The following is a 57,671-nucleotide window of genomic DNA, read 5'->3' as shown; positions in this document are numbered from 1 at the left end:
GCGTTCGAGGTCCTGGGCATCGAGCGCATGCACGTCAGCAAGGCGGCGATGCGTGAGGGTGTGTTGCACGACATGCTCGGCCGCCGCGGCGAGGCCGACCCGCGCGAGACCTCGATCGAGGCGCTGGTGCAGCGCTACGGCATCGACGGCGCCCACGCGGCGCGGGTGGAGGCGACCGCGTTGCGGCTGTTCGACCAGGTCGCGCGCCCCTGGCAGCTCGACGGCGACGACCTGCGCATGCTGGCCTGGGCGGCACGTGTGCACGAGATCGGCCTGGTCATCGCACACAGTCAGTACCACGTCCACGGCGCCTACGTGCTGGCGCATTCGGACATCGCCGGCTTCTCGCGTCAGGAGCAGCAGTTCCTGGCCGCGCTGGTGCGCTGCCACCGCCGCAAGGTGCCCAAGTCGGCCTTCGACGCCCTGCCCGACCGCCTGCTGCGCCAGGCCCGCTACACCGCCACCCTGCTGCGGCTGGCGGTGCTGCTGCACCGCAGCCACGAGCCCGACGAGATCCCGCAGTTGCAAGCAAGCGTCTACGGCGACGCGCTGCGGCTGCAGGTTTCCCGCCACTGGCTCGATGCCCGGCCGCTGCTGCGCGTGGACCTGGAATGCGAACCCGAGGACCTCGGCGCGCTCGGCGTGAAGCTGGTGCTCGCCGCGGAGTGAACGCAGCGCGGGCTGGGGCGCCCGCCTGCTGCTGTCATCGTTCCGTCGCCGTGCGGTCATTGCACGGGCATGTCGCACCGCGATCATCGCGGCTGCCACGGCAGCGGACCGAACGATGCGCTACGCGATCGTCACCGACACCTACACGCCCGACCTCAACGGGGTGGCGCTGACCCTGCAGGCCTACGTCGCCGGCCTGCGCGCGCGCGGCCATGCGGTCGAGGTGATCCACCCCCGCCAGCCGGGCGAGCCGGCGGGCAGCGATGATGCTGCGCTGCGGGTCCGCGGCCTGCGAGTGCCGCGCTATCCGTCGCTGCGCGTCGGGCTGCCGATCCAGACCCGCCTGCAGGCGGCCTGGCGTGTGCAGCGCCCCGATGCGGTCTACGTCGCCACCGAAACCCTGCTCGGCGGCTCGGCGATCCGCGCCGCGCGCGCGCTCGGCATCCCGGTCGTCACCGCGCTGCACACCCGCTTCGACCTGTACATGGCCGACTACGGCCTGCGCGCGCTGGCACCGCTGGCGCTGGCGTGGATGCGGCGCTTCCACGGCGGCGCCGATGCCACGGTGGTCGCGACCCAGGCGCTCGCCACCTGGCTGCAGGCCCAGCGCATCGGCCATGCGGTCGTACTGTCGCGCGCGGTGGACTGCACACAGTTCGACCCGGCGCGGCGCGACCCGGCGCTGCGCGCGGCCTGGGGCCTCCCGCCAGGCGGATTGGCGGTGGTCCATGTGGGCCGGATCGCAGCCGAGAAGAACCTGCCGCTGGCGATCCACGCCTTCCGTCGGCTGCAGCAGCAGCGGCCGGATGCCCGGATGGTGCTGGTCGGCGACGGTCCGTTGCGCGAATCGCTCGCGCACGCCCATCCCGATCTCGTGTTCGCCGGCGCGCAGCGCGGCGACGCGCTCGGCCGGCATTTTGCCAGCGCCGACCTGTTCCTGTTCCCCAGTCGCAGCGAGACCTTCGGCAATGTCGTGCTCGAGGCCATGGCCAGCGGCGTGCCGCAGGTGGCCTTCGACCTGGGCGCGGCCTCCGAGCACCTGGTCGACGGCCTACACGGCGCCCGGATTACGGACGATGCACACGGCGACGCCGCCTTCGTCGCCGCAGCGCTGCGGCTGGCCCAGGACGATGCCGGCCGCGCGGCGATGGCCCGCGCCGGGCGCCGGGCGATGCAACGGCTGACGCCGGCCCAGGTCGCCGCCGACCTCGATGCGCTGCTGGCCGCGCCACGCGCGCGCGCCGCCTCTGTTCCCGTCCGACAGGTCGATCGCCATGCACACCGCGCCGCGTAGCCGCCTGTACCTCCACGACATGGGCTGGTGCCTGCGCGCCAACCGTGCCTGCACCCGTGTGTGGATCCGCCGTGGGTTCGCGACCGTCAGCCGGCTCGGCGACGGCGTGTTCTGGTACGCCTTGATGACTGCGCTGGTGGTGCTCGATGGCCTCGACGGCGCATTCGCGGCCGCGCACATGGCGGCCACCGGCGCGGTGGCCCTGCTGCTGTACCGCCGCCTGAAGCGCTGGACCAAGCGGCCGCGGCCGTTCGCGGCCGACGTACGCATCCGCGCCTGGGTCGCGCCGCTTGACGAGTTCAGCTTTCCGTCCGGCCATACCCTGCATGCGGTCGCATTCTCGACCGTCGCCATCGCGCACTACCCGGCGCTGGCCTGGTGGCTGGTGCCGTTCGCAGCCGCGGTCGCGGCCTCGCGTGTGGTGCTCGGCCTGCACTACCCCAGCGACGTACTCGCCGCGACCGCGATCGGCGGCGCACTGGGCGCCGCCGCGCTGTGGGTTGCCGGCTTCTGAGGGACCTTGGAGCGCGTCTGCCGCACCGACGCACCGCCCACTCACCGTTGAAAACGACGCAACCGCGGACCGAAGCCCGCGGCTGCGTCGCATGTCGCTGACGCGCGTCAGCGATCGGGCAGCGGCGGCGGCGTGGCAGTCGCCGTTGCTTCCGACAGGGCGTACCAGTCCACGCGCCGTGTCGTGAGCATGATCGCCGCCAGGATCGCGAACAGCAGGCCCGCTCCGAGCACCAGCGCGTTGTCCTCCGAGATCAGCAGGCCGTAGAGCGCGGCGTAGAGGATCGCCAGCATCCCGGCGAAACCGGCGCCCCAGGCGCGGCTGCGCAGCACCGCCGACAGATAAACGCCGATCAGGCCGATGCAGGCGATGCTGGCGGCCAGATACGACCAGCCGAACGCGATGCGCTCCGACAGGCCGACCAGCAACAGGAAGAAGATCGCCAGCGCCAGTCCGACCATCGCGTACTGGATCGGGTGGATGCGCAGTTGCCGCAGCATCTCGAACAGGAAGAACCCGGCGAAGGTCAGCAGGACGAACAGCACGCCGTACTTGCTGGCGCGATCGGCGCGCACGTAGGCATCGACCGGGTCGACCAGGGCGATGCCCAGCGCATCGATCCCCGCCTCGCCGTGTTCGCGCAGCATCGCCGCAGTATCGCGATCGGCGCGGGCGCCGTTGCGTACCTGCAGTTGCGCATCGCTGGCCAGCGAGGACACCGCCCACTCAGCGCGGAAGCCGTCCTGGCCGATCTCTCGCGTCGTGGGCAGGAAGCGGCCGTTGAACAGCGGATGGCGCCAGGGCGAATCGACCGCGACCCGGGTCTCGCCGGCCAGCGGCACCACCGCCAGCGCCTCGCTGCCCGACAGCGCCAGATCCAGCGTGGTGCGCAATTGCAGCCGGTCGCCGGCCGCGGGCGGCGCCAGCGCGGCATGCAGGCCCGAGCCCAGGTCGCCGCCGGCGCCTTGTGCCAATGCCACCTGCACATCGTCGAGCCGCAGTCGCGGCGTTCCGCGCAGGCCGCGCACGTCGGTGATGCCGTAGCTGATGTAAGGCCGGCCGATCCGGCGCGGCGCGACGGCATCGCGATCGTCGGGAATGCGCACATCGAAGCCGGCCCGCAACTGGCCTTCGAGCACGTACATGCGTACCTCGTGCAGCCCCAACCGTCGGGTGTAGGGCGCCATCGTCCCGGTCACGTCCGCCGTGCTCGGAAAAAAGATCCAGCGGTTCTCACGCTCGCGCTGCACGGTCCCGGTCGATCGCCCCTGGGCATCTTTCTCGTCCACCTCGACCGTCTCCACGTACGGCACCACCAGCACCGGTGTGGTCAGGGTCTGGCTCCCGGCCTCGCTGCGTGCGATCCGCTCGACCGCGTCGGCGCGGTAGCGCTGACGATCGAGGATCACGCCCCGGATCATCAACAACGGCAACAGGATCGCCAGGCTCAACCCGGCCACGATCACGATCTTCAACGCCAAGCGCATGACACCACTCCAAATCCGGGAACGTGGCGGCAGCGTGCCCGGGCGCGATGGGGCGACGATGGCGGCTGTGTGAAGTGGCTATGAAGTCGGGCGCGTCGCAGTATCGCGTGGCAACTCGACCACGGCCAGCGCACCGCCGCCGTCGCGATTGTCGAGTCCGGCACGGCCGCCGTGCAGCGCGGCGACCTCGGCGACGAAGGACAGGCCAAGGCCACTGCTGCGGCTGCCGCCACCGGGCCTGGGCAGCGAGTAGAACCGCTCGAACACGCGTGCCCGGGCGTAGTCGGGAATGCCCGGTCCGCGATCGCCGACCGTCACCCGGACCCCGATGTCCGACGGCGCCGCGGCGACTTCGACCGTGGCATCGTCCGGAGAGAAGTCGCAGGCGTTGTCGATCAGGTTGGCGATCATCTGCCGCAGCAGATAGGCATCCCCCGAGACCACCGCATCGCGGCAGGCCGGGTCGATCTTCAGCTGCACCGGCACCCGTCCCGGATCGGCCGCGAACGGCGCCACCGCGGCATCGAGCACATCGGCGAGCACGACGCGCTCGGGCCGCTCGATGCGTTGCCGATGCTCGACCGCCGCCAGCGCCAGCAGCTTGTCGATCGTCTGGGTCATGCGCTCGCTTTGCGTGCGCACGCTCGCCGCGAAACGCGCGCGGTCCTCGTCGGGCAGCGGCTGCTCGAGCAGTTCGGCGGCGCCGCGGATCGCAGACAACGGCGCCTTCAGCTCGTGGGTCAGGCTGTGCACGTAACGCTCGACGTACTGCTTGCCCTCGAGCCGCTCGCGCATCGTCTCCAGCGCCCGGCCCAGGTCTGCGAACTCGCCGGCGCTGCGCGGCAGCGACGCGCGCTCGCCGGCGGTGACCGCATCAGCATAGCGACGCAGCGCACCGAGCTGGCGCGACAGCCACCAGGCCGCGAGCAGACCGATCGCCAACGCCGCGCCCAGCAGCACGCCGCCCCAGCGCATGATCGTGGCCTGGCTGCGGGCGATGAACGGCGCGATGGTGCGGTTGGGCTTGGCCACCGTCAGCACGCCGACGATGCGGTTGCCGTCGCGGATGGGCGCGGCCACGTGCATGACCGAGCTCGCGTCGTCGTCCGGATCCAGACGGCTGGACCGGGCGCCGTAGCGGCCGCGCAGCGTCAGGTAGACATCGTTCCAGCGCGAATAGTCGCGTCCGACGTCGCGCCCGCTCGAATCGAACACCACGATGCCCGCGGCATCGGTGACATAGACCCGGTAGGCGACATCGGACTTGCGGAAGCCCCAGATCTCGGCGTCGACACGGCGCGCGGCCAGGGCGCGGATGCGCGCGGCGAACCGGCCGTCGTCGATGCGCCCGGCCAGGAAGTCGTCGGTCGCCAGCTCGGCGAGCACGCCGGCAGTGTCGGCCAGCGTGTCCTCCATGGCCTGGCGGACCCCTGGCTTGACCTCCTGGGTGAACACCCGCAGCAACAGCAGCGCGGCGATCGCGACGATCGCGAAGTATCCCAACAGGATCCGCAGCCCGATCCGCATGGCGCGCCGTCAGTCCACGTCCAGCGAGTACCCCAGCCCCCGATGCGTGCGCAGCGGATCGGCTTCGGGGGTGATCGCACGCAGCTTGGCGCGCAAGGTCTTGACGTGGGTATCGACGGTGCGGTCGCCGCTGTCGGGGGCGTCCTCCCAGACCCGGTCCATCAGCTGCGCGCGCGAGAGCACCGCGCCCGGACGCGCGAGCAACGCCGCCAGCAGGCCGTACTCGTAGCGGGTGAGCTCGAGCGGCTGGCCGCGGTAGCGGATGCGCAGCCCAGCACGGTCGTGCTCGAACGCGCCTGCACTGGCGACATCGCGGCCTTCGCTGGCCGCCACGCCGCGCCGCAGCGCCACCCGCACGCGGGCAACGAGCTCGCGCAGCGAGAACGGCTTGGCCATATAGTCTTCGGCGCCGAGTTCGAAGCCGAGCACGCGCTCGGCCTCTGCGGACTGCGCGGTCAGGAAGATCACCGGCAACAGCGACTGCCGACGCAGGTCCGCGCACAGGGCGAAGCCGCTGACGTCCGGCAGCCCGACATCCAGGATGGCCAGATCGAATGTCTGTGCGGCCGCCGCGGCCAGCGCCGTGCGGCCGTCGAGGCAATGCCGGATCTGGTGGCCCTCTGCGCGCAACGCGTAGGCGACGGTATCGGCGATGGCAGGCTCGTCCTCGACGAGCAGGATGCGGGACATGGCGCGGCGCGAATGGAAACCGCGCACAGCATACGGCGAGGCCCGTCGCGCGCCGCTACCCTATGTCGATGAACTACCGCCACGCCTTCCACGCCGGCAACCACGCCGACGTCCTCAAGCACGTCGTGTTGCTCGCGATCTGCGACGCGCTCGCCGTCAAGCCGGCGCCCTGCTTCGCGCTCGACACCCATGCCGGCGCCGGTCTCTATCGCTTGAGCGACGATCCCGCGCAGCGGACCGGCGAAGCGCAGGCGGGCATCGGCCGGCTGCTGGCCGCCCCCAGGGCGACACCCGCAATCGCGCGGTATCTGGACGCCGTCGCGGCCTGTCGCGCCGCCCACGGCGCCGATGCCTACCCCGGCTCGCCCTGGCTGCTCGCCCACGCCCTGCGCGCACAGGACCGGATCGCCTGCTGCGAGATCGAGCCCGGCGCATTGGCCGCGCTGCGCCAGGCGGTCGGCTGCGACCCGCGCGTGGCGGTGCATGCACGCGACGGCTACGAGGCCTGCCGCGCGCTGCTGCCGCCGCGGCACGGCGCGCAGAAGTTCGCCCGCGGCCTGGTGCTGATCGACCCGCCCTACGAAGCGCAGCGCGCGGAGTTCGACACCGCCCTGCTCGCCATGCGCGATGCGCTGTCGCGCTGGCCGCAGGCGGTCCAGGCATTGTGGTACCCGATCAAGCAGCGGCGCACGCTCGCCCCATTCCTGCGCGCAGCCGGCCGGCTGCAAAGCCGCTCGACGCTGGTGGTGGAGTTGCTGGTCCGCGGCGACGACTCGCCGTTGCGGATGAACGGCAGCGGGCTGCTGCTGGTCGACCCGCCGTGGGCGCTGGCCGATGCGCTCGCGCCGGCGCTCGAGGCCTTGCGCGACGCCCTGGGCGAGGCCGGTGCCGACACCCGCCTGCACTGGCTGCGCGAACCGGCCTGAACACTGCGCAGGATATGGCGGTGGCTGCGGCGGTTCGCGGCCTGCCTTCACGGTACCTGAATCGCGGAGTTGGGTATGGTCGGCCCCACCCTTCCAGCCCGACCTTCGATGACCGCACGCAACCGCCTCCCTCCCTGGCACGAGGAAATCCGTCTCGCGAACGGCCGCCAGGTGTTGATCCGGCCGATCCGTCCCGCCGATGCCGACCCGCTACGCGCGGCCTTCGCGCTGCTGGAACCCGACGAGGTCCGCCAGCGCTTTCTGTACGCCAAGAAGGAGCTCTCGCCCGAGACTGCGCTCCGGCTGACCCAGCCCAACCCCAAGTCGGAGTTCGTGCTGGTTGCCGCCGAGCCCATGACCCCGGGCGAGGCACTGGTCGGCGCGGTCGCGCGCGCCGCGATCCTGCCCGGCACCCGGCATGCCGAGTTCCACATCCTGGTCAGCCACTACGTTGCCGGGATGGGACTGGGGCGCCATTTGATGCGGCGCCTGGTGCGCTGGGCCAAGGGCAAGCGGCTGGACCGCCTGTACGGCGATGTGCTCGAAGAGAACGAGCCGATGCGCGCGCTGGCCAAGTCGCTCGGATTCCAGCAGACCGCGGGCGAGGCACCGGGCATGATCCGGGTCTCGCTGGATCTCAAGCGCTCGCCCGAGAGCGCAGCCCCCGAAGCGCCGCATCCGCCGCTGGGCTGAGGCCTGCCGAGGTTGGCGCGGCATCGCCGGGTCCCGGCGATGGCCCCCTCGCGCCGCACCGCGTGCCGCGCCCTGTCTCAGGGTGCGAGACCGCTTCGTTTAGACTGACAGGTTGATCGCGCCGGAAGCCCGACGGGCGTCCGGCGCTGTCGTCGTTTTGCCTCATTTCCGCCGCCGTGCCGCTTCCCGACGTTCCGATGCCCAACTCCCCTGCTTCCGCCACCGCCCCGCCGTTGCCCGGTGCCGGCCATCCCCGCGCCTGGTGGCGCGCGCCCGCCAGCCGCAGTGCGCTGGCCTGGGCGGTACTGCAAGCCGCCCGCGTACACGCCGGGCCGCTGCTGCTGGTCGCGCGCGACAACCACGGCGCCCATCAGCTCGAACACGACCTGCGCACGCTCGGCGGCGACGACCCGGCGTTGCCGGTGGTGCCATTCCCGGACTGGGAGACGCTGCCCTTCGACCGCTTCAGCCCGCATCCGGACATCGTCTCCCAGCGCCTGGCCGCACTGCACCGCCTGCCTGGGCTGACACGGGGCATCGTCGTGGTGCCGGTACAGACGCTGATGCAGCGGCTGGCGCCGGTCAAGCACATCGCTGGAAGCAGCTTCGACCTCGCCGTCGGCCAGACCCTCGATCTCGACGCCGAAAAACGTCGCCTGGAAAGCGCCGGCTACGCCCATGTCCCGCAGGTCCACGACCCGGGCGACTTCGCCGTGCGCGGCGGGCTGCTCGACGTGTTCCCGATGGGCGCCAGCCAGCCGTACCGGGTCGAGCTGTTCGACGACGCGATCGAGACGATCCGCGCCTTCGACCCCGAGTCGCAGCGGTCGCTGGAGAAGATCGACGCCCTACGCATGCTGCCCGGCCGCGAGGTGCCGCTGGACGAAGCGTCGCTGGCACGCGCGATGGACGCGCTGCGCGAGCGCTTCGACATCGACACCCGGCGCAGCGGGCTGTACCAGGATCTCAAGGCCGGTGCGGCACCGGCGGGCATCGAGTACTACCTGCCGCTGTTCTTCGACGCGCCCCGGCGCGCCCTGGCCGAACGCGGCGCTCCCGCGCCGAGCACGGCCACGCTGTTCGACTATCTGCCCGCGAACGCGCTGCCGGTGCTCGATGTCGGGGTGTCCGCGGCCAGCGACCAGTTCCAGGCGCAGATCGACCATCGCTACGACCAGTTGCGCCACGACATCGAGCGTCCGCTGCTGCCGCCGGCCGAACTGTGGCTGGCGCCCGACGCGCTGCGCGAACGCCTCAACCAGGGCACCCGGATCGAGCTGTGCGACGCCACGCACCCGCGCCGCGACCAGGCCGCCGCGCTCGGCGAGCAGCCGGCCCCCGAGCTGCCGCTGGCCGCCCGCGACCAGGCCCCGGCCCAGGCGCTCAAGACCTTCCTGGGCCATTACCCCGGGCGCGTGCTGATCGCGGCCGATTCGGCCGGCCGCCGCGAAGCGCTGCTGGAGGTGCTGCAGGCCGCCGAACTGCGCCCGACGGTGTTGGCGGACTTCGATGCGTTCGTCGACGACGCTGCGCGCTTCGCGATCGCAGTGGCGCCGCTCGACGACGGCTTCGCGCTCGATGCCCCGCAGATGACGGTGCTCACCGAACGCCAGTTGTTCCCCGAGCGCGCCGCGCAGCCGCGCAGTCGACGCCGGGCCGGGCGCGATCCCGAGACCATCATCCGCGATCTGGGCGAGCTCAGCGAGGGCGCGCCGATCGTGCACGAGGACCACGGCGTCGGGCGCTACCGCGGCCTGGTCGTACTCGAAGCCGGCGGCCAGCCGGGCGAGTACCTGGACATCGAGTACGCCAAGGGCGACCGGCTGTACGTGCCGGTGTCGCAGCTGCACCTGGTCAACCGCTATTCGGGCGCATCGCCGGAGACCGCGCCGCTGCATTCGCTCGGCGGCGAGGCCTGGACCCGCGCCAAGAAGAAGGCCGCCGACAAGGTCCGCGATGTCGCCGCCGAGCTGCTGGAGATCCAGGCCAAGCGCCAGGCGCGGGCCGGACTGGCGCTGGAGGTCGACCGGTCGATGTACGAGCCGTTCGCCGCCGCGTTCCCGTTCGAGGAAACGCCCGACCAGCACGCCGCGATCGAGGCGATGATCCGCGATCTGGGCAGCAGCCAGCCGATGGACCGCGTGGTCTGCGGCGACGTCGGCTTCGGCAAGACCGAGGTCGCCGTGCGTGCGGCCTTCGTCGCCGCGGCCGCCGGCAAGCAGGTCGCAGTGCTGGTGCCGACCACGCTGCTGGCCGAGCAGCACTACCGCACGATGGCCGACCGCTTCGCCGACTGGCCGCTGCGCGTGGAGGTGCTTTCGCGCTTCAAGAGCACCAAGGAGATCAAGGCCGAGCTCGAGAAGCTCGCCCGCGGCGAGATCGACGTCATCGTCGGCACCCATCGCCTGCTGCAGCCGGACGTGAAGTTCAAGGACCTGGGGCTGGTGATCGTCGATGAGGAGCAGCGCTTCGGCGTGCGCCAGAAGGAGGCGCTCAAGGCGCTGCGCGCCAATGTGCACCTGCTGACCCTCACCGCGACCCCGATCCCGCGCACGCTCAACATGGCGATGGCCGGCCTGCGCGACCTGTCGATCATCGCCACGCCGCCTGCGCACCGGCTGGCGGTGCAGACCTTCGTCGTGCCCTGGGACGATGCCCAGTTGCGCGAGGCGTTCCAGCGCGAGCTCAGCCGCGGCGGGCAGGTCTACTTCCTGCACAACGATGTCGAGAGCATCGGCCGCATGCAGCGCCAGTTGCAGGAGCTGGTGCCCGACGCGCGCATCGGCATCGCCCACGGCCAGATGCCCGAGCGCGAACTGGAGCGGGTCATGCTCGATTTCCACAAGCAGCGCTTCAACGTGCTGCTGTGCTCGACGATCATCGAGTCGGGCATCGACATCCCCAACGCCAACACGATCATCATCAACCGCGCCGACAAGTTCGGCCTGGCCCAGCTGCACCAGCTGCGCGGCCGTGTCGGCCGCTCGCATCACCGCGCCTACGCCTACCTGGTCACGCCCGACCTGCGCAGCATCACCAGCGACGCGCGCAAGCGTCTGGAGGCGATCGCCTCGATGGACGAACTCGGCGCCGGCTTCACGCTGTCCACTCACGACCTGGAGATCCGCGGCGCCGGCGAACTGCTGGGCGAAGGCCAGAGCGGACAGATGGCCGAGGTCGGCTTCAGCCTATACACCGAACTGCTCGAACGGGCGGTGCGCAGCATCAAGCAGGGCAAGCTGCCCGACGTCGACGAAGCCGATGCGCGTGGCGCAGAGGTCGAACTGCACGTCCCGGCGCTGATTCCCGAAGACTACCTGCCCGACGTGCACACCCGCCTGATGCTCTACAAGCGTATCAGCGGCGCGCGCGACGCCGAGCGGCTGCGCGAGCTGCAGGTGGAGATGATCGACCGTTTCGGTCTGCTCCCCGACGCCGCCAAGCACCTGTTCCAGGTCGCCGATCTCAAGCTGCAGGCCACCGCGCTGGGGATCCGCAAGCTCGACCTGGGCGAGGGCGGCGGACGCGTGCAGTTCGTCGACAAGCCCAAGGTCGACCCGCTGGCGGTGATCGGACTGGTGCAGGGGCAGCCGCAGCGCTACCGTATGGACGGGCCGGACAAGCTGCGCGTCATGCTCGACCTGCCCGATGCCGAGTCGCGGATCAAGACCGCGCGCGGCCTGCTGATCGCCCTCGCCCCGTCCTCGTCATCGCCCGTCCGCTGATGCCCTCCACCGCCATGCATGTCGACCGCGCGCCCGACGACCTCGTCGCCTCGCTGCATGTGCTGACGGTGGCATTGCACGAGCGCGACACCTACACCCATGGCCACTGCGACCGCGTCGGGCGACTGACCAGCGCCCTGGCCCGCCGCCTCGGTCTGTCGCACGCGCGCCGGCATGCGCTGGTGCTGGCCGCGCGGTTCCATGACATTGGCAAGATCGGCATTCCCGACGACGTGCTGCTGCACCCGCATCGGCTGGACCCGGAGCGACTGGCGATCATGCGCACCCATTCGGCACGCGGCGCGCGGGTGTTCGTCGCGACCGGTCGCCAGGACGCCCACGAGGTCGCGCGGATCATCCGCCACCACCACGAGGCGGTCGACGGCAGCGGCTATCCCGATGGGCTGATCGGTGAAGCGATCCCGCTCGAGGCGCGCATGCTGGCAGTCGTCGACAGCTACGACGCGATGACCAGCGACCGCCCCTACCGCCCCGCCCTGGGCGTCGACCAGACGCTGGCGCGGCTCCGGGCCGATGCCGCCCGCAGGCTCGACCCCGATCTGGTGGACGCCTTCATCGGCGTCCTGCACACCAGCCCGCGCTGACGCTCAGCGCGGCGCTTCCGCCCCGCCGACGCTGCCCAGGATCGTGCCGGCCAGACGCGCGTAGTCGCCGTCGAAATGGTGGCCGCCGGGCAAGGTCCGGACCGTGACATGGCCGGGCGGCAAGGCCGCACACGTGGCGTCATGGTCGCCCTCGCCCTCGATGCACAGCACGTGGTCGGCCGACAGGCGTCGCACTTCTGGCGCGATCTCCAGCGCATCGGGATCCTCCGCCGACAGCCAGTTGCCGACATGGAACTCGAACGAGGCACGCCGGCCCAGCCCGATCAACACCGTGTGCGCGACCGTCGCGCGGGTCGCCGCCGGCAGCCGGTTGACCGCGAAGGGCAGCACGTCGGCACCCTGCGAGTAGCCGATTAGCAACACGCGCGTCCGTCCCCAGCGCGCGGCGTAGCGCCGGATGACGCGATCGATGTCGCGCGCCAGACCATCGGGCGTGCGCGCCGACCAGAAGTAGCGCAGCGAATCGAAGCCAACGACGGCGATGCCGCGCGCCGCCAGCGCATCGGCAACCTCGGTGTCGAGGCCGGCCCAGCCGCCGTCGCCGCTGAGCAGGATCGCAAACATTGGCTGCGCCGGCCCGTGCGCGGGCACCTCGACCAAGGGCAGATCGCGCACATCCGCAGGCGGCGCGGCCGGCTGCGCGCGGGCCGACAGGCGCGCCAGGCGCTGGACTGCGGCACGCAACGGCGCTGGCGCATCGCCGTGCGCGCGCACCGCCGCGCCATCGATGCCGCGCGCGAAGCGCTGGAGTTCGGAAAGCTCGGCTGCGCTTCCCAGTGCCAGCCAGGGCATGGCGAGTGCGCGCACCGGCTGCAGCGCCACCGTGTCGGGCTGAGGCGTACGGGCGGCAAACAGCGTGCCCGCGCCGCGACACGGTGGTTTGCCCAACGCCAGCGGCGGCAATGCGCCGCGCGTGACCGCACCGGCGAACACGCCCGGCTGGGCCTGCGCGGCCATCGCGTAGACGATCGCCGCCCCCGCGCCCTGCCCCACCAGCACCGGCGGCCGGTAGTCCGGCAATCGCGCATAGCCCTGCAGCCAGTGCGAGAGATTCTCCAGATCGCCATCCGGGAACGCGCAGGCCCCGCCGTCGCGCGCCAGCGCCGCCTGCAGCCGTGGCACGTCGATCTCGGCGACCAGGGCACCGTCGGCCGCCAGCGCCTGCGCGATAGCGCGACCCTCGCCCTGGTCGAGCAACAACACGGTATGCGTCGCCTGCCCGGCCGGCCGTGTCAGTACGACCTCCTCGAAGAATCCGTGCCGCAGCCGTTCCTGCGCACCCGCCGGCCCGGCCAGCAGCAAGACCGCCACCACGCCCCACCTCACGACATGCTTCATTTCGACAGGACTCCTCGGTAACCGCCCGCAATCAATGCCGCGGCATCGGCCAGCACCAACAGCGGCGCGATACCGCCGGGCGAGGCGAGATAGCGCGCACTCCACTGCGGGTCGAACTTGTCCTTGAACGCGCGCAGCCCGCGGAAGTTGTAGAACTGCTCGCCGCGCGCGAACAGCAGCCGCCCCATGCGGTGCCACTGTGGCGCCAGCGCATGGGTCGCCATGCCCGACAACGGCGCCATGCCCAGCCCGAAGCGCTGGTAGCCGTCTGCGGCTAACTGCTGCAGCAGGCGCGCAAACAGGAAATCCATCGTGCCGGGCGGCGCATCGGGCAGGTGCCGCATCAGGTCGATGCTCGCCTCCGACGCTTCGCCCGCCGGGTTGCCAGCGACGAGCAGGCTGGCGAACGCGATGATCCGCGTCTCGTCACGCACCACCGCGACTGGATTGCAGGCCAGGTATGCAGGGTCGAAGGCGCCGATCGAGAACCGCTTTTCGGCCGTCCGATGCTGGGCGAGCCAAGCCTCGGACACCGGCCGCAAGGCCGGCAACAACGCCGGCACGGCCGGCGTGTCGACGATCTCGAACCGCAGGCCGGCACGCTCGGCCCGGTTGACCGCGGTGCGCAGGCTGCCCCGCCGCCTGCCCTGCAGCGAGAATCCAGGCAGCGGCACGCTCGCATACTCGCCGAGCTTGAACAGTCGCAGGCCGGCATCGAGGTACAGCGGCAACGCCTGCGGACCGACCTGATAGAAGCACCCGCGCGCGCCCGCATCGCGCGCGCGCTCCAGGAACGTCCAGACCAGGTCCGGCCAGGCCGCGTACGGGCCGACCGGATCGAACAGTGCGATCCACGACCGCCCCTGGCGTCCGTACATCAGGAAGGCATCGCCTGATGCCGAGAACAGCAGATGCTTGTCACCGGTAAGCACCAGCCCCGCGTCGGCGCTGTCGTGCGCGCGCACGATCGCCTGGGCCTGCGCCAGTTGCGCAGCATCGGGCAACGGCGGCGGCGGCACGGCCGGACGCACCAGTTGCCGGAGCGCGAGCGCCAGGGCGACCACTGCCATCGCCACCAAGGCCCGCAACGAGCGCGGCGCCTCGCCCGACAACGCGAACTGCCACCACAACTGGTGGGCGTAGGCGACATCGCGGTAGGCGAAGAACAGCAGGCCGACCAACGCGACACAGATCACCGCCATCGCCAGCAGCCAGCCACCGGTGAACGGGACTGCCAGCAACGACGCGCGGCGCGTGAACTGGCGCCTGGAGGCGAGCAGCGCCAGCAACAGCGCCGCCAGCACCGTCGCTTCGGTCACGGCCACGCCCTTGGGCAGCGCGAACGCCAGCGCCAGCGTCACCAGCACGACGGCCGCCCACCAGGCAGCATCGAGCCGACGCAGCAGCGCGCGTGCGACGAACAACAGCAACACACCGATGACCGAACTGAGGAAATGCGCCGCCTCCACCAGCGGCAGCGGGACCAGCGCGAGCATCCGCAGCGCGCGGCCGGTGGCCGGGGTCACCCCGGAGACCAGCAACATCACCGCCGCCACCAGGGTCGCGCCCGCCAGCACGCGCGGCGCCAGCCCGGCCAGGAACCGGCGGGCCGGCGACGCCAGGCGCCCGGTCTCGTGCAGCACCAGTACGCCCAGCGCGATCAGCAGCGGCAGCACGTAGTAGACCAGGCGGTAGAGCACCAGCGCTCCGGCCAGCGTGCCCGCCGGCACGCGATCGGCGAGCGCGACCAGCATCACCGCCTCGAACACGCCCAGCCCGCCGGGCACATGGCTGATCACCCCCACCACCACCGCCGCGGCATAGAACCCGAGGAACGTCGCGAAGCCGACCCCGCCTTCGGGCAACAGCAACCACAGCACCGCGGCGGCCGCTGTGATGTCGACCACCGACAGCGCGAGCTGGGTCCAGGCCAGGCCGGGCGTCGGCAGGCGGAGACGACCCACGCGTCCGCGGATCTGGCATACCACGAGCAGCGCCAGCACCGCGGCCACCGCCAGCGCACCCAGCCAAGCCACGACTCCGGCCGGCAAGTGGAGCATTGGCGCGAGCGCCGCGGCATCCCACCACAGCCCGGCGCCGCCGACGGCGCAGGCCCCGAGCCCGAACGCCGATGCGTTGAAGACGATCGCGCGCGACACCTCGCCCGGCTCGACGCCCGCAGCCCCATAGAGGCGCATGCGCACCGCGCCGCCGGTGAACACGCCCAGGCCGATCGTGTTGCTCAGCGCGTAGGCGACGAACGCGGTCTTGGCGACCGTCCGCACCGGCACGCGCGCGCCGACATAGCGCAGCGCACTCGCGTCGTAGCCGACCAGCGCAGCGAAGCTGATCGCGGTGGCCAGGATCGCCAGCGCGATCCGCAGGCCCGGCGTGGCCTCGATCGCAGCGACGATCTCGTCGTAGCGCAGCTCGTGCCAGAAGCCATGGACGGCGACCGCGAGCAGGGTGCCGATCGCCAGCACACCGGCGATGAGCCCGATGCGGCGCAGCGCCTCGGCGTGCGCGATCGACCACGCGCTGAGCGTCTGCAGCCAACGTCGCATCGACCCTGCCATGCCCACCTCGCGCGTGCGCCCCACGGCGATCGCAGGGCACGAAGGCCGCGGAGCATACACCGGCGTCTGTCTGGGACATGCGCACACGCAGCGCCGGTCAATGCGTCCCGTTCAGGCGTCCCGCGCCCCCCGAAAACGGCGGGAAAGACGGCCTACACCCGCGAGTACGACCAGGACTGCATGCAACCGTTCAGATACGGCATCACGCCGTGGAAGGCGCGCGGATCGTCGTCGAACACCAGCGGCAGGAACTGGCGGTCGCCTTCCCACAGCGGCAGGTCGAGCACGCGATCGGCCTCGACCCATTCCAGCGTGCCTTCCGGGTTGGACGTCAGCGGCGCGCCATGCCAGGCGTCGACCACGAACACGAAGCCCAGCCAGTCCTCGCCGTTGCGACCGAAGCCCGGCCAGCTGATGGTGCCGCGCAGGCGCAAGCTGTCGCACTCGATGCCCGCCTCTTCGCGGATTTCCCGGCGCATGCCGGCAACCACGTCCTCGTCGCGCTCGATCTTGCCACCCAGGCCGTTGTACTTGCCCAGGTGCTGGTCGCCGGGCCGCGCATTGCGGTGGATCATCAGCACCCGCCGGCGATCGGGGGACAGCACGTAACCGAGCGTAGCGACGATCGGGGTGTAAGGCATCGGAACGGGCCTGCGGCGGGAAGCCGGGCATTGTAGCGAGCCCCGCCGCGGCGAGCCTGCCGTGCGGACGCTCAGTCCGGCGCGGCAGGCAGCAATAGCCGCGCCACCAACGCCTCGTACAGCGACGGCAGCGCCTGGAGATCGGCGACGCGGACGTGCTCGTCGACCTGATGGATGCTGGCGTTGACCGGACCGATCTCGATGCACTGCGCGCCCAGCGGCGCGATGAACCGGGCATCGGAGGTGCCGCCGCCCGTGCTTTCCTCGGGGGCCGTGCCGGCGAAGGCCGTCAGTACCTCGCGCGCAGCCGCGCGCAGCGGCCCCTCCGGCGTGTGGAACGGCTCGCCGCTGCGGTGCCAGTCGAGCGTGTACTCCAGCCCATGACGGTCCAGCAGCGCGGCAGTTTCGGCTTCCAGGCCAAGCGCGTCCCAGTGCGGGTTGTAGCGCAGGTTGAACTGCACCGTCGCGCTGCCGGGAATGACGTTCGTCGCGCCTGTCCCGGCGGCGATGTTGCTGACCTGCAGGCTGGTCGGCGGAAAGGAGTCGAAGCCATCGTCCCAGTGCCGGCCGACGAGTTCGGCCAGCGCCGGCGCCAGCAGGTGGATCGGGTTGCGCGCCTTGTCCGGATAGGCCACGTGGCCCTGCACCCCGTGCACGGTCAGCGTTGCGGACAGACTGCCGCGCCGGCCCACGCGCAGCAGGTCGCCCAGACGCTGCGTCGACGAGGGCTCGCCGGTGATGCACCAGTCGATGCGCGTGCCGCGCTCGGCGAACGTGCGGGCGACTCGGCGCACACCGTCGATCGCAGCGCCTTCCTCGTCGGAGGTCAGCAGCAACGCCAAGGTGCCGGGATGGTCGGGGTGCGCGACGACGAAGCGCTCGGCGGCGATCACGAAGGCGGCGACGCTGCCCTTCATGTCGGCCGCCCCGCGTCCGTACAGCATGCCGTCGCGCACATCGGGCACGAACGGATCGCAATGCCAGGCCTCGGCCGGCCCGCTCGGCACCACGTCGGTATGGCCAAGCAGCGCCAGGACCGGGCCGCCGCTCCCGTGCGTGGCCCAGAGATTGTCGACCTCGCCAAAGCGCAGCGACTCGATCGCGAAACCTGCCTGGGCGAGGCGCCCGGCGAGCAGCGCCTGACAGCCGGCGTCATCGGGTGTGACCGAGCGGCGCGCGATCAGGTCGCAGGTGAGATCGAGGACGTCGGACATGGCAGCTCTCTTGGGACTGGTGTCGGCGGCGCGCAGGCGCGCCCCAGGCGCGTGACCCGGCACGATGGCATCACGCGCCTGCCGGGAGACGTTGCGCCGGCGCTTGTTAGTCGATGCCGAAGCGCTTCTTGAAGCCGTTGTCGCTGAAGCCCTGAGTGACCGTGCCGTCGTCGGTGACCACGACCGGACGCCGAATCAACTGCGGGTACTCGCGCAGCAGCAGCTTCCATTCCGCGTCGCTGGCCGCGCCCTTGCGGTTGTCGGGCAACTGCCGCCACGTGGTCGAGGCCTTGTTGACCATCGCCTCGAAACCACCCAGTTGCCCGGCCCATGCGACCAGCGTCTCGGGCGTCGGCTTGTCGTCGCGGTAGTCGACGAAGGTGTGTGCGATGCCGAAGCGATCGAGCCATTTGCGCGCCTTCTTGCAGGTGTCGCAGTTCTTCAGGCCGAAAACGGTATGCATAGCCATCCGCTAAGCGAAAACAGACGCGCAGAATGTCACAACAGACGTTCGGACACGACCCGGAACGGGACTTTCGGCAGGCTGAAGGCCAAGCCTTCGTCGAGCTTCACTCCCATCGACTCCAGACGCGGACAATGCAGTGGCCCGTCCAGCCGCAGCGGCCGCAGCGCAGCCAGGTCCACCGGCAGGTCGATGCGCGTGCATGCCCAGCGCCGATCGACGGTGCGGGCGATGGCTTGATCCTGGCACGTCAACCAACGCAGCAGCGCCTGCCGATCGCCGAACGCCGCAGTCCACGCCTTGTCATGCCAATCCTCGCTCGCCCGCCACTGCAGCCCCAGCGCCGGCGCACTGCCCTGCCCGCCATCGATACGGGTATGCCCGCTGCCGTTGGCCCGCAGTGCATGCGCAAAGTGGGCGGACAGATGCGGCTGCATGGCATCGCTGCATGCGCGCGCGCCGACGACGAACAGCAACTGGTCCATCACATTGCGGTCGAACAGCACCACGGGCGTGCCGTCGGGGCGATCATCGCGGCGCAGGTACCAGCGCCAGTTGCTCTGATGAGGCGATGGCATCAGCGCACGCACAGGCCCCGCTCGCTGTGGCCCCAGATGCCCATGGCGATAGCTGAGGATGGTGTAAGGGGTACAGCCGGCATGGACGACATAGTGATAGCCCGCAGGTGCGGGGGGCGCATGACGCACGTCCACCCACCAGCTGACATAGACCACATCGCGCACGTCGCTGACCAGCGCGGGCATGCGCCAGCGCCGGAACAGCGCACGACGCGCCCGCGTCCAGCGGGGCGCATGCAGCAGTGACGGCAGCATCCGCCCCAATACGGTGGCGCGAGGATGGCGGTAGGCTGCGGCCTCCGCGAGATCCGCCTCCGCGGTCACTGTCAGTCGGCCAGGCCGCGCAGCAGGTCGTTGACCGAGGTCTTGCTGCGGGTCTTCTCGTCGACCTGCTTGACGATGACCGCGCAATACAGCGAATGCGAGCCGTCCTTGGCCGGCAACTGGCCCGAGACCACGACGCTGCCCGGCGGCACGTAACCGTAGGAGATCTCGCCGGTCGCGCGATCGTAGATGCGCGTCGACTGACCAAGGAACACGCCCATGCCGATGACGCTGTGGTGGCCGACCACGACGCCCTCGACGACTTCCGAGCGCGCGCCGATGAAGCAGTGATCCTCGATGATCGTCGGACTGGCCTGCAGCGGCTCCAGCACGCCGCCGATGCCGGCGCCGCCCGACAGATGCACGTGCTTGCCGATCTGCGCGCACGAGCCCACCGTGGCCCAGGTGTCGACCATCGTGCCCTCGCCCACGTAGGCGCCGATGTTGACGAAGCTCGGCATCAACACCACGTCGCGGCCGAAGTAGGTGCCGCGGCGCACTGCGGCGCCGGGCACCACGCGCACGCCGGCGGCCTTGAACCGGGCCTCGTCGTAGCCGGCAAAGCGCGCCTCGACCTTGTCCCAGAACGGCGCCGGCTGGGCGTCGACGACGGCCATGTCGTTGCTGCGGAAGTACAGCAGCACCGCCTTCTTGAGCCACTCGTTGACCTGCCAGCCGCCGTTGCCATCCGGTTCGGCGACGCGCAGCTCGCCCGATTCCAGGCCGGCCATCGCCTGCTCGACCGCCGGTTTGACCTCATCCCCGATCTCTTGGGCGGTGAGTTCGGCGCGACGCGCGAACGCGTCCTCGATCAACGTCTGCAGCGCTTGGGTCATGGCAGGTCTTCGTGGGGAAAAACGGGGCGCTATCGTGCCATGTCGCCGTCGATCGAAGCGAGCAACGCGGCCCGCAGCCGCGCCTGCGCTGCCTCGTCGAGCGGCTGGCCATCGCCGCCGACGAGCCGGAACACGTCCTCGACGCGTTCGCCGAACGTCGCCACGCGTGCGTCGTGCACGCGCACGTCCTGCTGGCGCAGCACGTGGGCGACATCGGCCAGCAGCCCCGGCCGATCGGTGCACACCAGGCTGAAGACCGTGTGCCGGCCGTCGGCGCCGGGGTTGAACTCGATCCGCGGCGGCACGCGGAAATGCCGCAGGTGGCGCGGCTGGGCCCGGCGCGCCGGGCGCAGGTCGAGCGCGCCGCCGAGCACGGTGGCGAGCTTGCGCTCGATCGTGGCCAGTTCCAGCGGATGGCGCGTGTCCATCGGCAGCACCTGGAAGACGTCGAAGATCGTGCCGCCCGGGCCGTCGAGCGCGCGCGCCTGCTGGATCGCCAGGCCCAGGCGGTCGAGCGTGATCACGATCGCCGAGAACAGACCGTCGCGGTCAGGCGAGTGCACGAAGACCTCCAGCGCCTGCGCCCCGGCCGCGAGCCGCCGCACCCGCACCACCAGTCCGCCCTGCGCACTGTCGCGCAGCGCCAGCGCCTGCCACACCACCTGATCGGCGCGTCCGCGCAGGAAGCTCTCCTGCGGGATCCGCGCGAACAAGGCGTCAGCCTGAGCATCGTCGATGCCGTGGGCCGACAGCAGGCCGCGGGCGCGGTCACGCGCCTCGGCGATGCGCTCGATCGCCGCCACCGGGTGCTCGAGCCCCCGGCGCAACGCCAGCCGCGTGGCAATGCGCAGGTCGGTCAGCAGCCGGTCCTTCCAGGCATTCCACAGCTTGGGCGACGTGCCGGCGATGTCCGCGCAGGTCAGCAGGTACAGGTAATCCAGCCGTTCGCGGTCGGCGACCTCGGCGGCGAACTTGTGGATCACCGCCGGGTCGGAGATATCAAGCTTCTGCGCACTGGTGGACATCAACAGGTGACGCCGCACCAGCCACTCCACCAGCGCGGTGTCGGTCTCGCCCAGGCCGTGGCCCTCGCAGAACGCGCGGGCATCGACCGCGCCCAGTTCCGAATGGTCGCCGCCACGCCCCTTGCCGATGTCGTGGAACAGCCCGGCCAGCAGCAGCAATTCGGGCTTGCGCAATTGCGGCCACACTTCGTGCGCGGTGGAAAAGCGCTCGTCCGGCGCCTCGGACGCGAAGCTGGCGATGTTGCGCAGCACCGCCAGCGTGTGCTGGTCGACGGTGTAGGCATGGAACAGGTCGAACTGCATCCGCCCGGTGACGTTGGCGAACTCGGGGATCCACACGCCGAGCACGCCGAGCCTGGCCATCCGCTCGAGCGTGCGCACCGGTGTGGGCCCACGCAACAGCGCCATGAACTGCTCGCGCAGCGCCGGCGAGGCACTGCGCCAGGACGGCAGCGCGTGCAGCGATTCGGCCAGCGCGCGCGCGGTCTGCGAGTGCAGGCCGCGCAGTTCCTGGCGGTCGGCCCAGATCGCGAACAGGTCGAACACCCGCGCGATGTCGCCGCCCGGCCAGACATCGTCGCGCGCCACCAGATAGCCGCGCTGCACGCCGAACTCGGCATCGAGCGGCCGCAGCGCGCCTTCGCCCTCAATTTGCTCCTCGAATCGCTGCAGCAGGCGTTCGCTGATCCGCTGCACCACCGAGGCGCTGCGGTAGAACTCCTGCATCATCTTCTCGACCAGCGGGTTGTCGGCCTGCTCGACATGGTGCAGTCGCGCGGCCAACGCCTTTTGGTAATCGAAGCGCAGCCGTTCCTCGGCCTTGCCGGCGACCAGGTGCAGCCCGAAACGCAGCCTGGAGAGCGTGCGCCGCTCGCGTTCGAGCGTGGCGTGCTCGTCGACCCCGAGCTGGCCGAGGGCGATCAGCTCTTCCAGGCCGTAGATGCCGAGCACGCGCCGCGCCATCCAACGCAGGTTGTGCACATCGCGCAGGCCGCCCGGACCGTCCTTGATGTTGGGCTCGAGGTTGTCGGCGGTGTCGCCAAAGCGCGCGTGGCGGACTTCGAGCTCTCGCCGCTTGGCATGAAAGAACGCGGCCGCCGGCCAGACCTTGGGATCGGCGATCGCGTCGATCAGCGCGCGCACCTCGCCGATGTTGGCCAGCAGCGGGCGCGCCTCCAGCAGCGCGGTCAGTACGGTCGCGTCGGCGGCCGCCTCGGTGCACTCCTCGAAGCTGCGCACCGCATGGCCGACCGGCAGCCCCAGGTCCCACAGCAGCGCCAGCATCCGGCTCAGCGCCTGCGCATGCGCGGCCTGCACCTGCGGCTCGCCGACGATCAGCAGGTCGATGTCCGAATGCGGGAACAGTTCGCCGCGGCCGTACCCCCCGACCGCGAACAGCGCCAACACCGCCTCGCCCGGAATGCAGCGCGCCCAAGCCTTGCGGACCCAACCGTCGACGGCGTTGGCGCGCGCGGCCAGCAGCCGATCGATGTGCTGGCCGGCGTCGAAGCCCTGGATCAGCCGCGCGTCGTGCGCGGCGAGCGCGTCGCGCGCCTCCGCCACCCAAGCCGCGTCGCCGTCGTCGGCGGCAGGTGCGGTGGCGGCGGTGCGCTCGCCCACGTCAGAGGAACGCGTCGTTGTCGTCGCCCGGAATCCGGGTCAACACGTCGACACCGTCGGCGGTGACGGCGACCGTGTGCTCCCATTGCGCCGAGAGCTTGCGGTCCTTGGTGACCACCGTCCAACCGTCGGGCAGCACCTTGGTGAAGCGCGTGCCCTCGTTGATCATCGGCTCGATCGTGAAGGTCATGCCTTCCTTGAGCACGACACCGGTGCCCGGCGTGCCGTAGTGCAGCACCTGCGGCTCATCGTGATAGACCTTGCCGATGCCGTGTCCGCAATACTCGCGCACCACGCTGAAACGCTCGCTTTCGGCGTACTTCTGGATCGCGTGGCCGACATCGCCGAGCGTGGCGCCCGGCCGCACTGCGCGGATGCCGCGCCACATCGCCTCGCGGGTCACCTCGACCAGCCGCTTGGCCATCACCGACGGCGTGCCGACGACGTACATGCGGCTGGTGTCGCCGTGCCAGCCGTCCTTGATGACCGTCACGTCGATATTGATGATGTCGCCATCCTTGAGCACCTTCGCATCGCTCGGGATCCCGTGACAGATGACGTTGTTGGCCGAGATGCAGGTGGTCTTGGGATAGCCCTTGTAGCCGACGTTGGCCGGGACCGCGCCCTGCACATTGACGATGTGCTCGTAACAGATGCGGTCCAGTTCGTCGGTGGTCACCCCGGGTTTGACGTGCGGGGCGACGACCTGCAGGACTTCGGCGGCCAGGCGGCCGGCCACGCGCATCTTCTCGATCTCGTCGGGCGTCTTGGTCTGAATGCTCATCGGGTCATTATCGCAGATCGCCTGCGTCTTGCCGCGCGGCCGGGGCCGAACGCAGTCCGTGCGCCGGCCGCGCGACGCCGCTTGCGACGACTCACAGGACCTTCACCGCACGCCGCAGCACTATCGCCAGGCACAGGACGACTGCCTATTTTGCTAAACACGCAGTGACGACGAGCGGGCCGCATCAGCGCAGCCTGCCGCCGCGGACAGGAGACCGCCATGCCGCCGGACATCGCCGCCCCGACCCGCGACCCGCATCGAGACACTGCGCCCAGCCCCCCGCAAGCGGGCCAAGTTCGTTGCTTGCCCGCATGCCCTTCCGATCCAACACGACGGAGATGTTCCATGCGCTTGATGCCATTGACCGCCGCCGCCCTGCTCGGGCTGGTCGGTGCGACCGCCCACGCCGAGATCACCGGACAGATCGACGCCACCATGACCCTGCAGGCCGGCTGCATCATCAACGGCGTCGATACCGCCGACGGGGGCAGCGTCGGCACCCTGGGCACGCTCGATTTCGGCACCGAGACCACCGTGTTCGATCAGGCCGACGCCGAAGTGCAGAACGCGGGCAGCGCCATCACCATCCGATGCTCGGAAGGCGTGTCTCCCAGCATCAGCTTCGATGGCGGGCTCAATCCCGGCGCGGCGCCCGATGGCGGCGGAAGCCGCGCGCTGGCGCTACAGAGCGGCGCGGATACGCGTTTCATCAGCTACGAGCTGTACTCCGACGCCGGCAGGTCGACAGTGATCGCCAATGGCGACGCGCTGACGCTGCCCGCCGACGGCAGCGCGCAGACGGTCAACGTCTACGGGCGTGCGTTCGGCGGCGCCGCGCTGTTGCCGGGGACCTACTCCGATGTCATCGGCGTCGTGATCACGCTCTGATCAGCCGTGGCTCGCGCCCGTCCGCGCCGGCCTGGCGCACCTCCGCTCGGCGGCCTGCTCGCAAGCTTGCTGGCGACGCTGCCTGGCGCGCTGCAGGCCGACACCCAGACCACGTTTCCGGTCTCGGCCACGGTGATTCCGGGCTGTGCGATCGACGGCCTGGGGAGCAGCGGCGCTGCAGGCGTGATGGCGACGCTCGACTTCGGTACCGATAGCGCGTTGTCGAACGCCGTGCACACTGCCGATGCCGGTGCGGCGCAGGTGGTCACGCTGCGCTGCACGGCGGGCGTGGTGATGCGCATGCGCATCGATGGCGGTGCGCATGCGGCCGGCGGGGTCAGGCAACTGCGCCACGCCGCGGTCGATCGCAGAATCCCGTACCGGCTCTACCGCGATGCGGCCTTGACCCAGGAGATCGCGATCGATCAGGCGCAGTCGATCACCGTGCCCGGCTCCGCCCCCCTCGGCATCGCGCTGCCGGTCCACGGCCGACTCACGCTGCCCGGCGACGCGCTGCCGGGCGCGTACACCGACACGGTCACCGTCACGCTCGACTGGTGAAGCCGTCTGCCCCGGCCATCGACAAGGACATGTCATGCTCCCGCCCCCACGCCGCCCCGTTCCATTTGCCCGTGTGATCCGCTGGTTGATCGGCGCGGCGATGGCGCTGGCGACGATCGCCGCGCCGGCCGCCAATTCGTTGTTGATCTGGCCGGTCAATCCGACCATCCGCCACGGCGAACAGGCCACCGCACTCTGGATCGAGAACCAGGGCCGGACCACCGCGCACCTGCAGTTGCGCGTGTTCGAATGGCACCAGGTCGACGGCGAGGACGACTATCGACCGCAGCAGGCCATCGTCGGCTCGCCGCCGATGGCACGGATCGCCCCCGGCCAGCGTCAACTGGTCCGCCTGACGCGAACCACCGCAATCCCGGCCGTCGCCGGGGAGCTCGCCTACCGGATCGTCGTCGACGAGATCCCAGTCCAGCGCGCCGAGGATGCGCAGGAACCGGTGGGCTCCCCGGCCGGCGTGCGCTTTCAGTTCCGCTATTCGATCCCGCTCTTCGTCCACGACGACGCGACCGGCCGGGTGGGGCCACAACTGGCATGGGAGCTGCAACGGCGCGACGGCCAGGTCTTTGTGCTGGTCCACAACCGCGGCCAGCGCCACGCGCGCCTGACCGCGCTGGGATTCCGCCGCCCAGGCGGCGCCCACGTCCCGCTGGAGAATGCGCAGCTGGGCTACGTGCTGGCCGGCAGCTTCGCGCGCTGGCCGCTGACCGATGCCGCGCAGGCCGACGGCACGCTGGAGGCGCACATCGACGACCACCGGCGCCTGCGCACGATTCCGCCGGTGCAGGCATCGAGGCGCTGATGCCCCGGCCGTCGACGGCGTGCCTGGCCTCGGCGCTGCTGTGCGCAGGCCTGGCACCGGCGCCGACGGCCGAGGCCGCGACGCCGGCACCTGGCCGGCTGCCGCCGCCCCCGCGGGCGACCGACGCCATCGGCGAGGGCCTGGTGCACCTGGAACTGGTCGTCAACGGGCTGGCATCGGGACGTGTGGTCCCGGTCGAACTGCGCGATGGGCACTACCTGGTCGATGCGCAAGCGCTGCAGGCGCTGCACGTGCGCGTCGACGCCCCGGATGCAGACGGCCGGGTCGCGATCGACCGCCTGCCGGGCGTCGCCGTCGAGTACGACGTCGCCACCCTGCGCCTGCACATCGAGGTGCCTGCCGACTGGCTACCGAGCCAGCACTTCGAGCGCCACGGCGGACCCGCCCGCCACGACTCGCGTGCCAGCCGCGGGCTGCTGCTCAACTACGATCTGTATGCCACCCGCGCGCCGCACGCCGCCACCGCGACTTCGCTGTGGACCGACGTGCGCCTGTTCGGCGACGCCGGCACGGTGTCGTCGTCGGGTGCCTGGCGCCATGGCGGCGCCGCGGGCCGGGCGTTCGTCCGCTATGACACCCGATGGATCCGTGTCGACGAAGCGCAGGCACGGCTCTGGGAGGCCGGCGACCTGATCACGCGAGGGCCGGCCTGGACCTCACCGGTCCGGGTGGCCGGGCTGCAGTTCTCACGCGATTTCTCGCTCCGCCCCGACATCGTCACCTATCCGCTGCCGCAGTTCGCGGGCCAGGCCGGCGTGCCATCGGCGGTCGACCTGTACGTCAACGGCAGTCTCGCCGCGCGCGAGCGCGTCGACCCCGGTCCCTTTGCGCTGACCGAGGTGCCGTTCATCAACGGCGCCGGCGAGGCGGTGGTGGTGGTCACCGATGCGCTGGGGCGGCAAGTCGCCACGGCGGTGCCGTTCTACGTCAGCAGCCGCCTTCTCGCGCCGGGCCTGAGCGACTTTGCGCTCGCGGCCGGTGCATTGCGCCGCGACTACGGTGTCGAGAATTTCGCCTACGGCCCGGTGGTGGCCTCGGCCGCCTACAGCCGCGGCCCCCCCTTGGCGCCCCCCGGTGTGGGGGTGGGGGCCCCCGCCGACGATCTGACCCGGCTCGGTGCCGGCGGCGTCGTCCGGCTGGGCATGCTGGGGGTGGTCAATGCTGCCTACAGCCATAGCGAATCGCGCGGCCGCTCGGGCGGCCAGGTCGATGTCGGCTACCAGTACACCCGCCGCGGATTGACGCTGTCGGCGCAGCACCAGCGCAGCGATCGCGACTTCGTGGACCTGGCCCGCTACGACCCGCGGACCACGCTGCCGTTCCGGCCACGGACAACGGTGGTCGCCGGCAGCGTCGCGCTCGGGCGCTGGGGCAGCGTGGGGCTTGGCCACATCGCGCTGGAGAACGCCGACGCTTCGCGGACCCGACTGGTCAACCTGTCGTGGAGCGTATCGCCGTGGCGGGACATCGGCCTCTACCTGTCGGGCAACCGCGACATCGACGGCGGCGACTGGTCGGCGGTCGCGCAACTGGTGGTGTCGCTGCGGCGCGGCAACGTCACCGCAACGCATGATCGCGCCAGTGGACGCGGCGATGCGCAACGCCTGCGCTACACACGCCCTGTGCCCAGCGACGGAGGACTCGGGCTTGGCCTGGGCTACAGCCGCTTTGCCGCGGGCGATGATCAGCTCGAGCTCGACGCCCTGTGGCGCAACCGCCACATCCAGCTCGGCGGCGGCGTGCGCGGCGGCGCCGGCGCCCACACGCTGTGGGCCAATGCCGCCGGCGCGATCGTGCGCATGGATGGCGGCACCTTTCTGTCGAACCGGATCTCCGATGCCTTCGTGGTGGTGGACACCAACGGCTTTGCGGACATTCCAGTGCGCTACGAGAACGTGACCGTCGGCACCACCGATCGCCACGGTCGGCTGCTGGTGCCGTGGTCCGGGGCGCAGTACGCCGCGAAGTTCGAGATCGACCCACTGCAGTTGCCGACCAACGTGCAAACGCCGATCGTCGAGCAGCGCGTCGCGGTGCGCCGCGGCAGCGGCTATGTGATGCGGTTCCCGGTCGAGCGTACCCTGTCGGCCCTGGTCACGCTGCACGATGCGTCAGGCGCGGAACTCGCACCAGGCACCCCGGTGAGCAGCGCGCAGGGCGAAGCTGCGCATGTGGGCTGGGACGGCCTGGTCTATCTGTCGAGGCTGGCGCCGGACAACACGCTCACCGCGCATCCCGCCGGCGCGCCTGCGTGCACCGTCCGCTTTTCGCTCGACCCCGGCGCCGAGGGCCTGGCGCGAATCGGTCCGCTGGCCTGCCGATGATGCGCATACGTCTCCGCCCCGCCCCGCCGCCGCGCGCACGTCCGCGCCTGCTGCTGCTCGCGCTGCTCGCCGCCGGCAGCGGCGCGCAAGCACAGGACACCGGGTCGTGCGCGGTGGCCAACGCGCACGCCGACCTTGGTACTACCGGCACGCTGGCCTTGGCCGACGGCCCGCGACAGGCGGCCGGCAGCGGCGGCCTGACCTGCAGCGCACTGGCCTTGATCAGCACCTCCTACATCAAGGTCCGACTGGAGACCTCGACGTTCCAACTGGTCCACGACGGCGGTGGGCCCCCGGTTCCGTTCACGGTCCTGGCGCAGAGCACCGGGCCGCAGCTCGGCCAGGGCCAGGAGTTCGATTTCTCGGCGTTGAACCTGCTCAACCTGTTCAGCGGACCTGGCGGCAGCCTGCCGCTGTACATCCGCACCACGCCCACGGCAGGCCTGCGCGCCGGCACCTACACCGGTGTGGTCAACCTGCGCTGGTTCTTCTCGATCTGTACCCTCGGGATCGGACCGTTGTGCGCCTACTCGCAGAGTCCGGGCTTCCAGCGCCCCGGTCTGCTGACGCCGCTCGCGTGGGGCACCGGCATTTCAACGAGCGTGAATGTCGTGCTGCGGCTGGAGAACGACTGCGCGATCGCCGCCCCGCCGCTCGACTTCGGCAGCGCCCCGCTGGCCGGCGCATTCGGTCCGGTGGTGCAGCACATCACGGTCCGCTGCAGCGCGGGCGCCGCGTACACGGTCGGGATCGATGACGGACAGCACTTCTCGGCGGGCTGGCGGCGCATGCGCGACGACCTCGCGCCCACCCAGTTCCTGCGCTACGCGCTCTATAAGGGTGCGGCCTCTGACGAGCGCTGGGGCAGCGTCGGTGCCGAGCGGCGTTCGAGCGCCGGCGCCGAGCTCAATCCCGGCGTCCACACCGGCGCAACGGCCCAGGGCTTCACGTACCGGGCGCTGATCGACCCCACCCAGGCCACGCCACCGCCGGGGGTCTACCGCGACACCCTCCGAGTCGATATCGGCTTCTGAGCGCCGAGGCGCGTTCAGATTGCGCGCTGGCTGCGGCGCAGGTTAGAATCCCGCGCTTGCCGTGCCCGCTCGCCGGGTCCGACACGCAACGCCGGGCGTCACCGGCGAATACACACCTGTCGTATCGACCCGTGCCGGGGTGCCTCGCAAGAGGTTCGGCCACGGAGGCGACAGGGAGGCCCAACCCCGGAATCGAGATGCGAGTCCGATCGCCAAGTGCTGCACATCTCACGTGCGGACTTGCCACGACACCGGCTTCGTTCGATTCCATCATCACGAGATCATCCAAATGCCTCAGATCACCATGCGCCAGATGCTGGAAGCCGGCGTGCACTTCGGCCACCAGACGCGCTACTGGAACCCCAAGATGTCGCCGTACATCTTCGGCGCCCGCGGCAAGATCCACATCATCAACCTCGAGAAGACGGTTCCGCTGTTCAACGACGCGATGAACTTCATCTCGGGCATCGCCCAGAAGCGCGGCATGATCCTGTTCGTCGGCACCAAGCGCAGCGCGCGCGAGGCGATCAAGGAAGAGGCCGAGCGTTGCGGCATGCCGTACATGACCCAGCGCTGGCTGGGCGGCACGCTGACCAACTTCCGCACGGTCAAGCAGTCGGTGTCGCGCCTGAAGGAGCTCGAGTCGGCCGAGACCGACGGCACGTTCGACAAGCTGGTCAAGCACGAAGTGCTGGGCCTGCGTCGCGAGCGCGACAAGCTCGAAGCGTCGCTGGGCGGCATCAAGGAAATGAACCGCCTGCCCGACGCGCTGTTCGTCATCGACATCGGCCACGAGAACATCGCGATCCAGGAAGCCAAGAAGCTCGGCATTCCGGTCATCGCCGTCGTCGACACCAACTACGATCCGGCGCTGGTGGACTACGCGATCCCGGGCAACGACGACGCGATCCGCGCCGTGCAGCTGTACGCCAACGCCGCGGCCGACGCCGTGCTCGAAGGCAAGGCGGCCGCGCCGAGCGCGGCGACCGTGCGCGAGGAAGAGTTTGCAGAAGGCGGCGACAAGCCGGCCCGCGCCCCGCGCGGCAAGAAGACCGAGGACGTCGCGGCCGAGTAATCGCCGCGACATGCGGCTGCGCCATGCTGCGCAGCCGCAGCGCCTCCGGCGCGATCGCCGCTCGTCTGCGAGCGGCGACCGCCAACGACCGGCCGCGCACCGCGCGGCCGACGCATCCACCGAACACTGAGGTCATCCATGGAAATCACCGCATCCCTGGTCAAGGAACTGCGCGAGCGCACCGGCGCCGGCATGATGGAGTGCAAGAAGGCACTGAGCGAGACCGCCGGCGACATCGACGCCGCCGCCGAAGCCCTGCGCAAGTCGGGCCTGGCCAAGGCCGACAAGAAGGCCGACCGCGTCGCCGCCGAAGGCCGCATCGTCGCCACGCAGGACGATCGCGCCGCGGTGCTGGTCGAGATCAACTCCGAGACCGACTTCGTCGCCAAGGATGACAACTTCCTGCGCTTCACCGAGGCCGTCGCCCAAGCCGCCCTCGCCTCCGGCGCCGCCGATATCGATGCGCTCAAGGCTGCGAAGCTCGCGTCGGGCGAGACCGTCGAGGAAGCGCGCGCTGCCGTCATCGCCAAGGTCGGCGAGAACGTGCAGGTGCGTCGCATCGTGCGGATGGAGAGCAGCCACAACCTGGCGGCCTACGTCCACGGCGGCCGCATCGGCGTGCTGGTCGAGCTGCAGGGCGGCGATGCCGACCTCGCGCGTGGCCTGGCGATGCACGTCGCGGCGATGAACCCGCCGCACAACAAGGCCACCGACGTCCCGGCCGAGTTCATCGAGAAGGAAAAGGAAATCGAGCTGGCGAAGATGTCCGACAAGGACAAGAACAAGCCGGCCGACATCCTCGAGAAGATCATCAGCGGCAAGCTCAACAAGATCGTCAACGAGGTCACGCTCTACGGCCAGCCCTACGTGCTCGACACCGACAAGACGGTCGAGGCCACGCTCAAGGCCGCCGGCGCGGACGTGCTGCGCTTCCAGCGCCTGGCCGTCGGCGAAGGCATCGAGAAGGTCGTCGAGGACTACGCCGCCGAAGTGATGAAGCAGGCCGGCCTGGCCTGATCCATCCGCCGCGGTGTCCTTGGACACCGTTGACAGAAAGCACGCCCCTTGCGGGCGTGCTTTTTTTTGCCTCATCTCCCTCGTTCGCGAGAACGAGCGTGCAGCTTCGGGTCGGCAGCCGCCTACCAGCCGGACGCCGCCCTCCCCTCAGTCGGGAGCGCGTCGCTGTCCGGCCACCCAAAACGCGCGCGTCACTCCTGGAAGACCACCCCTTCCATCGACACCGGCAAGTGGTCCTGCGCCGCGCTCTGCTGGAACGCCTCGTAATCCGGGCTTCCGCGAAACGCGCCGAACCGGTAGGGAAACTGCGCCAGATCCGCGTTCGAGAAATCCGGCCGACGCGCCAGGAACAGGCCCACGAGCGCAGAAAGCACCGGCAAGTCCGGGCAATCCTCTTCCATCCACAGGCATTGCCCTGACTCATTGACCTCCAGGAAGACGAAGCCGCCATCGGGCCGGACGATGAAGTCGAACGAGCCGTGCACCAGCCCCAGCATCGCCATGACCCGCAAGCAGCCTTCGCGCACAGGATCGGGCAATTGGAACGGGGTCACCGTCGGATGCTTGGCGGCGTGGCGCCAGTCCACGGCCAGGTCGGGGTCGCCGCGCGTGTCCAGGCGCGCGGCGATCACCGCCTGCCCGAACACGGCCACCCGCACTTCGAACGCCTTGTCGACGAAGTGCTGGTAGATCAGCGGGGACGCCTGCAGCACGCGCGGATCATCCAGGTCCTGCTCGGTCACCAGCGAGGACAGATACTCGTACGACCGGCCGTCGCGCGTGTTCCACAGATGCGGGAAGAACGGTTTGGCGATGACTCGGCCACTGTGCGCACGCACGAACGCGCGGATACGCGCCGGGTCGTTGCTCGCCAGCGTGTCGGGCACGACCATGCCGCAGGCCTGCGCCAGGCGCAGCTGATGCAACTTGTTGTGCCGGCTGGTCATGAAGCTCGTGAGCGGGTTGACCCACCAGGCCTGGGGTGCAAGCACATGCAGCAATCCCCAGAAGAAGCGCTCGCTTTCGCGCTGACAGGCCTCCGCATCGCGGGCATCCAGGCCCGCCGGCACGCCGGGCGAGCGCCCGATCCTGCGAATCCAGACGAAATCGCAATCGGTGTCGGGCAGCCCGCCCGCCGTGCCCGCGTCCGTGCCCGCGCGCAATTCGAAGCTATGGGTGGCGCGCGCCGGGAAGTCGCCCAAGCACATCCAGCGCGTCGCGATCCCGCGATCGGCGAGCGCCCACGCCACCGCGCCCGCATGGACATCTCCGGGATGCGTGACGACGCGCAGGTGTCCAGGCATGCAAGTGCTCCGACGAGAGAGATGCGGGTGTTCTACCGCAGACTGCGACCGCCATGCGAGCACGCGCCAGCGCCAACGGCTCGGTCCAGGCCCCGTCTCGATTTGACACTGGCACCGCGATGCACTAAGACACCGATGACGCCGCCATGTCGACGGCGCTGCGAATCGCAAAGGAGACGTCGCCATGTCGAAGCCAGGACCCGCGCCCCAATCGCCTGCAGCCGATGCGCCAGGCAGCTACCGCCTGCTCAGCCGCCAGCTTGCGCGCGACCTCACCGACAGCGAGATCGACGCCGTCGCCGGCGGGACGACCTCACGGACCCAACTCTCGGCCCAGGTCTCGGCGCAGATCATCGTCGTCGACGATGCCGATGCCTGAGACGCCGGCCGGGCATCCTGCCCGGCCAGCCTTTGATCGATGCTCCGCGCAATGCGGCGAGCGCTGAGCGCGCTGCTTCTGTTCGCTGCCGGTTCGGCAGCCGGGGGCAGCACGCCGCCGCCCCCATTGCTCGACCGCCTCCCCGCCGAAGACGCGCCGCTCGACCTCACCCGTCTGGACTGGGTCCAGCCGCGCTTTTCGCCCGACCCGGCCGAGCGCGCACGCTGGCGCGCGCTGTTGGACTGGGCCGAGGCCGCGCGCCGCGCACGCACCGCGGCGCTGCGCGATACCTTACGGACGCGGGGGATCGATGCCGCGTCGCTCCCTGAGGCCTGTTACGGCGACCGGCGATGCGGCCTGATCGTGGATGCGGAGGCGACAGCCGCCACGTTCGACGACTGGCCGGCCTTCGACGCGGCAGCCAAGGCGGCCTGGCCTTATGTGCTGGGCCTGCGCCGCGCGGTAGAGATCGCGTCCCAGGTGCAGGCCTCCCCACCCGACGGCGAGGCGCTGCGCACCGTGGCGGCGGAGCTGCAACGGCGGGCCCTCAACGACCAGATCCTGCGCTATGCCCTCGATGGCGTGCCCGGCCGCGATGCGGGGCCAGGCGATCCGCTGTACGCGACCTACGCGCTCGCGCTCGGCGATGATGTCCGCAGGCTCGACGCGGACAATGCCGCATACGCGGCGCAGCTGATGGCCCGTCACGATGGCTGGCCTGCGCCCACCGCACTGCCCGAGCAGGCACAGGCCCAGCTCTGGCTGCTGGTCCAACACGCAGACCAGCGGCCCGATCTCCAGTACCAGACCCTGCGCGCCATGCAGCGGCGCCATGTCGGCACGCCCCTGACGACCCGCTACGGCTTTCTCTACGACCGGGTCATGCTCAAGCTCGACGGCCGCCAGCGCTACGGCACCCAGGTCACGTGCATTGAGGGCCGGCGCGCGCCGCAACCGTTGGAAGACGCGCAGCGCGTCGACGCGCTGCGCGCCGGCCTGGGAATGCCACCACTGGACGAGTATCTCGCCCGCTTTCCCGATTGCACGGTCGCGCCCTGACAGCGCGCAGCATGGCGCGCGCGGACCCGGCGGCTGGGCTGTCGTCAGTCGAGGTCGCGAACCCCGAGCTCGTCGAGCGCGTCGCGCATCAGCGCTGCCGCCGGTTCGCTGAGCTTTTCGTTGTCGAGTGCGTATCGGATCGTCGCCTCGATCAAGCCCAGATGCGTTCCGCAATCGAAGCGCGTGCCGCGGAAGCGGTAAGCATGTACCGGCTTTTCGGCGAGCAAGGCCGAGATGGCGTCGGTGAGCTGGATCTCCCCGCCTGCGCCCGGCGGGGTCTTCTCGAGCAATGAAAAAATGCGTCCATCGAGCACATAACGGCCGACGACCGCCAGATTGCTCGGCGCCTCCTCGGGCTTGGGCTTTTCGACCATCGAGTGAATGCGGCCATGCCGGCCCTCGAATGGATCGGTCGCGACGATGCCGTAGCTGGCGGTCTTCTCCGGGGGCACGTCCTGCACCGCGATCATGCTCGCGCCGGTCTGCGCATGCGCATCGGCCATCTGCTTGAGCGCGCCATCGCCCCCCCGGTTCCACAACAGGTCGTCGGGCAGCATCACCGCGAACGGCTCGTTGCCGACCACCGGCCGCGCGCACAGGACCGCATCGCCCAGGCCACGCGCCTCGGGCTGGGTCACGAAGATCGCGCGCACCCCGTCGGGCAGCGGCCGGCGCACCTTCTCCAGCAATTCATGCTTGCCCGACGCCTCGAGCCGATGTTCGAGCTCGTAGGCCTTGTCGAAGTAGTCGCCGATCGCGTGCTTGTAGCGGTTGGTCACGAACACCAGCGTGTCGCAGCCGGCCTCGATCGCCTCGTCGACCGCATACTGGATCAACGGGCGATCGACGATCGGCAGCATTTCCTTCGGGACGGTCTTGGTCGCGGGCAGAAACCGCGTTCCCAGGCCGGCCACGGGAAACACCGCCTTTCGAATCCTTTGCGTCATGGTTGTCTCGCGTGTCGTGGGGGAAAGGCAACGATGGTCGCCGTGGTACCGGTACGCTGCAGCGCGGGATCCACAACGACCGGCTTGAACTCGGGCACGGCCTCGCGCAGCGTCGCTGCCAGTTGCTCGAGATCGTAGCGCGCGACGCCCTCGTCGAGCCGCGCCAACGCCGATGCCAGCTTCTCGGTATGCACCGGGCGCGCCTCGGCCTGAAGGATCTTCGGATGCACGGTGGGCCGATAGCGTTCGTCGGCGTGGAACAGGGTTTCGTGCAGCTTCTCGCCGGGGCGCAGGCCCGAGTAGACGATTGCGATATCGCGACCGGGCTGCTTGCCGCCGAGGCGGATCATCTGCTCGGCCAGCAGGCGGATCGAGACCGGCTCCCCCATGTCGAGCGTGTAGACGGCCTGCGAGGCGCCGATCGCGACCGATTGCATGATCAGCTGGCAGGCTTCGGGGATGGTCATGAAGTAGCGCGTGACTTCCGGGTCGGTCACGGTCACCGGGCCGCCGCGCCGGATCTGTTCGCGGAACAGCGGCACCACGCTACCGGCCGAGTCGAGCACATTGCCGAAACGCACGGTTACAAAGCCAGTTCCGCCGTCACCGGCCAGATCCTGGCAGACCATTTCGGCCAGACGCTTGGTCGCCCCGAGGACATTCACCGGATCGACCGCCTTGTCGGTGGAGATCAGCACGAACGTGCTCGCGCGGTGTTCGACTGCCGCACGGGCGACGTTGCGGGTGGCCAGCACGTTGTTGCGGACGCCCTCGCGCAGTTGCTGCTCCAGGACCGGCACCTGCTTGTAGGCCGCGGCATGGAACACCGCGTCCGGCGACGACAGCCGCATCGCATGCGCGGTCACCGCCGGATCGCCACAGTCGCCGAGCACCGGCGTGACCCGGATATGCGGGAAGTCGCGCCGCAGTTCGGCCTCGATGCGGGTCAGCGCGAGTTCGTCGATCTCCACCAACGCGATCTGCGCGGCACCGTGGCGCGCACACTGTCGGCACAGTTCCGATCCGATCGAGCCGCCGGCTCCGGTCACCAGCACGCAGCGCCCGCGCAGCCAGCCACGAATCGCCTTCCAATCGGGCAGCACCGGCTTGCGCCCGAGCAGATCCTCGATCGCGACTTCCTTCAACTCGCCCGGCAGCGAGCGGCCTTCCAGCAGGTCGTCGAGCCGCGGCACGGTCCGGAACGGCAGCGCTGTCCGTTCGCAGGCCGCAACCACGCGGCGCATCGCCGCGGCATCGGCCGAGGGCATCGCGATGACCAGCAGCTTGGCGGCGGTCTCCGGGGCGATCCGCTCCACGTCCTCGACCCGCCCCAGCACCGGCACGCCCTGCAACTGGCTGCCGCGCAACTTCGGCGCGTCGTCGAGGAAGCCAACCGGATCGTAGGCCCCAGTCCGGCGCAAGTCTCGGACCAGCGTCTCGCCGGCCTGACCGGCGCCGAGGATCAGCACCCGCGTGGCGGTCTGGTCCAGCCGCACGCTGCCGTGGTCCTTCCAGGCCCGGTACAGCAGCCGGGGCATGCCCAGCAACGCTGCGAGCAGCAACGGGTAGACGATCAGCACGCTGCGCGGGACGAGATCGAGCCGGTTGTAGACGAACAGCACCAGCAGGATCGCGAGCAGGCCCAGGACCGACGCCTTCACGATGTTGAGCAGGTCCGGGATGCTGGCAAAGCGCCACACGCCACGATACAGGCCCACGCGCCAGAAGATCACGCCTTGCGCCAGCAGAATCAGCGCGACCTCGATCGACACCGGCGAGAACGCAGGCGCCTGCGCCATGACCGAAAGACGGAACTGGTGCAGGCCGACCCAGCACAGCCAGACCATGGCCAGGTCGTGTGCGACCACGGCCACACGCGGTCCCAGGACGCCGAGCCGGGTCCTTACATCATGCATCGCGATTCATCCTTGAGGGCAACGTTGCCCGGCGAGCAAGCGGACACGAGCCGCGCACCAGACACAGACAATGAGCAGATACCATGCGACCAAGGCTCCGATGATAACCGGGCCACCGTGCCCGGCGAGCAATCCGCACACCAGGACCCCGACCATCGACAGCGCCGCATAGCCTGCGGCGACCCTCGCATGCGGATGCCCAGCCTGCACGGCGCGCTGGTAGACATGCTGAACATGCGGCGTCCACCAGCGTTCGCCGCGGAGCATGCGTGAAACGAGTGTCAACGAGGCGTCAATCAGGAACGGCGCGAGCGGAAAGCACAACGCCCAGACCGCCGGATGACCGATCTCGAGCGATGCCGCAGCGAGCAGCCCTGCCAGCACATAGCCGAGACTGCCGCTGCCGACGTCGCCAAGGAAGATCCGTGCCTTCGGGCAGTTGAATGGCAGAAAGCCGCCACAGGCGGCCAGCAGCGCGATCGCCAGCACGCCGGCCCCGCCCCAGGGCCCGGCCACCCACGCTACCGCCAGCGCGGCCAGCATCGCCTGGCTGGTGGCGATGCCGTCGATCCCGTCCATGAAGTTCCAGACGTTGATCAGACCGACGGCCAGTACGAATACCGCAGCGCCCCACCACAGGGGCTGGCCGGCATGGGCCACCGCCCCCGCGAGCAGCGCGGCGGCGACCGCGTGGACCCCCAGCCGCGACCATGGCGACAACGGCCGGTGGTCATCCATCCAGCCGATACCGGCGACCAGCACAAGGCCGATCAGCAACGCCAGGTGCACCCCGGGGAGCGCCGCCTGCCAGGCCGTCCAGGCGAGCACGCCCAGCATGACGACCACGATCGCGATGCCGCCACCGCGCGGCGTCGGCGCCGCGTGGCTGCGCCGCTCGCCCGGCGCGTCGACCAGCTTGCGCGACAGTGCATAGCGCCGCGCCAGCCAGGTCCCCAGCGACGTCGAGACCAGAGCCAGAACGGCGACTGCGATGAGCGCCTGCGGCTGCACTCAGACCACGGCGTAGTTCAGCAACGGCTTGATCGTGCCCCATTCCTTGCAGCTGGGACATTGCCAGTGATGGCTGCGGGCGCCGAAGCCGCACTGCTTGCAGCGGTAGCTCGGATTGCGCACCAGCAACTGCTCGGTGATCAACCGCAGTTCCTGCAGCGTGCCGGCCGGATCGACCCCGTCGGCGAGGGTGAGATCGATCAGCGCGGCCTCGCCCCGGACCGACGGACGATCCTTGAGTTGGCGCGCCAGATAGGTCCGCGCCGCGTGCACGCCTTCTTCCTGTTCGACCAGTCGGGTCAGTGCCAGGACCGGCGCCACACCCGGGTAGTGCTCGGTCATCTGCGACAGGAAGTTGCGCGCGCCAGGCGTGTCGCCGACCCGCTCGTAGGCGGCCAGCAGCGGCCCGAGGATCTCGGGCAGGAAATCGGGATCGTGGCGGGCCGCACGCTCGAACGCGCGGATCGCCGCAGCGTCGTTGCCGGCATCGATTTCGATCCGGCCTTCGAGAATGCCGGCGCGCACCGATCCCGAATCGGCGGCGTAGGCCCGCGCGACCGCTGCGCGGGCCTCGTCGGGGTTGCCGGCCGAGCGATGGCGATCGGCCAGTTCGCATTCGAACTGCGCGATCAGCTTGCCCATCGGTTCGCCGGTCGCCGCCTCGTAGCGGGTCGCGTTCTCGATCGCCTTCGCCCAGTCGCGTTCGGCCTGGTAGATGCCGATCAGGTGCCGCAGCGCGTGTGGCGCCCGCTGGTCGATGCGCGCCAGATCGCTGAACACCGTCTCGGCGCGGTCGAGCAGCCCCGACTTCATGTAGTCCTCGCCCAGCGCCAGCAGCGCCTGCACCTTCTGCTGGTCGTTGAGATCGGGGCGCTGCACCAACCCCTGGTGCAGGCGGATCGCACGATCGACCTCGCCACGCCGCCGGAACAGGTGGCCGAGCGCGACCTGGGTCTCGAAGGTGTCCTTGTCGAGCTCGGCGATGTGCAGAAACAGCTCGATCGCCTTGTCGGGCTGTTCGTTGAGCAGGTAGTTGAGGCCGCGGAAGTACGTCGTCGACAGCCGGCTGACCTGGGTGTCGCTATGCCGCTCGCCGCCGCGTCGCCCGATCACCCAGCCGCTGAGCGCCGCGATCGGCAGCAGGAGGAAGAACCAGAACCACTCGGTGACAAACGCCATGGATCACGCTCCATCAGGAAGGTCGCCGCTTTCGCGCGACGGCGGGCGCGAGCGGACACGCGGCCACGGCATCGCGCGACGGCCTGCGGGCCGCCGTCGATCCTAACCGCTCGGGGATCGGCGGTGCCAACCGCACGCGGCGACACCGAAGGGACGGGGAACGGCGCGCCCCAGGGCGCTCACTCGTCCGCAGGCAACGGCTGCACGTCGCTGACGCGATCGCGCAGTTCCTTGCCCGGCTTGAAATGCGGGACGTGCTTGCCCGGCAGCGCCACGGCGTCGCCAGTCTTGGGATTGCGGCCGGTCCGCGGCGGTCGGAAGTGCAGCGAGAAGCTGCCAAAGCCACGGACCTCGATACGGTCGCCTGCTGCCAGCGCGCCGCCCATCATTTCGAGCATGGCCTTGACCGCCAGGTCGACGTCCTCGCCCTTGAGATGGGCTTGCCGCTGGGTCAGCAGCTCGATGAGTTCCGACTTCGTCATGTCTCGTTCTTGCAGATGCGCAAACGCCGGTCCGGGGACGTCCCCGGACCGGCGCCGAACGCATTACTCCGACTTGTTGCCCAGCTGCTCGCGCAGCAGCGCGCCCAGCTTGGTGGTGCCGCTCGACGCGTCCGAGGCCTGCTTGTTGTACTCGGCCAGGGTCTCGGCGGTCTCCGCCTCGTCCTTGGCGCGGATCGACAGCTGCAGCGAACGGGTCTTGCGGTCCATGCCGAAGTACTTGGCCTCGATCTCCTGGCCGACCTTCAAATGCTGGCTGGCATCGTCGATGCGCTGGTCGCTGATGTCGCGCGCCGACACGTAGCCTTCCACGCCCTCGCCCAGGTCGATGACCGCACCCTTGGCGTCGACTTCCTTCACGGTGCCCGAGACCTTCGAGCCGCGCGGGTTGTTGGCCATGAACTGGCCCAGCGGGTCCTGCTCGAGCTGCTTGACGCCCAGCGAGATGCGCTCGCGCTCAGGATCGACCGCCAGCACGACGGCCTCGAGGGTGTCGCCCTTCTTGAAGTTGCGGGCCACGTCCTCGCCGGTGGAGTTCCAGGCGATGTCCGACAGGTGGATCAGGCCGTCGATGCCGCCGTCCAGGCCGATGAAGATGCCGAAGTCGGTGATCGACTTGATCTGGCCGTCGACCTTGTCGCCCTTCTTGTGGATCGCGGCGAAGGTCTCCCACGGGTTGCTGGTGACCTGCTTGATGCCCAGCGAGATGCGACGACGCTCCTCGTCGACGTCGAGCACCATGACCTCGACTTCGTCGCCGACCTGCACGACCTTCGACGGGTTGACGTTCTTGTTGGTCCAGTCCATCTCCGACACGTGCACCAGACCCTCGACGCCCGGCTCGATCTCGACGAACGCGCCGTAGTCGGTCACGTTGGAGACCTTGCCGAACACGCGGGTGTTGGACGGGTAGCGACGCGAGATGTTGTCCCACGGATCCTCGCCCAGCTGCTTGAGGCCGAGGCTGACGCGGTTGCGCTCGCGGTCGTACTTGAGCACGCGGACTTCGAGCTCCTGGCCCACTTCCACCACTTCGGACGGATGGCGCACGCGCTTCCAGGCCATGTCGGTGATGTGCAGCAGGCCGTCGATGCCGCCCAGGTCGACGAACGCGCCGTAGTCGGTGAGGTTCTTGACCACGCCCTTGAGCACGGCGCCCTCGACCAGCTTCTCCATCAGCGCTTCGCGCTCCTCGGAGTGCTCGCTCTCGACCACCGCGCGGCGCGAGACGACGACGTTGTTGCGCTTGCGATCGAGCTTGATCAGCTTGAACTCGAGTTCCTTGCCCTCGAGGTAGACCGGGTCGCGGACCGGACGCACGTCGACCAGCGAGCCGGGCAGGAACGCGCGGACATCCTTGATGTCGACGGTGAAGCCGCCCTTGACCTTGCCGCTGATGCGGCCGGTGATGGTCTCGTTCTTCTCGAGCGCTTCCTCGAGTTCGTCCCACACCATCGCGCGCTTGGCCTTCTCGCGCGAAAGCACGGTCTCGCCGAAGCCGTTTTCGAGCGAGTCCAGCGCCACCTTGACGGTGTCGCCCTCGGCCACGTCGATCTCGCCGGCCTCGTTACGGAACTGCTCGATCGGCACGATGCCTTCGGACTTCAGGCCGGCGTTGATCACGACGACGTCGGTGCGGACCTGCACCACGACGCCCGAGACGATGGCGCCCGGCTTGAGCTTGGCCAGATTGGTCTGGCTCTGTTCGAACAGTTCTGCGAATGATTCGGTCATTTGGTGAATACCTGGTTGATGTCGGACCGGGCCGGCGCAGCGACGGAGCGCGGTATCGGTGGTCCACCCGTTGATCGGCCGTCGCGGGATTGCAGGGCCGTGAGTGTTGGCATGGAAGAACACCCGGCGCCGCGCCCTGGGCGTGGTGCCGGAACCGTTGGAGCGATGACGCGATGTTGCGACTGCGGCATGCGACCGGACGCTCCGTCCGGGGGCACGCGACTGCTGGGCGCGCCGACGACGGCAGGCGCGCCGGACCGGGTCTGTCAGTCCATGCGCGCCGGCAACAGCGCCAGCACCTGCGCCACGACGGCCTCGATGCCCAGGCCGGTGGTGTCGATGCGGACGGCCTCCTCGGCCGGCCGCAGCGGCGCCACTGCGCGGCTGGCATCGCGGGCGTCACGCGCGAGAATCTCGCGCAGCAGACCGTCCATTGTCACCGAAACCCCCTTGCCCTTCAACTGTTTATAGCGCCGCTCGGCGCGTTCCTCGGCGCTCGCGGTCAAAAACACCTTCCAGCGCGCATCGGGAAAGATGACCGTGCCCATGTCGCGGCCGTCGGCGACCAGCCCCGGCGGCGTCCTGAATGCGCGCTGCCGGTCCTTGAGCGCGGCACGCACTTCGGGAATGGCCGCGATCGCCGAAGCCGCGGCCCCTGCGGTCTCGGTCCGCAGCTCGTCGGTAGCGTCGTGTCCGTTGACGATCACCCGCGGCTCGCCGCTCGGGTCGTCGCGGAATGCAATCGTGGTGTCGAACGCGCAGCGCACCAGCGCGCCGGCGTCGCCCAGGTCGAGGTCGGCCCAGCCGGCCGACACCCCGACCGCCCGGTACAATGCCCCCGAGTCCAAGTAGTGCCAGCCCAGCCGCTGCGCGACCGCCCGGCTGATCGTGCCCTTGCCCGACCCGGAGGGGCCGTCGATCGTCAACACCGGCGTCTCGGCCGTCATACGCATCTCCTGCGCATCGCGCCCGAAGGCCCAAGCGCTTGAATCAGGTGGAAATAAGCCGCTAGAATAGCCGGCTTGCCGTTCGTATCCCATCCCAGAGGTTTGTCATGAAGGTCCTGTCGTCCCTGAAGTCGGCGAAGACCCGCCACCGCGATTGCAAGGTTGTGCGTCGCCGCGGCAAGGTCTTCGTGATCTGCAAGTCCAACCCCCGCTTCAAGGCGCGTCAGCGCTAAACAGCGAGGCGGAGCACGCGCGCCCCGGCGCCGTGGTGTTCCGGCAATCCTGCGTCAGCCCTTCGGGCCGGGCGCAGCACGCGAGGGCCGCAGCGATGCGGCCCTTCGTCGTATCGGCGCCGGCCGCATGCAGCGCCGTCGCCGCGGGTCTGCTACACAGCCGCCATGCGGCCGGGTTCCCGGCCACGCCCCTCCCGTTCGCAGGCCAGGAGTCCGTCATGTCGCGTTCCACCGTCACGATGTTCGCAGCCGCCGCGCTGGGCGCCGCCCTGCTGCTTGGCAGCGCACCGGCCACGGCCGACACCCTGCTGGTCGACCGCAGCCGACAGCCGGCCGGGTTGGCCGTCCCCGCACGCGGCATGACGATGGCTCAGGTCGAGGCCGACTTCGGCGCACCGTCCCAGCGCCTCGAACCGCGCGGCGGACAGAAGCGGCAATGGCCGACGATCCATCGCTGGGTCTACCCCGCCTTCACCGTCTATTTCGAACGCAACCGGGTCGTCGACACGGTCGCCAATCGCGCGACCGCGTCCGAGATCGGCCCCAAGCCCGCCATCCGTTGAGTCCATGACCAAGACCGCAATGCGCTTCCCCGCGGAGTGGGAACCCCAGTCCGCCATCCTGATCGCCTGGCCGACCGAAGACACCGACTGGGCGGAACGCCTGGGCGAGGTCGAGGACACCTACATCGCACTGGTCGCGGCCATCACCCGCTTCCAGCCGGTGCTGATCTGCGTGCCCGACGAGGACGTCCAGAGTTACGCCTATGTGCGCCTGGCGTCCAACCGGGTCGACATGGACCGCGTGCGCTTCGTCGAAGCGGCCTACGACGACACCTGGCTGCGCGACTCGGGGCCGATCACCCTGGTGGGCGGCGATGCGTTCGTCCTCAACGACTTCCGCTTCACCGGTTGGGGCGGCAAGTTCGACGCCAGTCGCGACGACCTGCTGGTCGGGCACCTGCACGCGGCCGGCCTGTTCGCCGACCAGGCCCAGCGCCGGCAGATCGACTTCGCCCTGGAGGGCGGTGCGATCGAGACCGACGGTGCCGGCACGCTGCTCACGACCTGGCGCTGCCTGCACGAGCGACACCCCGAGACCTCGCGCGATGTACTGAGCGCGCGGCTGGCGGACTGGCTGGCGCAGGACCGCGTGCTGTGGCTCGACCACGGCTACCTCGAAGGCGACGACACCGATGCGCACATCGACACCCTCGCCCGGTTCGCGCCGGACGATGCGATCGTCTTCCAGGCCTGCGATGACGCGAACGATCCGCACCACGCCGAACTCCACGCAATGGCCGACGAGATCGCGGCGCTGCGCACCTCCGATGGCGCGCCGTATCGGCTGTTCCCGCTCCCGTGGGCGCGTCCGATCCTCGACCAGGGCCGCCGCCTGGCGGCCAGCTATGCGAACTACCTGATCCTCAACGGCGCAGTGCTGATGCCCGCCTATGGCGACCCGGCCGACGCGGCCGCGGCCGCCGTGCTGGCGCAGGCGTACCCTGGCCGCGAGATCGTGCAGGTGCCCTGCCGCCCGCTGATCTGGCAGAACGGCAGCCTGCACTGCATCACCATGCAATTGCCGCAGGGCGCGCTCGCAGGCTGATCCCGGTCCGCCCCGGACGAAAGCATGACCAACGGCACTGGAGCATGACTACAGGTGTCGCCACCCTGGCCCACCGCCTGGAGTTCTTTCGATGCCTCGCACCCTGCTCGCCGCCATCGCGGCCTTCCTGTTGTCCGCAGCGGCCCTGGCGTCCGCGCCGGGCCAGGACACCACCACCGAAGCACTGGCCCGGTTGCAGGCGGCCTCGACGGCCGCCGAATCCGATGCGCTGCTGATCGTCCACGACGGTCGCGTGCTGGTCGACACCGCCACCGATCCGGCGCGCGCACCGATCGAACTAATGTCGGCGACCAAGTCGGTGGTGGCGCTGGGCGTCGGCCTGCTGCTGGCCGACGGCAAGCTGGACTCGCTCGACACCCCCGTCCACACCTTCTTCCCCGAATGGGCGCAGGGACGCAAGCGCGACATCACCGTGCGCATGCTGCTCGACCACACCTCGGGCCTGCAGAACGTGCCCAACGCCGGCGAAGAACTCGAACCAGCACCCGACATCGTGCAACTCGCACTGGCGGCGGAACTCGATGCCGCGCCTGGCGAAACGTTTTCGTACAACAACAAGGCCACCAACCTGCTGTCCGGCGTCATCTCAAGGGCCAGCGGGATGCCGATGGACGCCTATCTCCAAAGCCGTCTCTTCGACCCACTCGACATCCACCCTGGCTCTTGGCTGAAGGATCCGGCCGGAAATCCCTGGGCCATGGCCGGCCTGTCGGTCACCGCAAGCGACGCGGCCAAGCTCGGCCAGTTGCTGCTCGACGACGGCGTCACACCCGATGGCACGCGCCTGCTGCCCGAAGGCTTCGTCCAGGCGCTGTACAGTGCCGGTCCGCGTTCACCGCGCGTCGGCCTGCTGTGGTGGCGCATTCCCGAGTGGCAATTCCTGACCGTGCGCGAGGACGCCATCGCAACCGCGCGCGCACGCGACGCGGATCCACGCTGGATCAGTGCACTGGAGTCGCTGCGCGGGCAGCGACTCGATGGCGCCGCGGGGCTGCGCAAGGCGCTGGGCGATGCACTGGGCGACGACTGGCCGGTGCTGTACTCGGCTCAGATTACCGGGCGCGGTCTCGCCCGTGCGGATGTGTTCGACGAGGACACCGGCCCGGTCGTGGCGTATGCGGCGGACGGTTTCCTTGGCCAGTACATCGTCGTGGTGCCCGACAAGCGCCTGGTGGCGGTGCGGCAGATCCGGCGCCGCGATACCCCGCATGCCCCGGCGCTGGACTACCCGCGCTTCACGGCCGACGTCGTCGCACTCGCGGCCACGCTTTGACGCGCTCTGAACGGCGGTGGCCGGCGCGCGGGCGCGCGCGTCTATCCGCGTTAGCATGGTCGGCCTTTTCGAGTCCCGTAGCATCGCCGCCATGACCCGCAAGACCACCCTGCCCGTCGCGCTGATCCAGGAACGCGCCATCATCGATCGCGGCGCCGGCAACGCCGAGGCCAACCTGTCGATCATCGAGGCGCGCGTGCGCGAGGCGGCGGCGCAGGGCGCACGGCTGGTGCTGTTGCAGGAACTGCACAACGGCGCGTACTTCTGCCAGGAAGAGAACGTCGATGCGTTCGATCTTGCCGAGCCGATTCCCGGCCCGAGCACCGAGCGGCTGTCCGCGCTCGCCCGCCGGCACCAGGTGGTCCTGGTCAGTTCGCTGTTCGAGCGCCGCGCCGCCGGCCTGTACCACAACACCGGCGTGGTGTTCGACGCCGACGGCAGCCTGGCGGGCAGGTACCGCAAGATGCACATCCCCGACGATCCGGGCTTCTACGAGAAGTTCTACTTCACCCCCGGCGATCTGGGATTCAAGCCGATCGACACCTCGGTCGGCCGACTCGGCCTGCTGGTGTGCTGGGACCAGTGGTATCCCGAGGCCGCCCGGCTGATGGCGCTGGCGGGCGCGGACCTGCTGCTCTATCCCACCGCGATCGGCTGGGACCCGAGCGACGACGACGCCGAGAAGACCCGCCAGCGCGATGCCTGGATCCTCAGCCACCGTGGTCACGCGGTGGCCAACGGACTGCCGGTGCTCTCGTGCAACCGGGTCGGCCACGAACCCTCGCCGCTGGGCGCGGCCGGCATCGACTTCTGGGGCAACAGCCACGTGCTCGGCCCGCAGGGCGAATTCCTCGCCCAGGCCGGCGGCGATCCGACGCTGCTGACCTGCGAAGTGGATCTGGGCCGCAGCGAGCACGTGCGCCGGATCTGGCCGTTCCTGCGCGACCGCAGGATCGACGCCTACGGCGATCTGCTCAAGCGCTATATCGACTGACGCCGGTGGCTGCTCCCACCCCTGGCGTCGTGATCCGCGACGCGCACGACGGCAATCTCGACGCGATCGCCGCGCTTTACGCGCGGGAAGTCGTCGACGGCGTGGCCACCTACGAATACGACGCGCCGGATCGCGATGAGATGCGCCGGCGCTGGTCGGCGCTGCGCCAGGCCGGCTTTCCGTATCTGGTCGCAGAGCTCGACGGCCGCTTCGCCGGCTATGCCTACGCCGGCAGTTTCCGCGCGCGCATCGGCTACCGCTTCACCGTCGAAAGCTCGGTCTACGTCGTACCGGCGCTGCACGGCCAAGGCGTGGGACGGCGGCTGATGGACGCGCTGATCGATACCTGCACGCAGCGCGGCTTCCGGCAGATGATCGCAGTGATCGGCCCACCGCTGGACGGCCCCTCCGTCCGGTTCCACACGCGCCTGGGTTTTGCGACCGTCGGCGTGCTGCCGCGCTCGGGCCGCAAGCATGGACGCTGGCTCGACACCATCTTGATGCAGCGCGCGCTGGGCGACGGCGCCACCACCTCACCCGAAGACGAATGACCCGATGACCGATTCCGCCGCCTCCCCGTCCTGGCAGACGCAGCCGCACGCGATCGTCGAGCGCGATGGCGTGCGCTACACCCTGCTGGGCACCGCCCACGTCTCGAAAGTCAGCGTGGAGGCGGTCGAGGACGCAATCGGCAGCGGCGCGTTCGACATGGTCGCGGTCGAACTCGACCCGCAGCGCCTGCAGGCGATCACCGATCCCGACGCGCTGGGCAAGCTCAATCTGGTCGACGTGATCCGCAAGGGCCGCGTCGCGTTGTTCGCCGCCAATCTGGCGCTGTCGGCCTATCAGCGCCGGCTCGCCGAGCAACTCGGCATCGAGCCGGGCGCCGAACTCAAGCGCGCCGTCGCGCTCGCCGATGCCCGCGGCCTGCCGGTCGCGCTGATCGACCGCGATGTCGGCCTGACCTTCCGCCGCACCTCGTCCCGGCTCGGGCTGATGGGCAAGCTGCGACTCGGCGGCAGCCTGATGTCGGGCCTGCTGACCAACGAGGAGATGGGCGAAGACGAGATCGAGAAGCTCAAGCAAGGCGACATGCTCGAATCGAGCTTCGGCGATTTCGCCCGCAGCGATCCCAAGCTCTACGAGACGATCATCGCCGAGCGCGACCGCTACATGGCCGCACGCCTGCGTGGCGATGTCGGCCACGCGCGCGAGGTCCTGGCGGTCGTCGGCGCTGGTCACCTGGCCGGCATCGCGCGCCACCTGGCCGAAGACACGCAGACGCCGTCAGCGATCCGCACAGAGCTGGAACAGGCGCCGAGCACGCGTCGGTTCCCGTGGTTCACCACCCTGTTGATGGCGCTGATCCTGGCGATGATCGGCTGGGGCTACTGGCATGGTGGCGTCGACGTCGGCCGCCAGTTGCTCGAGGAGTGGGTGCTGATCACCGCCGCATTCGCCGCGCTGGGCGCGATCGCCGCCGCCGCGCATCCGCTCGGCATCCTGGCCGCGGCGATCGCCGCGCCACTCAAGCCATTCCGTCCCCCGGGCGTCTCGCCCGGCCTGTTCAGTGCGCTGATCGAAGCACACATGCGCAAGCCCGCTTACCGTGACTTCCTGGCCCTGCGCGATGATGCGGGCACGTTCCGCGGCTGGTACCGCAACCGCGTCTCAAGGACGATCCTCAACTTCATGTTCACCAACCTGGGGTCGAGCATCGGCGTGTGGGTCGCGGGCCTGCGGATCTTCGGCAAGCTGCTGCACTGACCGGCGCGACCACGGGGGCCACCACGCCCTCAAGGCGGAATGGCCCGCACCGCCAAGCGACGCGGGCCATTGACGTTACGACGCCGTGGACACGCCCGCCGGCACGCCCCGCGCGCGGCGGAGCATGCGCGCCGTGCCGTACCGCAGGTCGTCGAGCAGCGCGTAGATCGTCGGCAGGAACAACAGACTGACCACGGTCGAGAACGCCAGCCCGCCGGCAACCGCGCGCGCCATCGGCGAGTACGCCAGACCGCCGAGTACGACGGTGTCGCTGAGCGAGATCGGCACCATCGCCAGGATCGCCGTGCCCATCGTCATCATGATCGGCCGCAACCGCTCGCGGCTGCCCTCCACCAGCGCCTCCAGACGCGGCATGCCGCGTCGGCGCAGGTTGTTGATGTGTTCGACCATGATGATCCCGTTGTTCACCACCACGCCCATCAGCACCAGGATGCCGATGAAGGCCATGACCGTGAACGCGGTACCGGTGAACCAGAACAGCCAGAACACGCCGAACACCGAGAACAGCACGCAACTCATGATCGCCGCGGGGAACAGCAGCGACTCGAACACCGCTGCCATCACCACGTAGATCATGATCACCGCAATCACCAGGTTGAACAGCATCTGCTGGCTTGCCGCCGCATCGTCCTCGAAGCCGCTGCCGGAGAAGCTGTAGCCGTAGCCCGCTGGAAACGCGACCGTGTCCAGCGTCTGCTCCAGCGCCTTGCGGGCATCGGGCATCGTCGTACCGCCAGCGAGGTTGGCCTGCAGCGTCAGCGAGGTCTGCCGGTCGTTGCGGGTGATCCGGCTGGAGGCCGGCTCCACCCGCATTTCGACCAGGCTGGTCAGCGGCACGCTGCGGCCGTCCGGCGCCCGGACCATGAAGGCGGCGATATCGGCTTCGCTGTAGGTCTCCGCGCCCGCGAAGCGGACCCACACCGGCACCTCGTCGTCACCGCGCCGGAACTCGCGCAGCTGGCTGCCGCGCAGCGCCAGGCCGACGAAGTTCGAGACCTGCTCGGCCGAGAATCCGAACGCGGCTGCGCGGTCGCGATCGACGCTGATCCGAAGCTCGTGGTTGAGATCGCCCGAATCCACGCGCACGTCGCGCAGCGCCGGATTGGCCGCCAGGATCGGGATCACGCCATCGGCGATCTCGCGCAGTACCTGGGTCGAATCGCCGACCAGTTGCACCTGGACGCCCTGGCTGCCGCCCGCCCCGCCGCCGCCCTGGCCGCCACCGCGTACGCCGACATCGGCGCGCGCGGACTTGGGCAGCGCCTCGCTGATCTTGTCCGACAGCACCCGGGTGTCGGACACATCGTCCTGGAACGTGATGATCGTGCCCGAATCGCCGCCCTCGCCGAACCACGAGTAGAGCTGACGGATCCGGTACTGCTCGCGGCGCTGGTCGAGGAAGGTCTCGTAGCGTCGCACCTCCTCGGAGCGCTGTTGCAGGTTGTAGCTGCCCTTCCACTGGTAGTAGAGCTGGATCTCCTTGCCGCCGCCGCTGTCGCCGAACATATCGAACTTGATCTGGCTCATCGGCAACAGGCTCAACGCGACCACCAGAACGATGCCCGCCACCGACCAACCGCGGTGCTGCAGCGACCAGCGCAGGAGCCGCGCATAGCCGCGTTGCATGCGCGGGATCAGCCCATCGGGCCGGGCGACCGCCGGCGGCGTCTTCATGCGCGCCGACATCATCGGGATCAGGCTCACGGCCACCAGCCACGAGGCCAGCAGCGAGACCGAGATGGTGATCGCCAGCTGATTCATGAAGATGCTGATGTTGTTGGTCTCGCCCAGCATGTTGGGCACGAACACGATGCAGTGGCACAGCGTGCCGGCCGACAGCGCGATCGCGACATGCCGCGTGCCCAGCACCGAGGCCAGCCACGGCTGGTCGGGCATGCGTTCGCGCTCCTGGTAGATGCTCTCCACCACGACCACGGCATTGTCGACCAGCATGCCGACCGCCAGCAGCAGGCCCATCAGCGACAGCACGTTGAGCGTGACGTCGAAAAAGTGCATGAAGCCCAGGGTGATGATGAAGCAGATCGGGATCGCGAGCGTCACCATCAGCGTCGACGGCCAGTGGCGCAGGAAGAAGTACAGCACGACGATCGACAGCACCAGGCCGATCGCGCCCGCCTCGACCAGCTCCAGCAGCGATGACGTCACTTCCTCGCCCAGGTTCTGGATCACCTTGACGTCGATGCCTTCCAGCCCCGGTTCGCTGCGCGCGGTCTCGACTTCGGCCAGCACGCTGCGCGCGATCTCGACGAGGTTGGCATCGCGCTCCTTGAAGATCTCCAGCCCCACCGCCGCCCGTCCATCGAGGCGCCGACCATAGTCCATGCGCTGCGGCTTGAAGCGCACGTCGGCGATGTCCGACAGCCGTAGTCCCTTCTGGTCGATCACCAGGTCGCGCAGTTGCTGCAGGTCCTGAATCTCGCCCAGCGGCTGCACCCGCAAGCGCTGCCCGCCATCGAGGATCTGGCCGGCCGAGACCGAGAAGTTCAATGCGCGCAGGCGAGTGGCCAGCGCGTTGAGTTCGATGCCGTGCGCAGTCAGGCGATCGGGCTGGACTGCGATCTCGACCTCGTTGGGCGACGCCCCGCTGATCTCCACGCGCGCCACACCGGGCACCCGTTCGAGCCGGCGCTTGAGCTGCCGGTCGATCATCTCGTAACTGCCCGACAGATCGACATTGGCGGCCAGGCGCAGGCGCAGGACCGCCTGGTCACTGGCGGTCCACTTGTGGACGAAGTAACGACGGAAATCGTCGGGCAGGTCGGAGCGGATCGCGTCGATCTTCTCGCGCGCCTCGGCGGCGCTGATCGCGATGTCGCGGTCCCAGTCCGAGAACTCGAGCAGCACACCCGCGCCATCGGCATTGGCATCGCCGCGCATGCGCTTGATGCCGCTCATCGTCGCCAGTGCCTCCTCGGCCGGGCGCAGCAGGTTCTGCTCGGCCTCGACGGGCGTGGACCCCGCGTAGGGCAACTCGACATAAAGGATCGGCATGGTCAGGTCGGGCAGCGCTTCCAGCGGCAGGCGCACCGCCGCGATCAGGCCGATCACCACCATCGAGACGAAGCACATGATGGTGGTGACCGGACGGCGCAGGCTCAGCTCGGCGATGCTCATGGCGTGCCTGCCTCCGCCCCATCGCGCTCAGCGGCCGCACCCAGCCGCGCGCGGCGACCACGCTCGGCGTAGAACGCATCGGACTTGCGATCGAGCAGGTCGTAGACCACCGGGATCACCAGCAGCGTGAGCACGGTCGAGACCGCCAGCCCCCCCATGACGGTGATCGCCATCGGCGAGCGCACCTCGGCGCCCTCGCCCAGCGCCAGCGCCAACGGCAGGAAGCCGAACAGCGTCGCCAGGGTGGTCATCACAATCGGACGCAGACGCGAGCGTGCGCCCTCGACCAGCGCCTCGCGCTTGGCCACGCCGGCCTCGCGCAACTGGTTGACCTTGTCGATCAGAATGATCGCGTTCTTGACCACCAGACCCACCATCAGGATCAGGCCGATGAAGGCAACCACCGAGATCGTGTTGCCGGTCAGCAGCAGCGCCCCGATCGCACCAACCATCGCCAGCGGGATGGTGAACAGGATCACGAACGGATGCAGCAGCGATTCGAACTGCGAGGCCATCACCAGGTAGACCAGGAAGATCGCCAATGCGAACGCCATCAGCAGCGAGCGCATCGACTCGGCGAGTTCCTCGCCCTGCCCACCGATGTGCAGCCCGATCTCGGGACCGAGCGGGTTTTCGGCGACCATCTGCCGCACCTCGGTCATCGCCGCGCCCAGGTCGATGTCGCGCAGGTTCGCCGACACCACGGCCACGCGTACCTGGTCGGCCCGGTGGATCTCGCTCGGGCCGATGGTCGCGACCACGTCGGCGACCGAGTCCAGTCGCACGGCCGCGCCGCTGCCCGGATTGACGATCAGGTTGCGGATGCGCTCCACCGAATCGCGCTCATTCTCCTGCGCGCGCACCAGCACATCGATCTTGCGGTCGCGGAAGTTGTAGCGCGTGGCCACCTCGCCGCGCACCGCGCGCACCACCGCATCGGCGATCTGCCGCGTGGTCAGGCCGAACGCCCCCGCACGCGCCTGGTCGAAGACGATCTGGATCTCGGGAAAGCCCTGCTCCACCGTGCTCTTGACGTCGGCGTAGTGCGGATTGGCCCGCAGCAGTTCGGCCATGCGCTGGCCGGCCTTCGCTAGCCCGTCGAGATCCTGGCCGCGCAGTTCGATCTCCAGCGGCGTGGAGAAACTGAAGATCTGCGGCCGCGAAAAGTCCACCGCGACGCCGGGATATTGCCGCATGGTGTTGCGCAGGCGCTCGGTCTGCTGCGCCTCGAACTCGCGGTTACCACCGTCGCTCATGACGATGCTCAACCGGCCGATGTTCTCGCCGCTCTCGGTCGGATTCGCGTCCAGCCGGGTGCCGCTGCCGCTCACCCCGAACAACAAGGCCACACCGTCGTCGTCGCGATGCGCCTGCTGCACTTCGCGCATGATGCGGTCGGTTTCGCGCAACGGGGTGCCGGGCGGCAACTTGGCGGTCATTTCGAACCGGTCCTGGGCCAGTTGCGGGATCAGGTCGGTCCCCAACAGCGGCACGGCGAACATGCTGACCACAAACACCGCGGTCGCAGTGCCCAGCACCCACCACGGCCGCGCCAGCGCCGCCGGCAGGATCCGCATGTAGCCACGCTCGGCGCGCTCGTAGGGCGCCATCGCCGCATCGCTGGCGCGTCCCATCACGCGGCTGACCACGTACGAGACACCGCGCCAGGCACGAATGAGCAGCCAGACCAAGCCGAACAGCACGCCATGAATGCCGGTGCCGATGCCGCGGCCGGTCGCCGCCAACGGCTTCTGCCAGCGGCGCTCGGGGCGCCATTGCGGATGCGGCGCTTCTTCCGGGAAGGCCAGCGGCGGACGGCCTTTGAGCGAGGCCAACATCGGGATCAACGTCATCGCCACCAGCAGCGACACGCCGACCGCGATGGCGATCGTCAACGCCTGGTCGCGGAACAACTGGCCGGCGATGCCTTCGACGAACACCAAGGGCAGGAACACCGCGATGATCGTCAGCGTCGAGGCGATCACCGCCATGCCCACTTCCCGGGTGCCGGTGATCGCGGCCTCCAGCACGCCCAGCCCGCGTTCGCGCGCCTTGGCGATGGACTCGAGCACGACGATCGAATCGTCGACCACCAGACCCGTCGCAAGCGCCAGGCCGCCGAGCGACATGACATTCAGGCTCAGGCCCAACTGGCCCATGAAGAAAAACGTGGTGATGATCGAGACCGGCAGCGACAGGCTCACCACCAACGTGCTCCACCCATTGCGCAGGAACAGGAAGATGATCAGCACCGCCAGGGTGCCGCCGATCAGCGCATCGGTGCGCACGTCGTTGATCGCCGCCCGCACGAACTTCGACTGGTCGTCGACGACGGTCAGCGTCATCCCCGGCGGCAGGTCCTTGCGGATCACCGCCAACCGCGCCTGGATCGCATCGGCGGTCGACACGGTATTGGCGTCGCCCTCCTTGTAGATCGCCAACTCCACCGCCTCGTCGCCGCCGAGCCGGATGATGCTCTCGCGTTCCTTGAAGCCCTGGCGCACGGTGGCGATGTCGCGCAGCCGGATCGCGCGGCCGCCCGCGATCGTCGCGCCGTCCGCGCCCGAGGCGCTCTGCACCGACGCCGCAGCGGCGAGCACCGCCTGCGAACCACTGGCCGCCGCGATCGCGGCCATCTGCTGCGCCGCGCTGGCGGCGGCGTTGTCGCCGCCCGACTGCGTGGCCACCAGCATCTCGCCGATCTGCTCGACGCTGGCGAACTGGTTGACCGTACGCACCAGATAGCGCTGCGTGCCCTGGTCGAGACGACCGCCCGACAAGTTGATGTTCTCCTGCTGCAGGCGCTGGATCACGTTCTCGATCGGCAGGCCGATGCGCGCCATCTGCTGCAGGTCCAGTTCCACCTGCACTTCGTCTTCGAAGCCGCCGCCGACCTTGACCGCGGCCACGCCGGCCACCGGCTCGAGCTTCTTCTTCAGATCGTCGTCGGCGTAGCGACGCATGCGCGTCAACTCGTCGACCGCGCCGCCCTTGTCGCCGGCGGTCAGCGCGAGCCGCAGGATCGGCTCGGTGGACGGGTTGAAGCGCAACAGCACCGGCGGCTTGACCTCGAGCGGCAACTGCAAGGTCTCGAGCTTGTCGCGCACCTCCAAGCTCGCCTGGTCCATGTCGGTGCCCCAGGCGAACTCGAGCACCACATCGCTCTGGCCGGTCCGCGAGATCGAGCGCAGCTTGCGCACGCCCTTGACCACGCCCAGCGCCTCCTCGACCGGCTCGCTGACCAGGGTCTCGATCTCCGACGGTGCCGCGCCGGTGTACTCGGTGCGCACCGTCAGCGTGGGGTAGCTCAGATCGGGCAGCAAGTTGACCTTGAGGTTGGTCAGCGCGATCAGGCCGAACAGCATCAGGCTGATCGCGACCATCCACACCGTCACGCGGCGTCGCGTGGAGAACTCGACCAGATCGAACCGCCTGGGTGCGGTGGCATGCGGGTCCGCGGCCGGGCCGTCGCCGGCGGGGCCTTCGTGGGAGGCGCCGGCCATTACTGCGCGTCGCTCTTGGCGCCGGTGGCGGGCTTGGCGGCCGCGACCGGGGCCGCGCCGATCACCTGCACCGGGCTGCCCTCACGCAGCGCGACCTTGCCGGCGGTCACCACCTGCATGCCGTCCTCCAAGCCGTCGCGGACTTCGATCAGATCGCCATCCACATACCCCAGCGTCACCGGCACGCGCACGGCCTTGCCGTCACGCACGGTGAACACCGCCGCCTGGTCGCCGTCATCGAGCAGCGCGGCGCGCGGGATCACCAGCGCGTCGGCGCGCTGGTCGTAATCGATGTGGATGCGCCCGAACATGCCCGCGCGCAGCGCATCGGTACCGGCGAAGGCGGTGACCACGCGGAATGTGCCGCTGCGCGACTCGACCACCGGTGCGACGCGCTCGACGACGCCCTCGAACGACTCGCCCGGCAGCGCGTCGACCTGCAGCCGCACCGGCTGGCCGCGCTTGAGCACGCGCAACTCGCGCTCGGGGACATTGAGCGTCGCCTCGATGCGCGCGTTGTCGACGATGCTGAAGATCGGCGTGTTGATCTGCACGAAGTTGCCGGTGCGGATCATGCGCTGGGAGATCACGCCTGCGATCGGCGCGGTGACCGTGGTGTAGGACAACTCCAGCTGCGCCATCTCGTACTGCGCACGTGCGGTATCGAGGTCGAACTTGATCTGGTCCAGATCGTTGGCGCTGATCATCTGCTGGCCGACGAGCTGCTGCGCGCGACGGTAGCTGTTTTCCAGCTTGCCCATCGTCGCCCGGCTCTGCAGCACCGCCAGGCGTGCACGATCGGGGTCGAGCCGCACCAGCGGCTGGCCGGCCCGGACGGCATCCCCCTCCTCGACCAGCACCTCCAGCGCGATTCCCGAGGTCTTGGCGACCACGTCCGCACCGCGCGGTACGTCCAGCGACGCGGTCCCCACATAGCTCGCCGCCACACTGCGCCGCGCCACGGCCTCGGTCTCCACCGGCACCGGCGCCTGCGCCGCGTCGCCGGGCTGGGCCTGGGCATCGCCTCCTCCCCCCTTGCAGGCGCTCAAGCCGAAGGCGGCCGCCAGCAGCAGGCTGCCGGCAAAAATGCGTCCCGAGGACGTGCGAACGAGCAGTGTCGACATTGGAATGGAATGACCCCTACGGTGTGGTAGCAATGTAGTTCACCCGAACATGCGGATTCCATCCGCCATTGGTCATGGTGACCTCCAGCGTTGCGAACTGGGCCTGGATGCGCCGTTGGGTTTGCACAGAGCCCATGGCTATACTGGCGCGGTTGCCCGCGGTTCAGCGACCGCCCGCGGGTCACGTCCCACGCTTCCCCGACAGCCGTTCCAGCCACTCAGGATTGCGGATACCAAGATGACGCGACCGCTGCTGCTCGCCTCCTGCCTCGCCCTTGCCGCGATGGCCTCTCCCGCGGCCCTGGCGCAGACCGCCGCCGCACCTGCCGCCGCGGCCAATGCGCCGCTGGCGGGCGACGCCGGCAACGGCCGGACCCTGACCTACACCTGCCAGGGCTGCCACGGGGTCGAGGGCTACCGCAACGTCTATCCGCACTACCACGTGCCCCGGATCGGCGGCCAATCGCCCCAGTACCTCGTCAATGCGCTCAACGAGTACAAGCGCGGCACCCGCCGGCATCCGACGATGCAGGCCCAGGCGCAGAGCTTCTCGGACCAGGACATCGCCGACATCGCCGCCTTTCTTTCGGAGCTGACCCAGTGAGCGGCATGAACCGGACCTTCCTTCTGCTGATCCCGACCGCGGCCTGTCTGGCGTTGGCCGCCTGCGGCGGCCCCGCCGCCGACGGCCAGGCGCATGCCGGTGGCGGCACGTCATCGTCGGCCGGCCTGCCCAAGGGGTCGGTGCAGGCAGGCGAGCGCGCAGCGAACGTCAAGAGCGCCGCGACCGGCCAGACCTGCACCGATTGCCACGGCGCCGGCGGCAATGCGCCGCTCGACCCGACCTATCCGAAGATCGGCGGGCAGTACCGCGACTACATCGCCCACGCGCTCCAGGCCTACCGCGACGGCACGCGCGAGCATGCGCTGATGTCGCAGCAGGCCACCGGGCTGAGCGACCAGCAGATCGCCGACCTCGCGGCCTACTTCGCCGACCAGCCCAGCCAGTTGCGCGATCTTCGCGGCGTGCACGACCGCTGACCGTCGTCGTCGCCGTTCGACCCCATGCGCGCCCTCGCTGGAGGGATGCCCAAGAGCGGATCAACACCTGTGATCCGCTCTGCCTGCGTGCGGCCTGCCGACTCTAACTTCGGCTTCGGATTTCAGCCGTTGCCCCCGACCTGCGCGCCGCAGCGCGCGCCGAGCACCACAGGGCGACCAGGCCCAATCGCAGTCCTGGCCTGAGCGCCGTGCACTGAATTCGATACCGGCCTCATTTGCCCAGGCTGTCGCGGTCTTCCTGCAACTCCGGCTTCCACGGCACGTCCGGTGGCGGCCGGCCGTCGGTCTCGACGTCCTGCATGTTCGGATCGGTGATCCCGCAGCCGCCGCCGAAGGCCAGCAACGCGACGCTGCACTGGATGGTCTTGCTGGTGCCCGGAATCGGGATCAGCACCGTCTGCACGCTGCGCCGCACCCATTCTTCCAGCAGCGATTCGCTGGGCACCCAGTACCGATCGAAGCGCGTCGACTCGTAGCCCGGGGCCGGTCGCCGCAGCCAGGTGCCCATGCGGTCGATCTTCTCGAAATCCTCGGTGATCGTGCCCGGCGGCAGCCCGCCGCCCACGCGCCCGCCATCGGCCAGGCGCGGGCGGCCATCGGCGCCGAACAGCCCCGACGGGCGACCGGGCCGGCCGCCGTCGCGCGCGGTGTCGGCATCGCCCCAGTC

Annotated in this window: 48 protein-coding genes and 1 pseudogene (1 of these 49 running past the window's edge); 25 read left to right on the top strand and 24 right to left on the bottom strand. The window is 69.7% G+C overall.

All coding sequences use genetic code 11. From position 1 onward, the window contains the following. From ppx to ABE488_RS08935, 3 genes are all read left to right on the top strand, one after another. Nucleotides 1–669: the final stretch of an exopolyphosphatase gene (ppx, locus tag ABE488_RS08945; protein WP_346447926.1), read on the top strand. It extends 876 nt beyond the left edge of the window; only the last 669 of its 1,545 coding nucleotides appear in the window; its start codon lies beyond the left edge, outside the window; the stop codon is at nt 667–669. A 115-nt stretch (nt 670–784) separates the two neighbouring features. Then, nucleotides 785–1,963: a glycosyltransferase family 1 protein gene (locus ABE488_RS08940; RefSeq protein WP_346447925.1), complete on the top strand. Its 1,179-nt coding sequence runs from the start codon at nt 785–787 to the stop codon at nt 1,961–1,963. Continuing rightward, nucleotides 1,944–2,477, top strand: coding sequence for a phosphatase PAP2 family protein (locus tag ABE488_RS08935; RefSeq protein WP_346447924.1), 534 nt, complete (start codon nt 1,944–1,946; stop codon nt 2,475–2,477). Before ABE488_RS08940 ends, ABE488_RS08935 begins: the two co-directional genes overlap by 20 nt. 107 nt (nt 2,478–2,584) lie before the next feature. Here the strand turns inward: ABE488_RS08935 and creD are convergent, their stop codons facing one another. From creD to creB, 3 genes are all read right to left on the bottom strand, one after another. Next, nucleotides 2,585–3,964 (bottom strand): cell envelope integrity protein CreD, encoded by a 1,380-nt coding sequence (gene creD, locus ABE488_RS08930; RefSeq protein ID WP_346447922.1) that lies wholly within the window; start codon nt 3,962–3,964, stop codon nt 2,585–2,587. A 78-nt stretch (nt 3,965–4,042) separates the two neighbouring features. Continuing rightward, a complete protein-coding gene (gene creC / locus ABE488_RS08925) occupies nt 4,043–5,491 on the bottom strand; it encodes a two-component system sensor histidine kinase CreC (RefSeq protein ID WP_346447921.1) in 1,449 nt (482 codons plus the stop codon). 9 nt (nt 5,492–5,500) lie between these two features. Then, nucleotides 5,501–6,181 (bottom strand): two-component system response regulator CreB, encoded by a 681-nt coding sequence (creB, locus tag ABE488_RS08920; protein WP_346447920.1) that lies wholly within the window; start codon nt 6,179–6,181, stop codon nt 5,501–5,503. Nucleotides 6,182–6,249: 68 nt separating this feature from the next. Between creB and rlmJ the strand changes: the two genes are divergently transcribed. The 4 genes from rlmJ (at nt 6,250) to ABE488_RS08900 (ending at nt 12,130) form a co-directional block, all read left to right on the top strand. Further along, the gene (rlmJ, locus tag ABE488_RS08915; RefSeq protein WP_346447919.1) at nt 6,250–7,107 is read left to right on the top strand and encodes a 23S rRNA (adenine(2030)-N(6))-methyltransferase RlmJ; all 858 of its coding nucleotides are present in this window, start codon (nt 6,250–6,252) and stop codon (nt 7,105–7,107) included. Nucleotides 7,108–7,215: 108 nt separating this feature from the next. Then, nucleotides 7,216–7,800, top strand: a complete 585-nt coding sequence (locus ABE488_RS08910) for a GNAT family N-acetyltransferase (protein ID WP_346447917.1) — start codon at nt 7,216–7,218, stop codon at nt 7,798–7,800. Nucleotides 7,801–7,997: 197 nt separating this feature from the next. After that, on the top strand, nt 7,998–11,525 hold the full coding sequence (gene mfd, locus ABE488_RS08905) for a transcription-repair coupling factor (protein ID WP_346447915.1): 3,528 nt from the start codon (nt 7,998–8,000) through the stop codon (nt 11,523–11,525). A gap of 14 nt (nt 11,526–11,539) precedes the next feature. Next, the gene (locus tag ABE488_RS08900) at nt 11,540–12,130 is read left to right on the top strand and encodes an HD domain-containing phosphohydrolase (protein WP_346442198.1); all 591 of its coding nucleotides are present in this window, start codon (nt 11,540–11,542) and stop codon (nt 12,128–12,130) included. Between the two features lie 3 nt (nt 12,131–12,133). Here ABE488_RS08900 and ABE488_RS08895 read toward each other — a convergent pair whose 3' ends face one another. From ABE488_RS08895 to map, 9 genes are all read right to left on the bottom strand, one after another. Next, nucleotides 12,134–13,489 (bottom strand): AcvB/VirJ family lysyl-phosphatidylglycerol hydrolase, encoded by a 1,356-nt coding sequence (locus ABE488_RS08895; protein ID WP_346442199.1) that lies wholly within the window; start codon nt 13,487–13,489, stop codon nt 12,134–12,136. After that, complete coding sequence (gene mprF, locus ABE488_RS08890; RefSeq protein WP_346447914.1) at nt 13,486–16,053, bottom strand: bifunctional lysylphosphatidylglycerol flippase/synthetase MprF; 2,568 nt, start codon at nt 16,051–16,053, stop codon at nt 13,486–13,488. Before mprF ends, ABE488_RS08895 begins: the two co-directional genes overlap by 4 nt. Nucleotides 16,054–16,217: 164 nt before the next feature. Continuing rightward, nucleotides 16,218–16,706, bottom strand: coding sequence for an 8-oxo-dGTP diphosphatase (locus ABE488_RS08885; RefSeq protein ID WP_346442201.1), 489 nt, complete (start codon nt 16,704–16,706; stop codon nt 16,218–16,220). A gap of 71 nt (nt 16,707–16,777) precedes the next feature. Beyond that, nucleotides 16,778–17,920, bottom strand: a complete 1,143-nt coding sequence (dapE, locus tag ABE488_RS08880; protein WP_346447913.1) for a succinyl-diaminopimelate desuccinylase — start codon at nt 17,918–17,920, stop codon at nt 16,778–16,780. Nucleotides 17,921–18,026: 106 nt separating this feature from the next. Further along, nucleotides 18,027–18,383, bottom strand: a complete 357-nt coding sequence (locus tag ABE488_RS08875; protein ID WP_346442203.1) for an arsenate reductase — start codon at nt 18,381–18,383, stop codon at nt 18,027–18,029. 35 nt (nt 18,384–18,418) lie between these two features. Further along, a complete protein-coding gene (locus ABE488_RS08870; RefSeq protein ID WP_346442204.1) occupies nt 18,419–19,285 on the bottom strand; it encodes a hypothetical protein in 867 nt (288 codons plus the stop codon). A 2-nt stretch (nt 19,286–19,287) separates the two neighbouring features. Further along, complete coding sequence (gene dapD, locus ABE488_RS08865) at nt 19,288–20,121, bottom strand: 2,3,4,5-tetrahydropyridine-2,6-dicarboxylate N-succinyltransferase (protein WP_346442205.1); 834 nt, start codon at nt 20,119–20,121, stop codon at nt 19,288–19,290. 29 nt (nt 20,122–20,150) lie between these two features. Next, the gene (glnD, locus tag ABE488_RS08860; RefSeq protein WP_346447912.1) at nt 20,151–22,766 is read right to left on the bottom strand and encodes a [protein-PII] uridylyltransferase; all 2,616 of its coding nucleotides are present in this window, start codon (nt 22,764–22,766) and stop codon (nt 20,151–20,153) included. 1 nt (nt 22,767) lies between these two features. Next, nucleotides 22,768–23,550: a type I methionyl aminopeptidase gene (gene map / locus ABE488_RS08855; RefSeq protein ID WP_346447911.1), complete on the bottom strand. Its 783-nt coding sequence runs from the start codon at nt 23,548–23,550 to the stop codon at nt 22,768–22,770. A gap of 345 nt (nt 23,551–23,895) precedes the next feature. Between map and ABE488_RS08850 the strand changes: the two genes are divergently transcribed. From ABE488_RS08850 to tsf, 7 genes are all read left to right on the top strand, one after another. Beyond that, entirely contained in the window at nt 23,896–24,438 is a 543-nt protein-coding gene (locus tag ABE488_RS08850) for a spore coat U domain-containing protein (protein ID WP_346442208.1), read from the top strand. A 6-nt stretch (nt 24,439–24,444) separates the two neighbouring features. Then, nucleotides 24,445–24,999, top strand: coding sequence for a spore coat U domain-containing protein (locus ABE488_RS08845; protein WP_346442209.1), 555 nt, complete (start codon nt 24,445–24,447; stop codon nt 24,997–24,999). A 34-nt stretch (nt 25,000–25,033) separates the two neighbouring features. After that, nucleotides 25,034–25,816 (top strand): molecular chaperone, encoded by a 783-nt coding sequence (locus tag ABE488_RS08840; protein WP_346447909.1) that lies wholly within the window; start codon nt 25,034–25,036, stop codon nt 25,814–25,816. Further along, nucleotides 25,816–28,161 (top strand): fimbria/pilus outer membrane usher protein, encoded by a 2,346-nt coding sequence (locus ABE488_RS08835; protein WP_346447908.1) that lies wholly within the window; start codon nt 25,816–25,818, stop codon nt 28,159–28,161. The genes ABE488_RS08840 and ABE488_RS08835 overlap by 1 nt, the downstream gene beginning before the upstream one ends. Then, entirely contained in the window at nt 28,161–29,195 is a 1,035-nt protein-coding gene (locus ABE488_RS08830; RefSeq protein WP_346447906.1) for a spore coat U domain-containing protein, read from the top strand. Before ABE488_RS08835 ends, ABE488_RS08830 begins: the two co-directional genes overlap by 1 nt. A 289-nt stretch (nt 29,196–29,484) precedes the next feature. Beyond that, nucleotides 29,485–30,270, top strand: a complete 786-nt coding sequence (gene rpsB / locus ABE488_RS08825) for a 30S ribosomal protein S2 (RefSeq protein WP_346442213.1) — start codon at nt 29,485–29,487, stop codon at nt 30,268–30,270. Between the two features lie 138 nt (nt 30,271–30,408). Continuing rightward, complete coding sequence (gene tsf / locus ABE488_RS08820) at nt 30,409–31,287, top strand: translation elongation factor Ts (protein ID WP_346442214.1); 879 nt, start codon at nt 30,409–30,411, stop codon at nt 31,285–31,287. A gap of 191 nt (nt 31,288–31,478) precedes the next feature. Here the strand turns inward: tsf and ABE488_RS08815 are convergent, their stop codons facing one another. Continuing rightward, complete coding sequence (locus ABE488_RS08815) at nt 31,479–32,591, bottom strand: hypothetical protein (protein ID WP_346447904.1); 1,113 nt, start codon at nt 32,589–32,591, stop codon at nt 31,479–31,481. Nucleotides 32,592–32,775: 184 nt separating this feature from the next. Here ABE488_RS08815 and ABE488_RS08810 point away from each other — a divergent pair, with 184 nt between their 5' ends. Continuing rightward, nucleotides 32,776–32,970: a hypothetical protein gene (locus ABE488_RS08810; protein WP_346442216.1), complete on the top strand. Its 195-nt coding sequence runs from the start codon at nt 32,776–32,778 to the stop codon at nt 32,968–32,970. A 126-nt stretch (nt 32,971–33,096) separates the two neighbouring features. Then, nucleotides 33,097–34,029, top strand: coding sequence for a DUF6624 domain-containing protein (locus ABE488_RS08805; RefSeq protein WP_346447902.1), 933 nt, complete (start codon nt 33,097–33,099; stop codon nt 34,027–34,029). A gap of 44 nt (nt 34,030–34,073) precedes the next feature. Here ABE488_RS08805 and galU read toward each other — a convergent pair whose 3' ends face one another. The 7 genes from galU to cmk form a co-directional block, all read right to left on the bottom strand. Next, nucleotides 34,074–34,976: a UTP--glucose-1-phosphate uridylyltransferase GalU gene (gene galU, locus ABE488_RS08800; protein ID WP_346442218.1), complete on the bottom strand. Its 903-nt coding sequence runs from the start codon at nt 34,974–34,976 to the stop codon at nt 34,074–34,076. Then, nucleotides 34,973–36,892, bottom strand: a complete 1,920-nt coding sequence (locus ABE488_RS08795) for a nucleoside-diphosphate sugar epimerase/dehydratase (protein ID WP_346442219.1) — start codon at nt 36,890–36,892, stop codon at nt 34,973–34,975. The genes galU and ABE488_RS08795 overlap by 4 nt, the downstream gene beginning before the upstream one ends. A gap of 6 nt (nt 36,893–36,898) precedes the next feature. Further along, nucleotides 36,899–37,903 carry a glycosyltransferase family 4 protein gene (locus tag ABE488_RS08790; protein ID WP_346447900.1) on the bottom strand — a complete coding sequence of 335 codons (1,005 nt, stop codon included), beginning with the start codon at nt 37,901–37,903 and terminating at the stop codon, nt 36,899–36,901. Next, a complete protein-coding gene (lapB, locus tag ABE488_RS08785) occupies nt 37,904–39,082 on the bottom strand; it encodes a lipopolysaccharide assembly protein LapB (RefSeq protein WP_346442221.1) in 1,179 nt (392 codons plus the stop codon). 179 nt (nt 39,083–39,261) lie between these two features. Beyond that, on the bottom strand, nt 39,262–39,579 hold the full coding sequence (locus ABE488_RS08780; RefSeq protein ID WP_255350605.1) for an integration host factor subunit beta: 318 nt from the start codon (nt 39,577–39,579) through the stop codon (nt 39,262–39,264). Nucleotides 39,580–39,627: 48 nt separating this feature from the next. Then, nucleotides 39,628–41,316: a 30S ribosomal protein S1 gene (gene rpsA, locus ABE488_RS08775; protein WP_047135971.1), complete on the bottom strand. Its 1,689-nt coding sequence runs from the start codon at nt 41,314–41,316 to the stop codon at nt 39,628–39,630. Nucleotides 41,317–41,582: 266 nt separating this feature from the next. Continuing rightward, nucleotides 41,583–42,263 carry a (d)CMP kinase gene (gene cmk, locus ABE488_RS08770; protein ID WP_346442222.1) on the bottom strand — a complete coding sequence of 227 codons (681 nt, stop codon included), beginning with the start codon at nt 42,261–42,263 and terminating at the stop codon, nt 41,583–41,585. Nucleotides 42,264–42,370: 107 nt separating this feature from the next. Between cmk and ykgO the strand changes: the two genes are divergently transcribed. From ykgO to ABE488_RS08735, 7 genes are all read left to right on the top strand, one after another. Then, nucleotides 42,371–42,496 carry a type B 50S ribosomal protein L36 gene (gene ykgO, locus ABE488_RS08765; RefSeq protein ID WP_005913193.1) on the top strand — a complete coding sequence of 42 codons (126 nt, stop codon included), beginning with the start codon at nt 42,371–42,373 and terminating at the stop codon, nt 42,494–42,496. A gap of 239 nt (nt 42,497–42,735) precedes the next feature. Continuing rightward, the gene (locus tag ABE488_RS08760; protein ID WP_346448027.1) at nt 42,736–43,059 is read left to right on the top strand and encodes a hypothetical protein; all 324 of its coding nucleotides are present in this window, start codon (nt 42,736–42,738) and stop codon (nt 43,057–43,059) included. A gap of 4 nt (nt 43,060–43,063) precedes the next feature. Next, nucleotides 43,064–44,104, top strand: a complete 1,041-nt coding sequence (locus tag ABE488_RS08755; RefSeq protein WP_346447899.1) for an agmatine deiminase family protein — start codon at nt 43,064–43,066, stop codon at nt 44,102–44,104. A 91-nt stretch (nt 44,105–44,195) separates the two neighbouring features. Then, nucleotides 44,196–45,398: a serine hydrolase domain-containing protein gene (locus tag ABE488_RS08750; protein WP_346442224.1), complete on the top strand. Its 1,203-nt coding sequence runs from the start codon at nt 44,196–44,198 to the stop codon at nt 45,396–45,398. A gap of 91 nt (nt 45,399–45,489) precedes the next feature. Further along, entirely contained in the window at nt 45,490–46,392 is a 903-nt protein-coding gene (locus ABE488_RS08745; protein WP_346447897.1) for a carbon-nitrogen hydrolase, read from the top strand. Nucleotides 46,393–46,397: 5 nt separating this feature from the next. Beyond that, nucleotides 46,398–46,943, top strand: a complete 546-nt coding sequence (locus ABE488_RS08740) for an N-acetyltransferase family protein (protein WP_346447896.1) — start codon at nt 46,398–46,400, stop codon at nt 46,941–46,943. Nucleotides 46,944–46,947: 4 nt separating this feature from the next. Next, on the top strand, nt 46,948–48,159 hold the full coding sequence (locus ABE488_RS08735; RefSeq protein WP_346447894.1) for a TraB/GumN family protein: 1,212 nt from the start codon (nt 46,948–46,950) through the stop codon (nt 48,157–48,159). A 75-nt stretch (nt 48,160–48,234) separates the two neighbouring features. On the opposite strand, the gene ABE488_RS08730 is transcribed toward ABE488_RS08735, so the two are convergent. Genes ABE488_RS08730 through ABE488_RS08720 form a run of 3 tightly spaced genes read right to left on the bottom strand, consistent with a single transcriptional unit; the run spans nt 48,235 to nt 55,942 of the window. Then, nucleotides 48,235–51,315, bottom strand: coding sequence for an efflux RND transporter permease subunit (locus tag ABE488_RS08730; protein ID WP_346447892.1), 3,081 nt, complete (start codon nt 51,313–51,315; stop codon nt 48,235–48,237). After that, complete coding sequence (locus ABE488_RS08725; protein ID WP_346447891.1) at nt 51,312–54,818, bottom strand: efflux RND transporter permease subunit; 3,507 nt, start codon at nt 54,816–54,818, stop codon at nt 51,312–51,314. Before ABE488_RS08725 ends, ABE488_RS08730 begins: the two co-directional genes overlap by 4 nt. Beyond that, complete coding sequence (locus ABE488_RS08720; RefSeq protein ID WP_346442230.1) at nt 54,818–55,942, bottom strand: efflux RND transporter periplasmic adaptor subunit; 1,125 nt, start codon at nt 55,940–55,942, stop codon at nt 54,818–54,820. Before ABE488_RS08720 ends, ABE488_RS08725 begins: the two co-directional genes overlap by 1 nt. A gap of 238 nt (nt 55,943–56,180) precedes the next feature. Here ABE488_RS08720 and ABE488_RS08715 point away from each other — a divergent pair, with 238 nt between their 5' ends. Together ABE488_RS08715 and ABE488_RS08710 are read left to right on the top strand one after the other, a co-directional pair. Beyond that, nucleotides 56,181–56,546, top strand: a complete 366-nt coding sequence (locus tag ABE488_RS08715; protein ID WP_346442231.1) for a cytochrome c — start codon at nt 56,181–56,183, stop codon at nt 56,544–56,546. After that, entirely contained in the window at nt 56,543–56,983 is a 441-nt protein-coding gene (locus ABE488_RS08710; RefSeq protein ID WP_346442232.1) for a cytochrome c, read from the top strand. Before ABE488_RS08715 ends, ABE488_RS08710 begins: the two co-directional genes overlap by 4 nt. 232 nt (nt 56,984–57,215) lie before the next feature. Here the strand turns inward: ABE488_RS08710 and ABE488_RS08705 are convergent. Continuing rightward, nucleotides 57,216–57,671, bottom strand: a pseudogene (locus ABE488_RS08705) (transmembrane repetitive protein); the annotation flags it as partial.

Origin of the sequence: Luteimonas sp. TWI662, from assembly GCF_039673825.1 — a bacterium.
GTDB lineage: Bacteria > Pseudomonadota > Gammaproteobacteria > Xanthomonadales > Xanthomonadaceae > Luteimonas.
Note: the sequence above shows the minus strand (reverse complement) of the source record. Positions and strands in the feature narration are given on the sequence as shown.

Excerpts from the sequence above, each read along its gene's own strand:
- ABE488_RS08940 (WP_346447925.1), top strand. The coding sequence starts at position 785 with ATGCGCTACGCGATCGTCACCGACACCTACACGCCCGACCTCAACGGG.
- ABE488_RS08935 (WP_346447924.1), top strand. The coding sequence starts at position 1,944 with ATGCACACCGCGCCGCGTAGCCGCCTGTACCTCCACGACATGGGCTGG.
- creD (WP_346447922.1), bottom strand. The coding sequence starts at position 3,964 with ATGCGCTTGGCGTTGAAGATCGTGATCGTGGCCGGGTTGAGCCTGGCG.
- creC (WP_346447921.1), bottom strand. The coding sequence starts at position 5,491 with ATGCGGATCGGGCTGCGGATCCTGTTGGGATACTTCGCGATCGTCGCG.
- creB (WP_346447920.1), bottom strand. The coding sequence starts at position 6,181 with ATGTCCCGCATCCTGCTCGTCGAGGACGAGCCTGCCATCGCCGATACC.
- rlmJ (WP_346447919.1), top strand. The coding sequence starts at position 6,250 with ATGAACTACCGCCACGCCTTCCACGCCGGCAACCACGCCGACGTCCTC.
- ABE488_RS08910 (WP_346447917.1), top strand. The coding sequence starts at position 7,216 with ATGACCGCACGCAACCGCCTCCCTCCCTGGCACGAGGAAATCCGTCTC.
- mfd (WP_346447915.1), top strand. The coding sequence starts at position 7,998 with ATGCCCAACTCCCCTGCTTCCGCCACCGCCCCGCCGTTGCCCGGTGCC.
- ABE488_RS08900 (WP_346442198.1), top strand. The coding sequence starts at position 11,540 with ATGCATGTCGACCGCGCGCCCGACGACCTCGTCGCCTCGCTGCATGTG.
- ABE488_RS08895 (WP_346442199.1), bottom strand. The coding sequence starts at position 13,489 with ATGAAGCATGTCGTGAGGTGGGGCGTGGTGGCGGTCTTGCTGCTGGCC.
- mprF (WP_346447914.1), bottom strand. The coding sequence starts at position 16,053 with ATGCGACGTTGGCTGCAGACGCTCAGCGCGTGGTCGATCGCGCACGCC.
- ABE488_RS08885 (WP_346442201.1), bottom strand. The coding sequence starts at position 16,706 with ATGCCTTACACCCCGATCGTCGCTACGCTCGGTTACGTGCTGTCCCCC.
- dapE (WP_346447913.1), bottom strand. The coding sequence starts at position 17,920 with ATGTCCGACGTCCTCGATCTCACCTGCGACCTGATCGCGCGCCGCTCG.
- ABE488_RS08875 (WP_346442203.1), bottom strand. The coding sequence starts at position 18,383 with ATGCATACCGTTTTCGGCCTGAAGAACTGCGACACCTGCAAGAAGGCG.
- dapD (WP_346442205.1), bottom strand. The coding sequence starts at position 20,121 with ATGACCCAAGCGCTGCAGACGTTGATCGAGGACGCGTTCGCGCGTCGC.
- map (WP_346447911.1), bottom strand. The coding sequence starts at position 23,550 with ATGAGCATTCAGACCAAGACGCCCGACGAGATCGAGAAGATGCGCGTG.
- ABE488_RS08850 (WP_346442208.1), top strand. The coding sequence starts at position 23,896 with ATGCGCTTGATGCCATTGACCGCCGCCGCCCTGCTCGGGCTGGTCGGT.
- ABE488_RS08840 (WP_346447909.1), top strand. The coding sequence starts at position 25,034 with ATGCTCCCGCCCCCACGCCGCCCCGTTCCATTTGCCCGTGTGATCCGC.
- ABE488_RS08835 (WP_346447908.1), top strand. The coding sequence starts at position 25,816 with ATGCCCCGGCCGTCGACGGCGTGCCTGGCCTCGGCGCTGCTGTGCGCA.
- ABE488_RS08830 (WP_346447906.1), top strand. The coding sequence starts at position 28,161 with ATGCGCATACGTCTCCGCCCCGCCCCGCCGCCGCGCGCACGTCCGCGC.
- rpsB (WP_346442213.1), top strand. The coding sequence starts at position 29,485 with ATGCCTCAGATCACCATGCGCCAGATGCTGGAAGCCGGCGTGCACTTC.
- tsf (WP_346442214.1), top strand. The coding sequence starts at position 30,409 with ATGGAAATCACCGCATCCCTGGTCAAGGAACTGCGCGAGCGCACCGGC.
- ABE488_RS08815 (WP_346447904.1), bottom strand. The coding sequence starts at position 32,591 with ATGCCTGGACACCTGCGCGTCGTCACGCATCCCGGAGATGTCCATGCG.
- ABE488_RS08810 (WP_346442216.1), top strand. The coding sequence starts at position 32,776 with ATGTCGAAGCCAGGACCCGCGCCCCAATCGCCTGCAGCCGATGCGCCA.
- galU (WP_346442218.1), bottom strand. The coding sequence starts at position 34,976 with ATGACGCAAAGGATTCGAAAGGCGGTGTTTCCCGTGGCCGGCCTGGGA.
- ABE488_RS08795 (WP_346442219.1), bottom strand. The coding sequence starts at position 36,892 with ATGCATGATGTAAGGACCCGGCTCGGCGTCCTGGGACCGCGTGTGGCC.
- lapB (WP_346442221.1), bottom strand. The coding sequence starts at position 39,082 with ATGGCGTTTGTCACCGAGTGGTTCTGGTTCTTCCTCCTGCTGCCGATC.
- rpsA (WP_047135971.1), bottom strand. The coding sequence starts at position 41,316 with ATGACCGAATCATTCGCAGAACTGTTCGAACAGAGCCAGACCAATCTG.
- cmk (WP_346442222.1), bottom strand. The coding sequence starts at position 42,263 with ATGACGGCCGAGACGCCGGTGTTGACGATCGACGGCCCCTCCGGGTCG.
- ykgO (WP_005913193.1), top strand. The coding sequence starts at position 42,371 with ATGAAGGTCCTGTCGTCCCTGAAGTCGGCGAAGACCCGCCACCGCGAT.
- ABE488_RS08760 (WP_346448027.1), top strand. The coding sequence starts at position 42,736 with ATGTTCGCAGCCGCCGCGCTGGGCGCCGCCCTGCTGCTTGGCAGCGCA.
- ABE488_RS08755 (WP_346447899.1), top strand. The coding sequence starts at position 43,064 with ATGACCAAGACCGCAATGCGCTTCCCCGCGGAGTGGGAACCCCAGTCC.
- ABE488_RS08750 (WP_346442224.1), top strand. The coding sequence starts at position 44,196 with ATGCCTCGCACCCTGCTCGCCGCCATCGCGGCCTTCCTGTTGTCCGCA.
- ABE488_RS08745 (WP_346447897.1), top strand. The coding sequence starts at position 45,490 with ATGACCCGCAAGACCACCCTGCCCGTCGCGCTGATCCAGGAACGCGCC.
- ABE488_RS08735 (WP_346447894.1), top strand. The coding sequence starts at position 46,948 with ATGACCGATTCCGCCGCCTCCCCGTCCTGGCAGACGCAGCCGCACGCG.
- ABE488_RS08730 (WP_346447892.1), bottom strand. The coding sequence starts at position 51,315 with ATGAGCATCGCCGAGCTGAGCCTGCGCCGTCCGGTCACCACCATCATG.
- ABE488_RS08725 (WP_346447891.1), bottom strand. The coding sequence starts at position 54,818 with ATGGCCGGCGCCTCCCACGAAGGCCCCGCCGGCGACGGCCCGGCCGCG.
- ABE488_RS08720 (WP_346442230.1), bottom strand. The coding sequence starts at position 55,942 with ATGTCGACACTGCTCGTTCGCACGTCCTCGGGACGCATTTTTGCCGGC.
- ABE488_RS08715 (WP_346442231.1), top strand. The coding sequence starts at position 56,181 with ATGACGCGACCGCTGCTGCTCGCCTCCTGCCTCGCCCTTGCCGCGATG.